This window comes from Streptomyces sp. NRRL S-378 (assembly GCF_000720645.1).
Classification (GTDB): Bacteria; Actinomycetota; Actinomycetes; order Streptomycetales; family Streptomycetaceae; genus Streptomyces.
The window spans coordinates 1-56,695 of the sequence record NZ_JOBX01000040.1 but is presented as its reverse complement, the minus strand read 5'-3'; the positions used below and the strand labels follow the sequence as shown (position 1 = coordinate 56,695).

48 protein-coding genes and 3 pseudogenes (1 of these 51 cut by a window edge) are annotated in these 56,695 nt (G+C 73.0%); 25 read left to right on the top strand and 26 right to left on the bottom strand.

The genetic code is table 11. The features are described from left to right. A protein-coding gene (locus tag IH80_RS0125575; RefSeq protein WP_107056895.1) for a ferredoxin reductase crosses the window boundary here: on the bottom strand, positions 1-459 show its 5' end (the start). 558 nt of this gene lie to the left of the window's left edge; only the first 459 of its 1,017 coding nucleotides appear in the window; the start codon lies at positions 457-459; its stop codon lies off the left edge, out of view. A 132-nt stretch (positions 460-591) separates the two neighbouring features. On the opposite strand from IH80_RS0125575, the gene IH80_RS0125570 reads away from it, so the two are divergent. Then, on the top strand, positions 592-1,731 hold the full coding sequence (locus IH80_RS0125570; protein WP_030963602.1) for a helix-turn-helix domain-containing protein: 1,140 nt from the start codon (positions 592-594) through the stop codon (positions 1,729-1,731). A 130-nt stretch (positions 1,732-1,861) separates the two neighbouring features. Here the strand turns inward: IH80_RS0125570 and IH80_RS0125565 are convergent, their stop codons facing one another. Both IH80_RS0125565 and IH80_RS0125560 read right to left on the bottom strand, forming a co-directional pair. Further along, positions 1,862-3,385, bottom strand: coding sequence for an aldehyde dehydrogenase family protein (locus tag IH80_RS0125565; RefSeq protein WP_030963601.1), 1,524 nt, complete (start codon positions 3,383-3,385; stop codon positions 1,862-1,864). A gap of 54 nt (positions 3,386-3,439) precedes the next feature. Beyond that, positions 3,440-4,753, bottom strand: coding sequence for a GAF domain-containing protein (locus IH80_RS0125560; protein ID WP_030963599.1), 1,314 nt, complete (start codon positions 4,751-4,753; stop codon positions 3,440-3,442). 763 nt (positions 4,754-5,516) lie between these two features. Here IH80_RS0125560 and IH80_RS0125555 point away from each other — a divergent pair. Next, positions 5,517-5,699 (top strand): hypothetical protein, encoded by a 183-nt coding sequence (locus IH80_RS0125555; protein ID WP_030963597.1) that lies wholly within the window; start codon positions 5,517-5,519, stop codon positions 5,697-5,699. A gap of 192 nt (positions 5,700-5,891) precedes the next feature. On the opposite strand, the gene IH80_RS0125550 is transcribed toward IH80_RS0125555, so the two are convergent. From IH80_RS0125550 to IH80_RS0125540, 3 genes are all read right to left on the bottom strand, one after another. Beyond that, positions 5,892-6,890, bottom strand: a complete 999-nt coding sequence (locus IH80_RS0125550; RefSeq protein ID WP_037881075.1) for a polyprenyl synthetase family protein — start codon at positions 6,888-6,890, stop codon at positions 5,892-5,894. Between the two features lie 192 nt (positions 6,891-7,082). Next, entirely contained in the window at positions 7,083-7,541 is a 459-nt protein-coding gene (locus tag IH80_RS0125545) for an SAM-dependent methyltransferase (protein ID WP_030963595.1), read from the bottom strand. A gap of 182 nt (positions 7,542-7,723) precedes the next feature. After that, entirely contained in the window at positions 7,724-8,503 is a 780-nt protein-coding gene (locus IH80_RS0125540) for a hypothetical protein (RefSeq protein ID WP_030963593.1), read from the bottom strand. 135 nt (positions 8,504-8,638) lie between these two features. Here IH80_RS0125540 and IH80_RS0125535 point away from each other — a divergent pair, with 135 nt between their 5' ends. Further along, a complete protein-coding gene (locus IH80_RS0125535; protein WP_030963592.1) occupies positions 8,639-9,553 on the top strand; it encodes an oxygenase MpaB family protein in 915 nt (304 codons plus the stop codon). Positions 9,554-9,713: 160 nt separating this feature from the next. Here the strand turns inward: IH80_RS0125535 and IH80_RS0125530 are convergent, their stop codons facing one another. After that, complete coding sequence (locus IH80_RS0125530; protein WP_030963590.1) at positions 9,714-10,313, bottom strand: class I SAM-dependent methyltransferase; 600 nt, start codon at positions 10,311-10,313, stop codon at positions 9,714-9,716. Positions 10,314-10,490: 177 nt separating this feature from the next. Here IH80_RS0125530 and IH80_RS0125525 point away from each other — a divergent pair, with 177 nt between their 5' ends. From IH80_RS0125525 to IH80_RS0125505, 5 genes are all read left to right on the top strand, one after another. Further along, positions 10,491-11,270, top strand: a complete 780-nt coding sequence (locus IH80_RS0125525; RefSeq protein WP_030963587.1) for an MHYT domain-containing protein — start codon at positions 10,491-10,493, stop codon at positions 11,268-11,270. Between the two features lie 172 nt (positions 11,271-11,442). After that, complete coding sequence (locus IH80_RS0125520; protein ID WP_030963586.1) at positions 11,443-14,112, top strand: nitrate- and nitrite sensing domain-containing protein; 2,670 nt, start codon at positions 11,443-11,445, stop codon at positions 14,110-14,112. After that, the gene (locus tag IH80_RS0125515; protein WP_030963585.1) at positions 14,112-14,555 is read left to right on the top strand and encodes a roadblock/LC7 domain-containing protein; all 444 of its coding nucleotides are present in this window, start codon (positions 14,112-14,114) and stop codon (positions 14,553-14,555) included. The genes IH80_RS0125520 and IH80_RS0125515 overlap by 1 nt, the downstream gene beginning before the upstream one ends. Before the next feature lie 17 nt (positions 14,556-14,572). Continuing rightward, entirely contained in the window at positions 14,573-14,956 is a 384-nt protein-coding gene (locus tag IH80_RS0125510) for a DUF742 domain-containing protein (RefSeq protein WP_030963584.1), read from the top strand. A gap of 50 nt (positions 14,957-15,006) precedes the next feature. Next, entirely contained in the window at positions 15,007-15,627 is a 621-nt protein-coding gene (locus tag IH80_RS0125505) for a GTP-binding protein (protein ID WP_030963583.1), read from the top strand. A 131-nt stretch (positions 15,628-15,758) separates the two neighbouring features. On the opposite strand, the gene IH80_RS0125500 is transcribed toward IH80_RS0125505, so the two are convergent. Beyond that, positions 15,759-16,196, bottom strand: coding sequence for a PPOX class F420-dependent oxidoreductase (locus tag IH80_RS0125500; RefSeq protein WP_030963581.1), 438 nt, complete (start codon positions 16,194-16,196; stop codon positions 15,759-15,761). Between the two features lie 106 nt (positions 16,197-16,302). Here IH80_RS0125500 and IH80_RS0125495 point away from each other — a divergent pair, with 106 nt between their 5' ends. Continuing rightward, positions 16,303-16,701, top strand: coding sequence for a roadblock/LC7 domain-containing protein (locus IH80_RS0125495; protein ID WP_030657457.1), 399 nt, complete (start codon positions 16,303-16,305; stop codon positions 16,699-16,701). 113 nt (positions 16,702-16,814) lie between these two features. Next, positions 16,815-17,663 (top strand): DUF6397 family protein, encoded by an 849-nt coding sequence (locus IH80_RS0125490; RefSeq protein WP_051809908.1) that lies wholly within the window; start codon positions 16,815-16,817, stop codon positions 17,661-17,663. On the opposite strand, the gene IH80_RS0125485 is transcribed toward IH80_RS0125490, so the two are convergent. Genes IH80_RS0125485 through IH80_RS0125475 form a run of 3 tightly spaced genes read right to left on the bottom strand, consistent with a single transcriptional unit; the run spans position 17,627 to position 21,535 of the window. After that, complete coding sequence (locus IH80_RS0125485) at positions 17,627-18,028, bottom strand: YchJ family protein (protein WP_030963579.1); 402 nt, start codon at positions 18,026-18,028, stop codon at positions 17,627-17,629. The two genes, IH80_RS0125490 and IH80_RS0125485, sit on opposite strands and share 37 nt — an antisense overlap. A gap of 8 nt (positions 18,029-18,036) precedes the next feature. After that, positions 18,037-18,960 (bottom strand): acyl-CoA thioesterase, encoded by a 924-nt coding sequence (locus IH80_RS0125480; protein WP_051809906.1) that lies wholly within the window; start codon positions 18,958-18,960, stop codon positions 18,037-18,039. 52 nt (positions 18,961-19,012) lie between these two features. Beyond that, positions 19,013-21,535 (bottom strand): DEAD/DEAH box helicase, encoded by a 2,523-nt coding sequence (locus tag IH80_RS0125475; protein WP_030963576.1) that lies wholly within the window; start codon positions 21,533-21,535, stop codon positions 19,013-19,015. A 142-nt stretch (positions 21,536-21,677) separates the two neighbouring features. On the opposite strand from IH80_RS0125475, the gene IH80_RS0125470 reads away from it, so the two are divergent. Next, on the top strand, positions 21,678-22,469 hold the full coding sequence (locus tag IH80_RS0125470; RefSeq protein WP_030963575.1) for a metal-dependent hydrolase: 792 nt from the start codon (positions 21,678-21,680) through the stop codon (positions 22,467-22,469). A gap of 99 nt (positions 22,470-22,568) precedes the next feature. Here IH80_RS0125470 and IH80_RS0125465 read toward each other — a convergent pair whose 3' ends face one another. The 4 genes from IH80_RS0125465 to IH80_RS0125450 form a co-directional block, all read right to left on the bottom strand. Next, positions 22,569-24,350, bottom strand: coding sequence for an ABC transporter ATP-binding protein (locus IH80_RS0125465; protein WP_030963574.1), 1,782 nt, complete (start codon positions 24,348-24,350; stop codon positions 22,569-22,571). Further along, positions 24,347-26,218, bottom strand: coding sequence for an ABC transporter transmembrane domain-containing protein (locus IH80_RS0125460; protein WP_030963572.1), 1,872 nt, complete (start codon positions 26,216-26,218; stop codon positions 24,347-24,349). The genes IH80_RS0125465 and IH80_RS0125460 overlap by 4 nt, the downstream gene beginning before the upstream one ends. Before the next feature lie 160 nt (positions 26,219-26,378). Further along, positions 26,379-29,312 carry an FAD-binding and (Fe-S)-binding domain-containing protein gene (locus tag IH80_RS0125455; RefSeq protein ID WP_030963571.1) on the bottom strand — a complete coding sequence of 978 codons (2,934 nt, stop codon included), beginning with the start codon at positions 29,310-29,312 and terminating at the stop codon, positions 26,379-26,381. A 40-nt stretch (positions 29,313-29,352) separates the two neighbouring features. Continuing rightward, positions 29,353-29,805 (bottom strand): MarR family winged helix-turn-helix transcriptional regulator, encoded by a 453-nt coding sequence (locus IH80_RS0125450; protein WP_030963570.1) that lies wholly within the window; start codon positions 29,803-29,805, stop codon positions 29,353-29,355. A 167-nt stretch (positions 29,806-29,972) separates the two neighbouring features. Between IH80_RS0125450 and IH80_RS0125445 the strand changes: the two genes are divergently transcribed. Together IH80_RS0125445 and mltG are read left to right on the top strand one after the other, a co-directional pair. Next, positions 29,973-31,835, top strand: a complete 1,863-nt coding sequence (locus IH80_RS0125445; RefSeq protein WP_051809904.1) for an ABC transporter ATP-binding protein — start codon at positions 29,973-29,975, stop codon at positions 31,833-31,835. Positions 31,836-31,898: 63 nt separating this feature from the next. Further along, the gene (mltG, locus tag IH80_RS0125440) at positions 31,899-32,738 is read left to right on the top strand and encodes an endolytic transglycosylase MltG (RefSeq protein WP_030963567.1); all 840 of its coding nucleotides are present in this window, start codon (positions 31,899-31,901) and stop codon (positions 32,736-32,738) included. Between the two features lie 10 nt (positions 32,739-32,748). Here mltG and IH80_RS0125435 read toward each other — a convergent pair. From IH80_RS0125435 to IH80_RS0125425, 3 genes and pseudogenes are all read right to left on the bottom strand, one after another. Next, a pseudogene (locus IH80_RS0125435) lies at positions 32,749-33,087 on the bottom strand (LuxR C-terminal-related transcriptional regulator); the annotation flags it as partial. Continuing rightward, positions 33,006-33,218 (bottom strand): histidine kinase, encoded by a 213-nt coding sequence (locus IH80_RS47415; protein WP_420708855.1) that lies wholly within the window; start codon positions 33,216-33,218, stop codon positions 33,006-33,008. The gene IH80_RS47415 and the pseudogene IH80_RS0125435, both read right to left, overlap by 82 nt. A gap of 632 nt (positions 33,219-33,850) precedes the next feature. Beyond that, positions 33,851-34,942 carry a serine hydrolase domain-containing protein gene (locus IH80_RS0125425; RefSeq protein ID WP_030963563.1) on the bottom strand — a complete coding sequence of 364 codons (1,092 nt, stop codon included), beginning with the start codon at positions 34,940-34,942 and terminating at the stop codon, positions 33,851-33,853. Positions 34,943-35,036: 94 nt separating this feature from the next. Here IH80_RS0125425 and IH80_RS42655 point away from each other — a divergent pair, with 94 nt between their 5' ends. Beyond that, positions 35,037-35,813 carry a MerR family transcriptional regulator gene (locus tag IH80_RS42655; RefSeq protein WP_078906743.1) on the top strand — a complete coding sequence of 259 codons (777 nt, stop codon included), beginning with the start codon at positions 35,037-35,039 and terminating at the stop codon, positions 35,811-35,813. A 45-nt stretch (positions 35,814-35,858) separates the two neighbouring features. Here the strand turns inward: IH80_RS42655 and IH80_RS0125415 are convergent. From IH80_RS0125415 to IH80_RS0125395, 5 genes and pseudogenes are all read right to left on the bottom strand, one after another. Beyond that, positions 35,859-36,947, bottom strand: a pseudogene (locus IH80_RS0125415) (FAD-dependent oxidoreductase); the annotation flags it as partial. A 52-nt stretch (positions 36,948-36,999) separates the two neighbouring features. Next, positions 37,000-38,372 (bottom strand): annotated as a pseudogene (locus tag IH80_RS39700) (cytochrome P450). Positions 38,373-38,468: 96 nt separating this feature from the next. Then, positions 38,469-39,167, bottom strand: coding sequence for an HAD family hydrolase (locus IH80_RS0125405; protein ID WP_037881068.1), 699 nt, complete (start codon positions 39,165-39,167; stop codon positions 38,469-38,471). 45 nt (positions 39,168-39,212) lie between these two features. After that, positions 39,213-39,692 (bottom strand): Lrp/AsnC family transcriptional regulator, encoded by a 480-nt coding sequence (locus IH80_RS0125400; RefSeq protein ID WP_030963557.1) that lies wholly within the window; start codon positions 39,690-39,692, stop codon positions 39,213-39,215. A gap of 25 nt (positions 39,693-39,717) precedes the next feature. Continuing rightward, on the bottom strand, positions 39,718-40,521 hold the full coding sequence (locus IH80_RS0125395; protein ID WP_158943602.1) for a YoaK family protein: 804 nt from the start codon (positions 40,519-40,521) through the stop codon (positions 39,718-39,720). A gap of 24 nt (positions 40,522-40,545) precedes the next feature. Here IH80_RS0125395 and IH80_RS0125390 point away from each other — a divergent pair, with 24 nt between their 5' ends. The 4 genes from IH80_RS0125390 to IH80_RS0125375 are packed head-to-tail and all read left to right on the top strand — an operon-like array spanning position 40,546 to position 43,687. Then, positions 40,546-41,139 (top strand): histidine phosphatase family protein, encoded by a 594-nt coding sequence (locus tag IH80_RS0125390; RefSeq protein WP_030963554.1) that lies wholly within the window; start codon positions 40,546-40,548, stop codon positions 41,137-41,139. Positions 41,140-41,190: 51 nt separating this feature from the next. Continuing rightward, a complete protein-coding gene (locus IH80_RS0125385; RefSeq protein WP_030963553.1) occupies positions 41,191-42,699 on the top strand; it encodes an APC family permease in 1,509 nt (502 codons plus the stop codon). A gap of 10 nt (positions 42,700-42,709) precedes the next feature. Next, positions 42,710-43,132, top strand: coding sequence for a universal stress protein (locus IH80_RS0125380; protein WP_030963552.1), 423 nt, complete (start codon positions 42,710-42,712; stop codon positions 43,130-43,132). A 45-nt stretch (positions 43,133-43,177) separates the two neighbouring features. Continuing rightward, positions 43,178-43,687: a GNAT family N-acetyltransferase gene (locus tag IH80_RS0125375; RefSeq protein WP_030963551.1), complete on the top strand. Its 510-nt coding sequence runs from the start codon at positions 43,178-43,180 to the stop codon at positions 43,685-43,687. Positions 43,688-43,722: 35 nt separating this feature from the next. Here the strand turns inward: IH80_RS0125375 and IH80_RS0125370 are convergent, their stop codons facing one another. From IH80_RS0125370 to IH80_RS0125360, 3 genes are all read right to left on the bottom strand, one after another. Beyond that, positions 43,723-45,000, bottom strand: a complete 1,278-nt coding sequence (locus IH80_RS0125370) for a cation:proton antiporter (RefSeq protein ID WP_030963549.1) — start codon at positions 44,998-45,000, stop codon at positions 43,723-43,725. Continuing rightward, on the bottom strand, positions 44,987-45,607 hold the full coding sequence (locus IH80_RS0125365; RefSeq protein WP_030963547.1) for a flavin reductase family protein: 621 nt from the start codon (positions 45,605-45,607) through the stop codon (positions 44,987-44,989). Before IH80_RS0125365 ends, IH80_RS0125370 begins: the two co-directional genes overlap by 14 nt. 84 nt (positions 45,608-45,691) lie before the next feature. Beyond that, a complete protein-coding gene (locus IH80_RS0125360) occupies positions 45,692-47,293 on the bottom strand; it encodes a tryptophan halogenase family protein (RefSeq protein ID WP_030963546.1) in 1,602 nt (533 codons plus the stop codon). A gap of 174 nt (positions 47,294-47,467) precedes the next feature. Between IH80_RS0125360 and IH80_RS39695 the strand changes: the two genes are divergently transcribed. The 7 genes from IH80_RS39695 to IH80_RS0125325 form a co-directional block, all read left to right on the top strand. Beyond that, entirely contained in the window at positions 47,468-48,460 is a 993-nt protein-coding gene (locus IH80_RS39695; RefSeq protein WP_051809902.1) for an AfsR/SARP family transcriptional regulator, read from the top strand. Positions 48,461-48,656: 196 nt separating this feature from the next. After that, positions 48,657-50,168 (top strand): aldehyde dehydrogenase family protein, encoded by a 1,512-nt coding sequence (locus IH80_RS0125350; RefSeq protein ID WP_030963543.1) that lies wholly within the window; start codon positions 48,657-48,659, stop codon positions 50,166-50,168. Continuing rightward, complete coding sequence (locus tag IH80_RS0125345; RefSeq protein ID WP_078906742.1) at positions 50,165-51,997, top strand: non-ribosomal peptide synthetase; 1,833 nt, start codon at positions 50,165-50,167, stop codon at positions 51,995-51,997. Before IH80_RS0125350 ends, IH80_RS0125345 begins: the two co-directional genes overlap by 4 nt. 3 nt (positions 51,998-52,000) lie before the next feature. Then, the gene (locus tag IH80_RS0125340; protein ID WP_051809899.1) at positions 52,001-52,747 is read left to right on the top strand and encodes a thioesterase II family protein; all 747 of its coding nucleotides are present in this window, start codon (positions 52,001-52,003) and stop codon (positions 52,745-52,747) included. 16 nt (positions 52,748-52,763) lie between these two features. Next, complete coding sequence (locus IH80_RS0125335) at positions 52,764-52,967, top strand: MbtH family protein (RefSeq protein WP_076043097.1); 204 nt, start codon at positions 52,764-52,766, stop codon at positions 52,965-52,967. Position 52,968: 1 nt separating this feature from the next. Beyond that, a complete protein-coding gene (locus tag IH80_RS0125330; protein ID WP_030963540.1) occupies positions 52,969-54,183 on the top strand; it encodes a cytochrome P450 in 1,215 nt (404 codons plus the stop codon). A gap of 15 nt (positions 54,184-54,198) precedes the next feature. Next, positions 54,199-56,695: non-ribosomal peptide synthetase (locus IH80_RS0125325; RefSeq protein ID WP_030963538.1), on the top strand; the 2,497-nt coding region annotated here is incomplete at its 3' end.

Below are 56,695 nucleotides of genomic sequence, written 5' to 3'. Positions count from 1 at the left end.
GTCGAAGTCGATGTCGCGCAGCATGCCCATCACAGGCGTGATGCCGCTGCCGGCCGTCAGGTAGAGCACCTTGGCGGGCTTGGCCTCCGGCAGTACGAAGTCACCGGTCGGCTGGTCGAGCTGGACCAGCGTGCCGGGCTTCGCCCTGCGGACCAGGTGGTTGCTGACCTTGCCGTCCGGGATCGCCTTCACGGTGATCGTGACGCGGCCGTCCTGGCGGTTCGTCGGCGAGGTGATGGAGTAGGCGCGCCACAGGCGCCTCCCGTCGACGTCGACCCCGATCCGCACGTACTGACCGGCCGTGTGACCGCGCCAGCCCCTCCCCGGCCTGATCACGATGGTCGCGGCGTCACCCGTCTCGGGGTGCACGGCCTCGATGCGCCCACGCAGGTCAGCGCCCGCACGCAGCGGGCTGACCAGGTCGAGGTAGTCCGACGGCAGCAGCGGCGTCGTGATCATCTCCAGCAGTTTCCACGCCCTACTGCGGAGGGCTGTACTCGTCATGGCTCCAGCTTGCTGCGCCTCAGGGCGTAAGGTCCTGACCGTAGGACGTGAATCTGATCGGCGGAATTGTTCGCAGGGAACAAAAACGTGAGCCATGTAACCCGGAGGGCCAGCGAGCTGGCCCTGGATGAGACGACGGTCACCGTACTTCGGGCCGCACTGAAGACCACCGCCGGCGAGGTCGTCCAGGCGATCATCGACGAGGTCCCTCCCTACGCCAACGCCCTTTCGGGCCGCATGGGCGCCACCATCCGCCGCGCCGTCCGCACCGCCCTCGGGCACTACCTGGACCTCGCGAGCGGGAACGCCACGGGCGGCGATGGCGGTGACGCGGCTTACGAGCTGGGCCGCGGCGAGGTGCGCGACGGGCGTTCGATGGACGCCCTGCTCAGCGCCTACCGCGTCGGCGCCCGCGTGGCCTGGCGATGCCTGGCAGCGGGGGCGGTACCCGCAGGTCTGCCCGCCGCCGAGGTCGCCAAGTTCGCCGAGCTGACCTTTGCCTACATCGACGAGCTCTCCGCCGCGAGCGCCGCGGGCCACGCCGACGAACTGGCCGCCCGGGGCCGGGACCACGAGCGCCACCTGGAACACCTGGCCCGCGACCTCCTTGCCGACGCGAGCCCGGACGTGCTGCTGGCCTCTGCTCAACGGGCCGGGTGGCAGCCTCCGGTTTCGCTGACCGCGGTCCTGCTGCCCGCCGCCCAGGCCCGGCCTGCCTACCGCGCGCTCGACCCGAGCACCCTCGTTCTCGACGATCTGCCGGACGCCACCGGTGTGCTGCTCGTCCCCGATGCCGACCGGTCACATCTCTTGCGGCAGCTGACCGACCGCACCGCCGTGGTCGGCCCGGCCCGGCCATGGACTCGTGCATCCGCCTCGTACGCACGAGCCGCACGCGCGCGCTCCCTCTCCTCCGATATCCGCGACACCGAGGACCACCTGCCCGAGCTGGTGCTGAGCGCCGACGTGGACGTGCTCGCAGACCTGCGTGCCCGAGCCCTCGCACCGTTGCGGACCTTGCCTGTCGCGACCGCACGGCGGCTGGAGGAGACGTTGCGGGAGTGGCTGTTGCACCAGGGTAGGCGGGACGAGGTGGCGGCGGCGTTGTTCGTCCATCCCCAGACCGTCCGGTACCGGATGTCGCAGTTGCGGGAGCTCTTTCCGGATCTCGCATCGCCACACCGGGTCCTCGAGCTGACGCTGGCGGTCGGTCTTCGGGTCAGCTGACGCGTACCTCGACCGTGGGGAGAGGGGCTGGATGAACCGGAGGAACAGAACGAGTCGACACCCGTGTCGAGCGGGTCGAGCCGACGGCACCTGACGGCGAATGCCCAAGTCAGGCGCCGTCTTTCCGGCTCTAAAAGAAGCCGAGCTTCTTCGGGGAGTACGACACCAGCATGTTCTTCGTCTGCTGGTAGTGCTCCAGCATCATCTTGTGGGTCTCGCGGCCGATGCCGGACTGCTTGTAGCCGCCGAAGGCGGCGTGGGCGGGGTAGGCGTGGTAGCAGTTCGTCCAGACGCGGCCCGCCTGGATGGCACGGCCCGCGCGGTAGGCCGTGTTGACGTCCCGGGTCCAGACGCCCGCGCCCAGGCCGTACGCCGTGTCGTTGGCGATGCGCACCGCGTCCTCGAAGTCCTCGAAGGAGGTCACCGACACCACCGGCCCGAAGATCTCCTCCTGGAAGATCCGCATGTGGTTGTCGCCCTCGAAGACGGTCGGCTCGACGTAGAAGCCGCCCGCGAGCTCGCCCTCCAGTTCCTGGCGCCGTCCGCCCGTGAGGAGCTTCGCGCCCTCCCGCCGGCCGATCTCCACGTACGACAGGACCTTCTTCAGCTGCTCCTCCGAGGCCTGGGCCCCGATCATCGTGTCCGTGTCCAACGGGTGCCCCGGCACGATCAGTTCGGTGCGCGCCACGGCCGCGTCGAGGAAGTCCCCGTACCGGCCGCGTTCGATCAGGGCCCGCGACGGGTTCGTGCACACCTCGCCCTGGTTGAGCGCGAACATGGTGAAGCCCTCCAGGGCCTTGTCGCGCAGGTCGTCGTCCTGCGACCAGATGTCGTCGAAGAAGAGGTTCGGGCTCTTGCCGCCGAGTTCCAGTGTGACCGGCTTCAGGTGCTCGGCCGCGTACTGCATGATCAGCCGGCCCGTCGCAGTCTCCCCGGTGAAGGCGATCTTCGCCACGCGCGGGCTCGACGCCAGCGGCTTGCCCGCCTCCTCACCGAAGCCGTTGACGATGTTCACCACGCCCGGCGGCAGCAGGTCCGCCACCAGACCGAGCCAGTAGTGGACGGAGGCCGGGGTCTGCTCGGCCGGCTTGAGGACCACGGTGTTGCCCGCCGCCAGCGCCGGGGCCAGCTTCCACACGGCCATCAGGATCGGGAAGTTCCACGGGATGATCTGACCGACCACACCCAGCGGTTCGTGGAAGTGGTAGGCGACCGTGTCGTCGTCGATCTGGCTGAGCGCGCCCTCCTGCGCCCGCAGCGCGCCGGCGAAGTAGCGGAACTGGTCGATGGCCAGGGGCAGGTCGGCCGCCAGGGTCTCGCGCACCGGCTTGCCGTTCTCCCAGGTCTCCGCGACCGCGAGGGCCTCCAGGTTCTGCTCCATCCGGTCCGCGATGCGCAGCAGGACCGACGAGCGGTCGGCGGCCGATGTCCGGCCCCAGGCGGGCGCCGCCGCGTGCGCCGCGTCCAGGGCCCGTTCCACGTCCTCGGAGGTGCCCCGGGCGACCTCCGTGAAGGTCTGGCCGTTGACGGGGGAGGGGTTCGCGAAGTACCGGCCGCGGGCGGGCGAGACGTATTCGCCGCCGATGAAGTGGTCGTAGCGGGACGCGTACGACATGAGCGCCCCCTCGGCGCCGGGCGCAGCGTAACGGGCCATGGTGTCCTCCCCTTGCCGGGCGCCGGCCGCCGTCGGACAGCGCTCGGGTGGAGGCTAGGAGCGGGCAGGTTGCGGATACGTTGCGGGCCGCCCGCGTCCGCCTTCGGGCCGTGCGCCCAGCTCGCGGTCCAGGGCGCGTACCCGGGCCAGCGCGGCCGGCCTGCCCTCGGGCGGCAGAGCCGTCGCCAGCGCTCCCCACACCTCCGCGTCGTCCGCGCCCCACGCGCTGCACACCCAGTCGGCCAGCAGCCCCGCGTCCGCCCGGGCGATCAGGGCCGCCCGCGCCTGGTCCTCGATCCGCCGGCGCAGCCGGACCACCCCGGGCGCCGTCGAGGCCGGCAGCAACGGGCCCGGATAGTGGTCGAGGGCCGCGGAGACGGCGCCGACCGCCAGCCGCTTCGTCAGGGTGGTGAAGTCCGCGTCCAGCGGACGGGCGGGGCGGTAGGGGCGTGACAGCGGCGCCGCCGGCCCCAGTAGCGCGCGCAGCCGCGACAGCTCGGCGCGCAGCGTCACCGGTGACACCGACTCGTCCTCGTACAGGACGATCGTCAGTTCCTCGCCCGACAGGCCCTCGGGGTGCGCCGCCAGCAGGGCCATGATCTCGCTGTGCCGACGGCCCAGCCGCACCTGCCGGCCCCCGGTCACCAGCATGGCCTCGTCCCGGCCGAGAGCGGTGAGGGTGTCCCGCGCCGCGGGCGGTCCCTCGTCGAGCAGGGCCAGCCGGTCCTCCGCCGCCCGGGCCACCGCCCGTACGAACGCCAGCGAGTGCGCGTGCGCGAGGCCGTCGCCGCCGGTGATGTCCACCGCGCCCAGCAGCCCGCCCGTCCGCGGATCACGCACCGGCGCTGCCGCGCAGGTCCACGGGTGTACCCGACGGCTGAAGTGCTCGGCGCCGAAGACCTGCACCGGCTCGCCCACCGCGACCGCCGTGCCGGGGGCGTTCGTCCCCATCGCGCTCTCCGCCCAGCGCGTCCCCGGGACGAACCCGAGGCCCTCGGCCCGCCGCAGGGTGGCCGGTTCTCCCTCCACCCAGAGCAGGCTGCCCCGCGCGTCGCACACGGCGAGCAGGTGCGCCCCGTGCGCGGCGAACGCGCCGACGAGATCCCGGAACAGCGGCATCACCCGGGCCAGCGGGTGTTCCTCCCGGTACGCACGCAGATCCGCCCCCGTCAGCTCCACCCGCGGCGCGCACTCGGGGCTCAGCCGGGCCCGCGCGCACCGCCGCCAGGACCGCGCTATCACCGCCCTGACCGGTGCGTCCACCCGCCCGTCCCGGGTGAACACGGCGTGCGCCCGGCGCAGTTCGCGCGAGCGGGCCGCAGGGTCGGCCCCGTCCGGGAGTGCCACCGACGGATCCCGGTCGCCCATGTCGCCCTCCCGTGGTGCCGCGGTACCTGCCCGGAGCGCCCCATCGTCGTCGCGGCACCGCACCCCGGCAAGCGGTACGTCGGCCAGGGCGCGGGCACCGCTCCGGCCGGATCCGGGCGGTACGCGGGGTGCGGTTGCCGGACGGTACGCGGCCGCCGGGCCCCAGGGAGCCGGACCGTACGGGCGCCGGGCGCCGTACCGCGGCCGCCGGCTGCTGCGGGGCCGTCCCGGCACGCCCCACACCGCCCGGACCGTCCCACAACGCCCGGCCCGGCCCGCCCAGGCCCGTCCCACGAGACCCGGACCGTCGCACAACGCCCGGCCCGGCCCGTCCCACACCACCCGGACCGGGGGGTCTGCGCCCGGCGGGTCCCGGCCGCCCGGGTCTCGGCCCGGCGGGTCCGCCTCCAGCGCCGACGCGGGGTCCGGGGCCGACGGCCCGATGGGATCCACCGCCCCGCCCGCGGCGGTACGGCCACCAGCGGCCCTCCCGGCCCGGCCGGATCTGGCGGCCGGCCTCCGCCCACGTCCAGCGGGCCCGGACCCTGCGCAACACCGGAGCCTCCTCGTCCGCCCGGGCCGCGGCCAGTGCCGCCCGGGCGCGGGCCGGCGTGATCCGGTCCGGCGTCCAGTCGGTCTCCAGTCGTCCTCCGGCGCCGCGGCGCCCGGTCCCGCTGCGCCTTCCGCCCGGCTGCCGGGAACGCGTGGTCGTGACGGTGCGTTGAGGGGGGTAGTGGTCGACGTCACATGGAGGTGTCCGTAGATGTCCAGTCGCGGAAAGGTCGCGGTTGCCGGAGTCGCGGCAGCCATCGTGTTGTTCTGGACCGTGGGTTTCTGGGCGGGCCTGCTGGTCCTGATCGGGGTGCCGGCCGCGGCCTACCTACTGCTCGATTCGTCGCAGCGGCGTCGGGTGCGCGGTCTGTCCAGGAAGCAGCTCGGTCGCTGACGGCGGCGCGCGGTGCAGGGCGCGCCGCGCGCGGCCGATGTGCGGCGCGGGCCGGTCCGAGGAGTGGCCGGGCTCCGGCTGGTGTGCGGAGCCCGGCGTGCATGGCCGCGGGGTGAGGGCATGGGGTGTGCGTGGGGCGCAGAGTGCCCGCGTGCCCACCGAGCGGACGGCCGGCCCGGCCGGCCAGCCGGTTCAGGCCGCGCCGCTCACGACGACCTGAGGGAGATCCGCTTCGAGCAGCATCTGGGACGCGTGGTCGACGAGGTTGCGGAGGACCGGCTGGTAGGCCTCGTCGCCGCCCAGCTCGTCCAGGATCCGGTAGGCCTCCGCGCGGAAGCCGTCGATCTCGGCACGGTAGCGGTCGAGGGCGTGGGGCGTGCGGAGCAGGCTCGCCAGTTCCCTCCTGGCCTGGTGCGACCGGCTCGCGGCGGCGCACAGTCCCAGAACGTGCTCCCGGGAGAGGGGTGACGCGTCCTCGAGGACGGAGGCGAGCAGGTAGGTCACCGTGCCGTTGGCCAAGTCCTCGTCGCGCCCGGACAGGATGTCTTCCTGGTCGTTGAAGATCTGCCACAGGATTCCGAAGATATAGCCGAATTCACGCCAGAGTTCGACCTTCTCGCTCGTGGTTCCCGAGAATAGGGCGGCCATCGCGGTGATCATGCCGAAGGGGGCGCCGGATTTGCCGCGGTACGTCTCCACCACAGATGCGCGGGAGGCGTTGCGAATGTCCCCGCGCATGTCGTCTATCTGGCCGTCGGCCCCGATGATCCAGCCGTGCAGGATCTCGTTTATGAGAGCGCCGCGCGTCGCCTCCGGGAGATCTTGCGCCAGGACGATCTGAATGGGGAGCGCATTGCCGGTGATGACGGCGGCGAGCAGTGCTTCGTCCTCGGTGAGGGCGCCCGATATGGACGCGCCGTCGGCATCTGCCAGGTCATCGAGATAGCAGGCCGAGGTCCACCACAGCAGGTGCACCGCCGACAACGGGACGGCCGGCCCGGGATTGCCCGTCTCTATGGCGTACGTGAGCAACGGGAGCACTGACAGGGGATGTCTCAGTTTCCGCTGCTCCAAGAGCTTGGCCACGCAGTTCCTCGTGGTCGCGGCGACCGGGCCGAGTCGGTCCAGAGCGGTTTCGATCTCCGTATCGATGTCCTGCGCGACCTTCCGGTGCAGGTCCAGATACGACATGGAATTCAAGAGTGGCCTCCGTCGTGGAATGAGCGTGGGGGTGAGGTGCGCACCCTTTGAGCCGTGTGACTGGCCGATTCGATCATTCCGGAGGAGGGGGATCCAGAGCGATTTTCAGCCGGTGTGGCTGAATCCCATTAGTTGACTCGTTAAACTACCGTCGGTAACAAATATTTCACGCCATTGAATCGATTAGTAATAGCCATCCATCAAGGTGGTCGCCCACTCCGGCTGCCGCAGTTCGCCGCGTGGCCCGAATTCGACCATGTAGGGCTTCAGATCGAGTACAGGTGTGCCGTCCACGGCGTCGAGGCCCTCCACGTGGACGTCCAGCCCGTCGACCTTCACCACCCGGCACCGCGATACGCCCAGCCGGTTGGGCCGGTTCTTGCCGCGCTGCGCGAAGATGCCGACCAGTGGCCAGTCCGGGTTGTTGCGCGGGTGCCGCGCACCCGTCTCGACCCTATCGGCCGGTACCCGGTCGAAGTGGTAGACGACTTCGACGTGGGAGAAGTCCTCCAGCCCATAGAGGGCCTCCGGACCGAAGCGGTCGCCGTCCAGGCGGATCACCGCCGTCTCCCGCCCCCAGTCGTCGTCCACGACGTCGGCGCGACCGCCCACGACCACACCCACCGGCTCCGACTCCACCATCGTGTCCCCCCTCGTACCGTCGCTCGTGCCCACGCCGTTCGTCCGCACATCGCGCTCCGTCCCTGCCCGTGCGTCGCCGTGCGCCCTTGTCCGTGCACCGCCGTGCGTCCGTCCGCGCACCGCCGTTCGCCCTCGTCCGCGCACCGTCGTTCGTCCGTGCCGGGGCCCGGTCCGGGGGCGGGTCACACCGGCCGGACCGCAACGCCGTCGAGCGCCGCCAGCAGGTCCGGCAGGTCGGGATCCCCCTCCCGGGGGACCGTGAGCACCTCACCCGGCTCCTCGTCCAGGAGGACGAAGGCCGCCTCGCCGGTACGGGCCACCAGTGACCAGCCGGGCCCGTCCGCGCGCAGGGTCCGGGCCCCCTCGCCGGCGAAGGAGGACCGCACGCGGCCGGGCGGCGGCGGGGTCCGCGTGTACTCCAGCGCCTCCTCCAGCACACGCGCCATGCCGGGGTGCGCCGCGGCCGCGGCCCCGCCGTCCGTCGCCACGCGCTCGCGCCAGTCGGCCCATTCGCGGGCGATCTGGTCCGCGCCCAGCCGTCGCTGCACCGGGCCCCAGGCCTCGGCCGACGGCGGCGTCAGCGGCACCCGCCCCGTACTGTCCGCACCCTGCTCCGGATCGTGCGGTTCCGGGATCCCCGGTGCGGCCACGGACAACTCCACCGGCCAGCCCGCCAGCGAGACCACGATCGTCCGCTCGTCGGGCGACAGGTCGTACTCCATGCCGCAGTCCCAGGAGGCGATGGCCGCGGCCACGAGTGAGACGTCGTCGACGACGACCGTCCAGCGCGCGCCCTCCTCGTCCTGGCCCAGCACCAGCCCGTACCCCTCCCGGTTGGGCGCCACGCCCAGCAGGGAGCAGGCCTCGGGGAAGTCGTCCCCCAGGAAGCCGGGGAACTGCGCGGGGGTCAGGAGTACGGCGGTCAGCACGTACAGCGAGCCGCCACCCTCGTCGTCGGACACCTGGCCTCCAGCTTGCTCTCTCGTCGGCGCACCTTAACTAGTGGGTAACCCGTGCGTCGAGAGCTTGCGGGCCACGATTTCCAAGGCTGCTACCTGCACGTAGAGTTGGGGACCCGCCACAGAAAGGGACACCCGGTGCAGCGTTACGACCGGCTGAAGGAGATCCTCCGGCTCGACCCCGACAAGGACTTCCTCGCCATCTACCGGCTCACCGCCACCTACGAGTTCCCCTGGGACTTCACCCGTGCCCTGGAGCTCGCGCTGTTCCGGACGTACGCCGTCCCCAGCATCGGCGGCCTGCTGGCCGAGACCGCCGAGTTCACCGAACGCACCCAGAAGCGCTACGACGACACCGCACTGCTCCTCGACGCGGTCGTCGAGCACGGCTTCGACAGCGACACCGCGCGCACGGCGATCCGCCGCGTCAACCAGATGCACCGCAGCTACGACATCTCCAACGACGACATGCGCTACGTCCTGTGCACGTTCGTGGTGATTCCGGCACGCTGGCTGGACGCCTACGGCTGGCGTCCGATGACCCAGCACGAGCGCCGGGCGAGCGCCAATTATTACGCCACGCTCGGCCGGCACATGGGCATCACGGACATCCCGGGCTCCTACGAGGAGTTCGAAGCGACCCTCGACGCCTACGAAGCGGCCCACTTCGGCTGGGACGAGGGCGCCCGTGCGGTCGCCGACTCCACCCTCGACCTGATGGCCTCCTGGTACCCGGCGCCGCTCGCCCCCGCCGTGCGCCGCGGGGGCATCGCCCTGCTCGACGACTCGCTGATCGACGCCTTCCGGTACGAGGCCCCGCGCGCCGGAGTCCGGAAGCTGGTGAAGGGTGCGCTGAGGCTGCGGGGCCGTGCGGTCCGGCTGCTGCCCCCGCGCCGCACCCCGCACTACGCCCGCCAGAACCCGGAGATCAAGGGCTACCCCGGTGGCTACGACGTGGGTGAGCTCGGCACGTTCCCCGGGCACGGCTCGGGCGGCTGCCCCGTGCCCCATCCGCGCCGGCCCGCCGGAGCCGAGGCCCAGCCCCCGGCCTGATCCCGGGCACCTCTGCGGGCGCCGGGGCCGGTGCCGACGTACGGGCGTACCGGCCGACGTACGGGCGTGCCGGGGCCGACGTACAGCGTGCCGGGCCGGGCCGGTGCCCGGCAGCGCGTGGAGAGATGCGCGTGGGGATGCGCGCGTGGGGACGCGCGTGTCAGGACCGACGCGCGGCCAGTGCCAGGAAGCGGTGGTCCTCGTCCGCGTACGAGGTCAAGTCCCAGCCCGCGGCGGCGAGCAGCGGGCCGAGGTTGTGCTCGGCCCGCAGGTCCTGCGGGGTCAGCTCGCGGCCCTGGCGCGCGGCGAGCGCCGCCCGCCCGATCGGGTGGAAGAGCGCGAGCCGGCCGCCGGGCCGGACCACGCGCGACAGCTCGCGCAGGTTCGCCGCGGGATCGGGCAGATGGGCGATGAGACCGGCGGCGAACACCGCGTCCAGCGCCTCGTCGCGCAGCGGCAGCCGGGCCACGTCGGCGAGCAGCAGCGCGCCCTCGGCGGCGCGCCCGGCCCGCTGAGCGGCGGCCAGCATCTGCGGGGTGAGGTCCACGCCGAGCACGGTCCCCGCGGGTCCGACGGCCGCCCGCAGTGCGCCCAGGGCGCGCCCGGTGCCGCAGCCCGCGTCGAGCACGCAGTCCCCGGGCTGCAGCCCGCACTCCGCCACGGCGGTGGCGAAGGCGGGGCCGTCCTCCGGAAACCTGCGGTCCCAGTCGGCTGCCCGCACCCCGAAGAACTCCTGCACGTGCGTGTGGTCTTCGCTCATGGGCCCATGATCCCCCACCAGTGCACGTCCGGGTGTCCGTGGACCGTGCGCAAGGTGGCGCGCGGGGTGATCGAAGGTGAACGTAGCTCTGTCATATTCCAGCACTTCCAGCTGCTTTCGAAATGCGCCCCCTGTTCGCGCCCTCACCCGGACTAGCGTCCGGTGGCCATGGGACACCTGGGACATCTGGACCACGCCGCCTACGGCTGGCTGACACCCGTGCTGTCATACGTGATGGCATCGATCGGCGCCGCCCTCGGGCTGCGCTGCACGGTCCGCGCGCTCGCCGCGACCGGAGCCGTCCGCCGCAACTGGCTCCTCACCGCGGCCTCCGCCATCGGCACCGGCATCTGGACCATGCACTTCGTCGCGATGCTCGGCTTCGAGGTCACCGGTACCGAGATCCACTACAACGTGCCGCTCACCATCCTGAGCCTGCTCGTCGCCGTGCTGGTCGTCGGCGCCGGGGTCTTCGCGGTCGGCTACGGCAAGGCGCGCGGCCGTTCCCTCGTACTGGGCGGCCTCACCACCGGACTCGGCGTCGCCAGCATGCACTACCTGGGCATGGCGGCCCTGCGCCTGCACGGCGAGGTCTCCTACGACCCGCTCGTGGTCGGTCTCTCCGTCGTCATCGCCGTGGTCGCGGCCACCGCCGCCCTCTGGGCCGCGCTCAACATCAAGTCGCCCGTGGCCGTGGCGGCGGCCTCGCTCGTCATGGGCGCGGCGGTCAGCAGCATGCACTACACCGGGATGATGGCCGTCGCCGTCAGCGTCAGCCCCTCGGACGCGGCCCTGCCCGGGGCCACCGCGATGCAGTTCATCTTCCCGCTCGCCGTCGGCCTGGGCTCCTACCTGTTCATCACCGCCGCCTTCGTCGCGCTCTCCCCGACGGCCGACGAGCGCGCCGCCTCCGCCTCCGCCCGGCACCTGGGGGAGCACACCGCGGCCGCCCATTGACCCGCCCCCCCCGCGAACGTCCCGCAGCGCGACCATCCGCAGACCGCAGACCGCAGACCGCAGACCGCAGACCGCAGACCGCAGACCGCAGACCGCAGACCGCAGACCGCAGACCGGCGGTACGACCAGCCGGCCGACCGCACCCGTAGGCACCGCCCGGAACGAGGAGCCCATGCGCACACCCCGCAGAAGACCGGAAGCAGCGGCGCCGCAGCTGCCCGCGCCCCCGGCACGCGGCCGCCGGGCCCATGCCGGGCCACCGGCCGAGGAACCGGCGCAGGACCGGGCGCGGCAGCAGCCGGGCCGGGCCGACGACGTCCGCACGCCCCGGCCGGCCGGGGCGCCCCGGCGGCGCCCCCGGACACGGCTGCGCCCCGCCACCGTCCGAGCGAAGATCGTCTGCCTGCTGATGGTGCCGGTCGTCTCGCTCCTCGCGCTGTGGGCCTTCGCCACCGTCAACACAGCACAGGACATAGCCCGGTTGGGTCGGATCCAGCAGGTCGACTCCGAGATACGCGCCCCCGTCGCAGCCGCCGTCACCGAGCTCCAGGCCGAACGACGAGTGGCCGTCCGCCTCCTGGCCGATCCCGCCGCCGACCCGGGCACCCTGGACCAGCAGGCCCGCCGCACCGACAGCGCCGTCCGAGCGCTGCGGCTCGGCGACCGCCACACCGTCGCCGACTCCGGCGACTACCGCTCGGACATCGTGGTCCGCCTGGACGGGTTCGTCGTCGCCGCCGAGGCGCTGGGCTCGGCCCGCAAGGACATCACCGACCGCAGGGCCACCCCCGAGGCCGCCTTCGCCATCTACACCCGGGTGGTCGACGCCGCTTTCGCCGTGGGCGGCTCCCTGACCGGGGGTGAGGACGCCGAACTCGGCCCCGACGCACGGGTGCTGCTCGAATTCGCCCGGGCCACGGAACTGCTGTCACGAGAGGACGCCCTGCTCGCCCTGCCGGGGCAGCGTAGCGCCGAAACGCTTCGGCAGCTGACCGGCACCATCGAGTCCCGCCGCACGCTCACCGAGAGCGCGGCGCGGGACCTGCCCGCCGCGCAGCAGGACGCCTGGCAGTCCGTCGCCAAGAGCTCCGCCTACGCCGACCTCACCGGTGCCGAGGACCGGGCGCTGGCCGCCGGCACCTCCCGGGACGGCCGCGGGGCACCCGCCGGGTGGGAGACCGCCCACAGCGGCATCAGCACCTCGATGCGGGAGATCGGGGAGGCCGCCCGCACCGCGGCCGCGGACCGGGCCGACCCCGTCACCGAAGGGGCGTTCAGCCCTGCGGGCGCCGCCGTGCTGCTGGGTCTGGCGGCCGTCGCCGCCTCCCTCGTCATCTCCGTCCGGATCGGCCGCGTCCTGGTCGTCGAGCTGGTCTCGCTGCGCAACACCGCCCTGGAGATCGCCCACCGCAAACTCCCGGACGCGATGGAGCGGCTGCGCGCCGGCGAGGAGATCGACGTCGTCGCCGAGACCCCGCCCGGCCCGCCCGCGGACGATGAGATCACCCAGGTCGGCGAGGCCCTGGGCACGGTCCACCGAGCCGCGCTCAGCGCCGCCGTCGAGCGGGCGGAGCTCGCCAGCGGGGTCTCCGGCGTCTTCGTCAACCTCGCCCGCCGCAGCCAGGTCCTCGTGCACAAGCAGCTCACGCTGCTGGACTCGATGGAGCGGCGCGCCGACGACCCGAACGAGCTGGGCGACCTCTTCCGCCTCGACCACCTCACGACCCGGATGCGCCGGCACGCGGAGAGCCTGATCATCCTCTCGGGTGCGGCCCCCGGCCGGGCCTGGCGGATGCCGGTCCCCCTCACCAACGTCGTCCGGGCCGCCGTCTCGGAGATCGAGGACTACCCGCGCATCGAGGTACGCCGGCTCGCCGAGGCCGCGGTGGTCGGCGGCGCCGTCGCCGACCTCACCCACCTGCTCGCCGAACTCATCGAGAACGCCGCCCAGTTCTCGCCCCCGCACACCAAGGTCCGGGTCAGCGGTGAACCGGTCGGCACCGGTTACGTTCTGGAGGTCGAGGACCGTGGCCTGGGCATGGGCCGCGAAGCCCTGAGCGACGCCAACCGGCGCATCGAGCAGTCCGAGGACCTCGACCTCTTCGACAGCGACCGGCTCGGCCTCTTCGTCGTCAGCCGCCTCTCCGCCCGTCACGGGATCAAGGTGCACCTGCGCACCTCGCCCTACGGCGGCACCACCGCCGTGGTGCTCCTGCCCCACTCCATGCTCCAGGGCGCCGTCGGAGCCGGCGACCCCGCCGCGGCCGATGCCGAGGCCGGCGCCGCGCCCGGCCGCGGGCACCGGGAGGAGCAGCCGGCCACCCCGGACCGGTCCTCGTCCCCCGGCCCGTCACGGGACCCGGCAGCGGCGGCGCACCAGCCCCCCACCGTGACCGTCGTACGGGACGACGCGCGAGGCCCGGCCGCCCTCCGGCGGGACGGCGCGCCCGGTGCCCCGGCCCGTAGCGGCGCGGCCCCCGTGGCGGAGGACCAGCGCCCGGCACCGGTGGCGCCGCTGCGGCCGCGCAGCGCGGGCGGTGCGGGCGGTGCGGGCGCCCGTACGGAGTCCGCCGCGCCGTCAGTGCCATCAGCTCCGTCCGTGCCGTCCGCGGCCTCCCCGGGCTCCGTGACGGAACTGCCGCGCCGGGTGCGCCAGGCCAGCCTCGTCCCGCAGCTCCGGGAGGCACCCACGCCCCAGGAGCCCGCCGGCGTCCGGCTGCCCGAGGACCCGCCGGGGCGCAGCCCGGAGCAGGCCCGGGACCGGATGGCGGCCTACCGGGCCGGTTGGGTCCGCGGCGCCGAGGAGAACTCCCCCCACGCAGGCAGCGAAGGAGACGTGTGATGATCGAACACCAGAGGATCGGCCACGACGGCATCCGCCGGACGGGTGAACTCGACTGGCTCCTGGACGACCTGGTGCACCGGGTCATCGAGGTCCGGCACGCCGTGGTCCTCTCCAACGACGGCCTGGCGGTCGGCGCCTCCAGCGCGCTCAGCCGGGAGGACGCCGAGCACCTGGCCGCGGTGGCCTCCGGCTTCCACAGCCTGGCCAAGGGCGCGGGCCGGCACTTCCACGCCGGGGGCGTGCGCCAGACGATGGTCGAGATGGACGAGGGCTTCCTCTTCGTCGCCGCGGCCGGGGACGGTTCCTGCCTGGCCGTGCTCAGCGCCGCCAGCGCCGACATCGGACTGATCGCCTACGAGATGGCCCGGCTGGTGAAGCGGGTCGGCGAACACCTCTACACCCCGCCCCGGTTCGCGGCGCGGCCGCCGGCCGCCGGCTGAGGGCGGCGGTCCGGCCCATGAACGGCCAGTGGTACGACGCCGAAGCGGGTCCGCTCGTCCGCCCGTACGCCATGACCGGGGGGCGTACCAAGCCGGGGCCGCACGGGGTCCGGTTCGACCTGATCGCCCTGGTCGCGGTGGATCCGGAGGGCGGCGGGGACGATGCCGCCGAGTCGCTGCTCGGCCCCGAACACCGGGCCCTGCTGGGGCTCTGCGGGTCCGAGACCCAGTCGGTGGCGGAACTCGCCGCCGACGCCGACCTGCCCGTGGGAGTCGTACGGGTGCTCCTCGGGGACCTGCTGGAGGGCGGGCACGTCAAGGTCAGCCGCCCGGTACCGCCCGCCCGACTGCCGGACGAGCGGATTCTGCGTGAAGTCATCGAGGGATTGAGAGCGCTGTGATGGAACACCACGACAACCGGACCTCCGGAGCGCCCGGAGAAGCCCTGGACATGGATCCGGGAACGGTGGAGGAGGACGGTGAACTGGCAGCCCTCGCACTGAAGATCCTCGTGGCGGGCGGGTTCGGGGTGGGCAAGACCACGCTGGTCGGTGCGGTGAGCGAGATCCGGCCGCTGCGCACGGAGGAGCAGCTGAGCGAGGCGGGCGAACTGGTCGACGACACGGGGGGCGTGGACCAGAAGACGACCACGACCGTGGCCATGGACTTCGGGCGGATCACCATCCGGTCGGGGCTGTCCCTGTACCTGTTCGGCACCCCGGGGCAGGACCGGTTCTGGTTCCTGTGGGACGAGCTGTCGCAGGGGGCGCTCGGTGCGGTGGTGCTCGCCGACACACGGCGGCTGGAGGACTGCTTCCCGGCGGTCGACTACTTCGAGCACCGGCGCATCCCGTTCGTCGTCGCGGTCAACTGCTTCACGGAGGCTCGGCGCTACGGCGCGCACGACGTGTCGCGCGCGCTGGACCTGGAGCAGGGCACTCCGGTGGTGCTGTGCGACGCACGCGACAAGGATTCGGGCAAGGAAGTGCTGATCAGGCTGGTCGAGTACGCCGGGCGGGTGCACACCGCCCGGCTGCTGGACTCGGTGGGGCCGCAGGCCGGTTCCGTGTGAGCCGGGTGCTCGGCGTGGACCTGGCCGCCCCGGCGGACCGGGCGGACCTGGTCGGCCAGGTGGACCGGGACGACCTGGTCGGCCAAATGGACCGGCGGAGCGGTGCGGGCCTGCCCGGCCGCGCGGGTGGATCAGTCGGCCACCCCGGCGACGGCGATCACCTTGTCGATCGGGACACGGACCAGGAGTTCGCTCGGGACGGCGTTGCGTCGGCCGTATGCCTCGGCCTCCTCCTCGCCCATGTAGCGGGCGGCGATGCGGGTCGCCCAGGCGAGCATCCCGTCCGCGTCGTCGGCGTACCCGCTGATCTCCGCGCGGCCCTGGAGGACCACGTAGGCGAACGGCGGCCGGTCGTCGTCCACGCACAGCGCGACGCGCCCGTCCCTGGCCAGATTGCGTCCCTTGGCGGTGTCCTTCCCGGTGTTGAAGACGAAGGAGTCCCCGTCGAGCACGAACCAGATGGGCGCGACATGCGGACTTCCGTCCTCGCGGACGGTGCAGAGCTTTCCGGTACGGGTGGAACGGGAGACGAATGCCCGCCATTCCTCTTGAGTCATCTTCTTCGCCATGCGCACATCCTCCTTGCCGGAAAGGCGCTGGTGGGGAAGGCTTGCGGCACGACTACGCGGGGTGGGGCGCGGCCGAACGGGCCGCGTCGACGGGGAGGGGCTCGGAATGGCACTGGACAAGCAACTGGACTGGCTGCTGGACGACCTGACGCGCAGGGTCCCGCAGGTGCGGCACGCGGTGGTCCTGTCCAATGACGGCCTGGTGACGGGAGCGAGCGCGGGGCTGCCGCGCGAGGACGCGGAGCACCTGGCGGCCGTCGCGGCCGGGCTGCAGAGTCTGGCGAAGGGTTCGGGACGGCACTTCAGGGCCGGTGAGGTCCGCCAGACGATGGTCGAGTACGACGACGGGGCGCTCTTCGTCATGGCGGCCGGCGCGGGCAGCTCCCTGTGCGTGCTGAGCGCGGCCGAGGCGGACATCGGTCAGGTCGCCTACGAGATGACGCTGCTGGTCAACAGGGTGGGCGAGCACCTGGGAGTCGCGGAGCGCCGCATCACCGGCGGCTGAGCCCGAGGCGGCTCCGGGCGGGGCGTGGAGTTGTCCACAGGCCTCGCGGGATGTCGTCGCAGCGCGTTACGGTCTTCACACAGAGTAATCATCGCTCGTGGGGGAGGATCGTGATGACGTACATGGTGACCGCGCCGCCGCAGGACCAGGCCGTGCGCGAGGAGGACCCGGCAGCCGTCCGCGCCGACGGTGCCGCGAAGCCACTGGTGGGCAGTGCGCAGGCCGCGGGGGAACTGGGCCTGACGCGCGGCGAGTTGGCCAGGGCCGTCCAGCTGGGGATCGTCAGGGCGGCGCCGCCGACGAGCGGCGGGGCCGCACGCTTCGCACGCGCGGAGCTGGCGCGGGTGCGGGCCGCGGCCGACGGCCTGCCGGACGCGCTGCGCCGCCGGGTCGAGACCGTGGCCGGGGCCCAGGCGGCGGCCGAGGTGCTGGGGGTCGGCCCGAGCCGGTTCACCCGGCTCGCACGCTGCGGGCACTTCACCCCCGTCGGCTACCGGATCAACCGCTACCGCGCCGTCGTATGGCTCTATCTGACCGCGGAGCTGAGGGAGTTCGCCCACCGTGAGCCGGACCTGCTGCGCGGGAGGGCGCCCGCCGAGGACCGGGACCTGCTGGCGGCCAAGGGGGACCTGCGCCCGCGCACGTGGCGCGGGCGGCATGTGGGACTCCTGCTGAGACGGACCGCCGGCCCGTGGGCCCGAGCGGCCGTACTGGCCGGCGTGCTCCCCGAGGACGAGCTGCGCGAGGCCGTGCCCGATCCGGCGGAGCGGACCGTCCTGGCCGCGCTGGCCCCGCCCCCGCCGTACGGGCATCCGCAGGTCCCCGCCGCCGCCGCGGTGGCGGAGGGGCTGCTACGGGCCGGTCCGCCGGACGAGATCCACTGGTACCGCACCAGCCTGGAGTTCGCCCTCACCGGGGCCCGTGGTCAGTCGAAGTCGACGGGGGACAGGGGGCCGACGTAGACCCAGGCCCCGGCCTCGCGGGCGAACGCGCTGTGCTCGTGCAGCGAGCCGGTGTGCCGGCCCTCACGGTAGTGCGCGCGGAACTCCACCGAGCCCTCCGTCTCGAACATCCCGCCGCGCTCCGTCGCGAGGATCTCCAGCCGCTCCCAGCGCTGCCCGGGATCCAGGTCGAGGGCGGCCGGGCGCGTCGAGGAGTGCCAGGAGCGCAGCAGGTAGGCGGTGTCACCGACCGCGAAGGCGCTGAAGCGGGAGCGCATCAGCAGCTCGGCGGTGGGGGCCTGCCGGTCACCGGAGTGGAAGCGGCCGCAGCACTCCGGATAGGCGGCGGGCAGCCCGCAGGGGCACGGCAGGGCGGGGGTGGGCATCGGTCTGCTCAGTTCTTCGGTGCGGGATCGGACGGCCGGCCCGGCTGGTCCGGGCGCGGCTGCCGGGCGGGGTACGGGCGGAAGAGGCCCTCCTGGACCACGGAGACCAGCAGCCTGCCCTCCAGGTCGTAGATGCGGCCCCGGGCCAGGCCCCGGCCGCCGTGCGCGATCGGCGACTCCTGGTCGTACAGGAACCACTCGTCGGCCCGGAACGGCCGGTGGAACCACATGGCGTGGTCGAGCGAGGCCATGTCGAAACCGCGCATGCCCCACAGGGGCTCCACGGGGATGCGCACGGCGTCGAGGAGGGTCATGTCACTGGCGTAGGTGAGGGCGCAGGTGTGCACGAGCGGGTCGTCGCCCAGGGGGCCGACCGCCCGCATCCACACCGCGCTGCGCGGATCGGCGCCCTTGAGCTCCTCGGGGGTCCAGCGGAGCCGGTTCACGTAGCGGATGTCGAAGGGCTGGCGGCGGGCCATCCGCTCCAGTGCCTCCGGCAGCGCCCCGAGGTGCTCGCGGATCTCGTCCGCGACCTTGGGGAGCGTGTCGGGATGGGGGACGTGGTGAGGAGGCAGCTGGTGCTCGATGCTGCCGTCCTCCGGATGATGGAAGGAGGCGGTGAGATTGAAGATCGTCTTGCCCTGCTGGACCGCGGTGACCCGGCGCGTGGTGAAGGACCGCCCGTCGCGCACCCGCTCCACCTGGTACACGATCGGCACCCCGGGGCTGCCGGGGCGCAGGAAGTACGAGTGCAACGAGTGGACCGGACGGTCGCTCTCGACGGTGCGGCCCGCGGCCACCAGTGCCTGGCCGGCGACCTGGCCGCCGAAGACCCGCTGGAGGGACTCCTGCGGGCTGGCGCCGCGGAAGATGTTGACCTCGATCTGCTCCAGATCGAGCAGATCGACCAGTCTTTCGGCGGGGTTCGTCATCAGAGGATCTCCACTGTCGGGTCCGGGCGGTCCGGCGGCCTGCCGGATCAGGTCACAGGGCGCCGAGCTCGCCGACCGAGGTGACGCGGACGACCGCCCGGCCCTCCTCGTCGGACGCGGCCAGGTCGACCTCGGCGCTGATGCCCCAGCCATGGTCGCCGTTGGGGTCGGCGAAGGTCTGGCGGACGCGCCACAGACCGTGCGCCGGGTCCTCCTCGATCTGCAGGAGCTTCGGGCCACGGGCGTCGGGGCCGGTGCCCAGGTCGTCGTACTCGTCCCAGTACGCGTCCATGGCATCGCCCCAGGCGTCGGCGTCCCAGCCCGACTCGGCGTCCAGCTCGCCCAGCATGTCGACGTTGTCGAGGGCGGCCAGCTCCACCCGGCGGAACATGGCGTTGCGGACCAGGACGCGGAAGGCGCGCGCGTTCGCGGTGACCGGCTTGACCTGGTCGGCCTTCTCCTGGGCCTGCTCCGCCGTCTCCACCTCCGGGTTCGCCAGCTGCTCCCACTCGTCGAGCAGGCTGGAGTCGACCTGGCGGACCAGCTCGCCCAGCCAGGCGATCAGGTCCTCGAGGTCCTCGGACTTGAGGTCGTCGGGGATGGTGTGGTCCAGCGCCTTGAACGCGCTGGCGAGGTAGCGCAGCACGATGCCCTCGGTGCGGGCCAGCTCGTAGAAGGAGGTGAACTCGGTGAAGGTCATCGCGCGCTCGTACATGTCGCGAATGATCGACTTCGGGGAGACGGGGTGGTCGCGCACCCACGGGTGGCTCTTGGCGTACACGTCGTAGGCGTGGGAGAGGAGCTCTTCCAGCGGCTTGGGATAGGTGACGTCCTGGAGCCGCTCCATCCGCTCCTCGTACTCGATCCCGTCGGCCTTCATCTGGCCGACCGCGATGCCGCGCTCCTTGTTCTGCTGCGCGGCCAGGATCTGGCGCGGGTCGTCGAGGGTGGACTCCACGACGGACACCATGTCCAGCGCGTAGGAGGGGGACTCCGGGTCCAGCAGGTCGAAGGAGGCCAGCGCGAAGGTGGACAGCGGCTGGTTCAGCGCGAAGTCCTGCTGGAGGTCGACGGTGAGCCGGATGGTGCGGCCCTCGGCGTCCGGGGTGTCGAGCTTCTCGACCACGCCGCCGTCCAGCAGCGAGCGGTAGATCGCGATGGCCCGTCGGATGTGCCGCAGCTGGGCCTTGCGCGGCTCGTGGTTGTCCTCCAGGAGGTGGCGCATCGCCTGGAAGGCGTCGCCGGGCCGGGCGATCACCGACAGCAGCATGATGTTGGTGACCTTGAAGCGCGAGGTCAGCGGCTCCGGGTCGGCGGCGATCAGCTTCTCGAAGGTGGTGTCCGACCAGGCGACGAAACCCTCGGGGGCCTTCTTGCGGACCACCTTGCGGCGCTTCTTGGGGTCGTCGCCCGCCTTCGCGAGCGCCTTCTCGTTCTCGATGACGTGCTCGGGCGCCTGGGCGACCACGAAGCCCGCCGTGTCGAAGCCGGCCCGTCCGGCCCGTCCGGCGATCTGGTGGAACTCGCGGGCGCGCAGCGTACGGACCCGGTTGCCGTCGTACTTGGTGAGCGCGGTGAACAGCACGGTGCGGATCGGGACGTTGACGCCGACCCCGAGCGTGTCCGTACCGCAGATGACCTTCAGCAGACCGGCCTGCGCGAGCTTCTCCACCAGGCGCCGGTACTTGGGCAGCATGCCGGCGTGGTGCACGCCGATGCCGTGCCGCACGTAGCGCGAGAGGTTCTGGCCGAACTTGGTGGTGAAGCGGAAGTTGCCGATCAGTTCCTGGATCTTGTCCTTCTCCTCGCGCGTGCACATGTTGATGCTCATGAGCGACTGCGCCCGCTCGACCGCCTGGGCCTGTGTGAAGTGCACGATGTAGACGGGGGCCTGCCGGGTCTCCAGCAGCTCCGTGATCGTGTCGGTGATGGGCGTGGTGACGTACTCGTACGACAGCGGGACGGGACGGGTCGCGGAGCGGACCACCGACGTGGGCCGACCGGTGCGCCGGGTCAGGTCGTCCTCGAACCGCTTCACGTCGCCGAGGGTCGCCGACATCAGGACGAACTGCGCCTGCGGCAGCTCCAGCAGCGGGATCTGCCAGGCCCAGCCGCGATCCGGCTCGGCGTAGAAATGGAACTCGTCCATCACGACCTGGCCGATGTCGGCGTGCTTGCCGTCGCGCAGCGCGATGGAGGCCAGCACCTCGGCGGTGCAGCAGATCACCGGGGCGTCCGCGTTCACCGAGGCGTCGCCGGTCAGCATGCCGACGTTCTCGGTGCCGAAGAGCTTGCACAGGTCGAAGAACTTCTCCGACACCAGCGCCTTGATCGGGGCGGTGTAGAAGGTCACCTTGTCCTGGGCCAGGGCGGTGAAGTGCGCACCGGCCGCGACTAGGCTCTTGCCGGAGCCGGTCGGGGTGGACAGGATCACGTTCGCCCCGGAGACGACCTCGATCAGCGCCTCCTCCTGAGCCGGGTACAGGGTGATGCCCTGCTCCTCGGCCCACGAGGAGAAAGCCTCGAAGAGGGCGTCGGGGTCGGCGGTCGGCGGGAGCTGATCAATGAGGGTCACGCCCCCATCTTGCCTGGCTTCCCCCCGGATCAGGGAACCGGAGGACGGGAGGAAGATCACCGACTGTACGCTGTGCGGTCGATGCGGCCCGAACGAACCGGTCAACAGGGCCCGACACACACCAGCGGGGCGGGGAACGACCATGATGGGTCCGGCGCACTCACTGTCCGGGGCGGCGGCCTGGCTGGGGGTGGGCGCGGCCACTGCGGCCGCCGGCCATCCCATGCCCTGGCCGGTCCTCGTCGTCGGCGCGCTGATCTGTGCCGGCGCCGCCCTCGCCCCGGACCTCGACCACAAGTCGGCGACGATCTCCCGCGCCTTCGGTCCGCTGTCCAAAGGGCTGTGCGAGGTGGTCGACAAGATCTCCTACGCCGTCTACAAGGCCACCCGCTCCACGAAGGACGCCCGCCGCTCCGGCGGCCACCGCACCCTGACGCACACCTGGCTCTGGGCCGTGCTGATCGGCGGCGGATCCTCCGCGCTCGCCGTCACCGCCGACCGCTGGGGCGTGCTCGCGCTGCTCTTCGTGCACCTGGTGCTCGCGGTCGAGGGCCTCCTGTGGCGGGCCGCCCGGATGTCCAGTGACGTCCTGGTCTGGCTGCTCGGCGCAACCAGCGCGTGGATCATGGCCGGGGTCCTCGACCAGCCCGGCAACGGTGCGAACTGGCTGTTCACCGAACCGGGGCAGGAATACCTCTGGCTGGGCCTGCCCATCGTGCTCGGAGCCCTGGTCCACGACATCGGCGACGCGCTGACCGTCTCCGGCTGCCCGGTCCTGTGGCCCCTGCCGATCGCCGGGAAGCGCTGGTACCCGATCGGCCCGCCGAAGGCGATGCGCTTCCGCGCCGGCAGCTGGGTGGAGCTGAAGGTCCTCATGCCGGTCTTCATCCTGCTCGGCGGCTTCGGAGGCGCCTCCGCCCTCGGCTTCATCTAGGGGTGCCCTGCCGAAGCCCGGCTGCCGGGTACGGAGCGGTGCTCCGTACCCGGCGAGCAGGGGCCGGCAGCCGAGCCCGGACCGGCAGTTGCCGCGGGCTCAGCCGTGCCAGGACCGCCACAGCGCCGCGTAGGCCCCGTCCGCCGCGACCAGCTCGTCGTGCGAGCCGAGTTCGCTGATCCGGCCGCCCTCGACCACCGCGATCACGTCCGCGTCGTGAGCCGTGTGCAGCCGGTGGGCGATGGCGATGACCGTACGGCCGTCCAGTACCCGGGCCAGCGAGCGCTCCAGGTGCCGCGCCGCCCGCGGGTCCAGCAGCGACGTGGCCTCGTCCAGCACCAGGGTGTGCGGATCCGCCAGCACCAGCCGGGCCAGCGCCACCTGCTGGGCCTGCGCCGGGGTGAGCGCCGTACCGCCGGAGCCGACCTCGGTGTCCAGGCCGTCGTCCAGGGCCCGTGCCCAGCCGTCCGCGTCCACGGCGCCCAGCGCCGCCCACAGCTCGGCGTCCTCGGCACCCGTCCGCGCGAGACGCAGGTTGTCGCGCAGCGATCCCACGAAGACGTGGTGCTCCTGGTTGACCAGGGCCACGTGCTCGCGGACCCGCTCCGCGGGCATCCGCGACAGCCGGGCCCCGCCGAGGGTGACCGCGCCGGTGCGGGGCTCGTAGATGCCCGCGAGCAGCCGTCCCAGGGTGGACTTGCCCGCGCCCGAGGGGCCGACGAGCGCCATCCGGGTGCCCGGCGGCACCGCCATCGACACCTGGTGCAGGACGTCCACGCCCTCCCGGTAGCCGAAGCGGACGTCCTGGGCCCGCACGTCCCGGCCGTCGGGCGCCACCTCCGCGTCCCCCGCGTCCGGTTCGATCTCCCGCACGCCCACCAGACGCCCCAGCGACACCTGGGCGATCTGCAGCTCGTCGTACCAGCGCAGGATCAGGCCGATCGGATCGACCAGCATCTGCGCCAGCAGCGCGCCCGTGGTCAGCTGACCCACCGACATCCAGCCCTGCATCACGCAGTAGCCGCCGATCAGCAGCACCGAGCCGAGGATCGTCACGAAGGTGACGTTGATGACGGGGAACAGGACGGTCCGCAGGAACAGCGTGTACCGCTCCCACGCCGTCCACTCCTTGATCCGGCGCTCCGACCGGGCGATCCGCTCCGGCCCCAGCCGGTGCGCCTCGACCGTGCGGCCCGCGTCGACCGTCTCGGTGAGCACGGCCGCGACCGCGGCGTAGCCCGCCGCCTCCGAGCGGTACGCCGAAGGCGCCCGCCGGAAGTACCAGCGGCAGCCGATCACCAGCACCGGCAGCGCGACGAGCGCGGCCAGCGCCAGCGGCGGCGCGGTCACCGCGAGGGCGCCGAACAGCAGCCCCGCCCACACCACGCCGATGGCCAGTTGCGGCACGGCTTCCCGCATCGCGTTCGCCAGCCGGTCGATGTCGGTGGTGATCCGCGACAGCAGATCGCCGGTACCGGCCCGCTCCAGCACGCCCGGCGGCAGCCCCACCGACCGCACGAGGAAGTCCTCGCGCAGGTCGGCGAGCATCTCCTCGCCCAGCATCGCCCCGCGCAGCCGCACCAGCCGCACGAAGCAGGTCTGGACGGCGAGCGCCAGTGCGAACAGCACCGCCATCCGCTCCAGGTGCAGCTCGCGCGCCCCCGCAGCGAGATCGTCCACGACCCGGCCCAGCAGGTACGGGCCGACCATGGAGGCGATCACCGCGACCGCGTTGACGCCGACCAGCAGCAGGAAGGCCCGCCGGTGGCGCCGGAACAGGTCGCGCACATAGCCCCGTACAGTCGCCGGCGTGCCCACGGGCAGGGTCGCGGCCGTCTCGGGGGCCGCCGGATCGTATTCCGGCGGCGCCACGCCGATCATGCGGATTCCTCGATCTCTGTGAGTGCTTCTTCCAGCTCTGTCATTCCGAGCCCGGCGAGCCGCTGCTCCTCGTCCGTCTCGCGGGTGACGACCGCCCGGTAGCGCGGCTCGCGGTGCAGCAGTTCGCGGTGGGTGCCGACCGCCGCCACCGTGCCGCCGTCGACGAGCACGACCCGGTCCGCGCGGTCCAGCAGCAGCGGCGAGGACGCCAGGACCACCGTGGTCCGCCCGGCCCGCAGGGCCGCGATCCCGTCCGCGATCCGTGCCTCGGTGTGCGAGTCGACCGCGGAGGTCGGCTCGTCGAGCACGAGCACCTCCGGGTCGGTGACCAGGGACCGGGCCAGCGCGAGGCGCTGGCGCTGCCCGCCGGACAGCGACCGGCCGCGCTCGGTGATCCGGGCGTCCATCGGGTCGTCCACTCCGGCCGGCGCGGACTGCAACAGCGCGTCCAGTACGTCCGCGCACTGGGCGGCGGCCAGGGCCGCGGCCGAGTCGACCGACCCGGACGCCGGTACGTCGAACAGCTCACGGAGCGTGCCCGACAGCAGCACCGGATCCTTGTCCTGCACGAGGACCAGCCTGCGCGCGGTGTCCAGTTCGAGCTCGTCCAGCGCGACCCCGCCGAGCAGGACCGAAGGAGCCTCCGTCGCCTCCCGGGCCGCTTCGTCGTCGCCGTCCCGGTCCCCGCCCTGCTCGTCCATGGGATGGCCGCCGAGGCGTTCCGCCAGCCGGCCCGCCAGGTCGGGGTCCCCGCAGACGACGGCGGTGAACCGGCCGGCGGGCGCCAGCAGTCCGGTCCGCGGGTCGTACAGGTCCCCGCCCGCGGCGGGTTCCCCGACCGGCTCGGCCCGCGCGGAACGCTCCGCCGGATCCGTACGGGTCAACGACAGCACCCGGGCCGCCCGTTGCGCGGAGGGACGCGAGAAGGAGTACGCCATCGCGATCTCCTCGAAGTGCCGCAGTGGGTAGAGCAGGGTGGCCACCGCGCTGAAGGCCGCGACGAGTTCACCCACCGCGATGCGCCCGTCCAGGGCCAGCGAGGCGCCGTACCAGACGACCGTGATCAGCAGCAGGCCCGGGAGCACCACCTGGATCGCGGAGATCAGCGCCCACATCCGGGCGCTGCGCACCGCGGCCTTGCGGACCTCCTGCGAAGCCTCGCGGTACCGGCCGAGGAACAGCTCCTCGCCGCCGATGCCGCGCAGCACGCGCAGACCGGCGACGGTGTCCGAGGCCAGCTCGGTCGCCCGGCCCGCCTTCTCCCGCTGGACGTCGGCGCGTCGGGTGGCGCGCGGCAGCAGCGGCAGCGCGGCCAGGGCGATCACCGGCACCCCGACGGCCACGACCACGCCGAGTTCGGGGGCGTAGAAGACCAGGCCGACACAGACCAGGACGATGGCGAAGACGGCGGCGAGGAAGCGGGAGACCGCCTCGACGAACCATCCGATCTTCTCCACGTCGCCGGTGGACACCGCGACCACCTCGCCCGCGGCGACCCGGCGGGTCAGGGCGGAGCCCAGCTCGGCGGTCTTGCGGGCGAGGAGCTGCTGCACGCGGGCGGCGGCGGTGATCCAGTTGGTGACGGCGGTGCGGTGGAGCATGGCGTCGCCGACCGAGATGGCGACGCCGATCAGGACGAGCAGGCCACCGACGAGCAGCAGCCGGTTCGGCTCGCGGTCGACGACCGCGTCGACGCCCAGGCCCACGGCGTACGGCAGTCCGGCGACGCCGCCGAAGTGCAGCATGCCCCAGCACAGGCTCTTGAGCTGTCCGCCGAGCTGACCACGCCCCAGCCACAGGAGGAAACGGGGGCCCGAACGAGCGTCTGGTACTCCCGGATCCGGATACGGAAGATCGCTGATCTGCATGACGCCCCATGACTGGTCGAGTGGTCCAAACCGTGCAAGGTTCGCCTTCCGGACCGGGCGCGGGCAATTGATTTTCCGTCCGCCGGGGACCGGGGGAAAGAGGTTTGCGCACGCGGACGCCCGCCCGGTGCCTGGTCGCGGGGGGCGCGCGCACCGGCGCTCACGGGCGGGTGGCGCGCTCCAGTTCGATCAGGGCCGAGTAGTAGCTCCGGCCGGTGGCCCGGTCCATGCCCACCTCGCACATCCGGTTCGACGACAGGTGCGCGTCGAAGGGCCGCGCGGTCACCTCCGCGGCCTCCCGGGCCGTCGCGGCGGCCGTCAGTTCCGGGTGCAGCATGCCCCGGTCGCCGGCGAACGCGCAGCAGCCCGCGTCGTCCGGGACCACCACCTCGTCGGCGCAGGCCTCGGCGACCGCCCGCAGGTGCGGTTCGTCGCCCAGGTGACGCGTCGAGCAGGTGGGGTGGAGGACGGCCGAACCCACCGTGCGCCGCACCTCCAGGCGCGGCAGCAGCTCCTCCGCGGCCCACACGACCGAGTCGACGATCCGCAACTCCTCGTGCAGGGAACGGTTGTCCGGCGTCAGGTACGGGACCACCTCCCGGGCGATGCCCAGGGTGCAGGAGGAGGCGTCGACGACCAGCGGCAGGCGTCCGCCGGCCGTCCAGCCCCAGGCCGCCTCGACGATCCGGTTGGCCATCACCCGGTTGCCCGCCTCGTAGCCCTTGGAGTGCCAGATCGTCGCGCAGCAGGTGCCCGTCACGTCGCGGGGGATCCAGACCGGCTTCCCGGCCCGTTCCGACAGGGCCACCACGGCCTGCGGAAGCGTCGGACCGGGCCTGTCGTCCGGCCCGCCGACGATCCGGTTGACGCAGGCCGGGTAGTAGACGGCCGCGGCGCCCGACCGCCGGGTCGTGGGCGGTTTCCCGGCAGCGCCGGGGATCTGCGGCAGCCACCGCGGTACCAGGCCGGGTCCTACGGCCCTGCGCGCGGCCCCGGTGGCAGCCTCCAGCAGGCGGTCCCGGACCCGGTCGGGGATCCGGCCGGCGGTGGCGAGGGCCGTCCGGGCGGCGGCCTCGACGGCGCCGAAGTGCCGGGCCGCCAGCGCGGCGGCCGCCTCCTCGCGCCCGCCGTGCCGCCGGTGGCGGAAGTCCCGCATCAGCGCCCCGGTGTCGATCCCGACCGGGCAGGCGAGCCGGCAGGTCGAATCGCCCGCGCAGGTGTCCACCGCGTCGTAGCCGTAGGCGCCGAGCAGTCCTTCCAGCAGCGGCGAGCCGGGCTGCTGGCGGACCATTTCGCGGCGCAGCACGATGCGCTGGCGCGGAGTGGTCGTCAGGTCCCCGCTCGGACAGGCAGGTTCGCAGAACCCGCACTCGATGCAGGGATCGGCCTCCGCCTCCACGCGCGGAATGGTCTTCAGGCCGCGCAGGTGGGCCCGCGGGTCGCGGTCGAGGAGGATCCGCGGGGCGAGCACGCCGTCCGGGTCGACGAGCCGTTTGGTGCGCCACATCAGGCCGGCGGCCCTGGGGCCCCACTCCAGTTCCAGGAAGGGGGCCATGTTGCGGCCGGTCGAGTGCTCGGCCTTCAGGGAGCCGTCGAAGCGTTCCACGGTGAGCCGGCAGAAGGCCTCCATGAAGGCGGCGTACCGCTCGACGTCCTCGGGGTCGGCGGCGTCGAAGGCGAGCAGGAAGTGCAGGTTCCCGTGGGCGGCGTGACCGGCGACCGCGGCGTCGAAGCCGTGCTCCGCCTGGAGGTCGAGGAGGGCCGCGCAGGCCTCGGCCAGCCGGGACGGCGGCACCGCGAAGTCCTCGGTGATCAGGGTGGTGCCGCGGGCACGGGCGCCGCCGACGGCGGTGACGAAGGCCTTGCGGGCCTTCCAGTAGCCGCTGATGGTCCGTGGGTCGCCGGTGAACCGGTTGGTGACCGAGGGCACCGGGGCGACCAGGTCGAGGCCTTCGAGGGCGGTCGCCGCGCGGCGTGCGCACGCGTCACGGCCGGCCGCGTCCGGAGCCCGGAACTCCACGAGCAGGGCCGTGGTCGTCCGGGGCAGTCCGGCCCAGTCGGCCGGCACCCCCTCGACGCTGACCGAGGCCCGCAGGGTGTTCCCGTCCATCAGCTCGACGGCGAGGGCGCCCGCCTCGTTGAAGCGGGGTACGGCCGCGGCCGCGGCGGGCAGTGAGGGGAAGAAGAGCAGGGCGGCGCACCGTTCGCGGTCCAGCGGGAGGGTGTCGAGGACGACTTCGGAAATGAAGCCGAGGGTGCCCTCCGAACCGACCATGAGCCCGCGCAGGATCTCGACGGGGGTGTTGCCGTCCAGGTAGGCGTCGAGCCGGTAGCCGGTGGTGTTCTTGATCTCGTACTTGGCGCGGATCCGCGCGGTCAGCGCGGGGTCCGCCTCGACCTCCCGCTTGATCGCCATCAGTCCGCGGCAGAGGGCCGGTTCGGCGCGCGCCAGTTCCTCGTCGGCCAGCGGGTCCGCGGTGTCCACGACGGTGCCGCCGGGCAGCACGAAGGTGAGGGAGGACAGCGTGCGGTAGGAGTTCCTCGTGGTGCCCGCCGTCATGCCGGACGCGTTGTTGGCGACGACACCCCCGACGGTGCAGGCGATCGCGCTGGCCGGGTCGGGGCCGAGGACCCGGCCGTGGCGGGCCAGCGCGGCGTTGGCCCGCAGCACGGTGGTGCCGGGCCGGATACGGGCCCGCCGGCCCTCCTCCAGCACCTCGACGCCGGCCCAGTGACGGCGTACGTCCACCAGGATGTCCTCTCCCTGGGCCTGCCCGTTGAGCGAGGTCCCGGCGGCGCGGAAGACGACCTCCCGCTGCCGGCCGCGGGCGTAGGAGAGGACCGCGGAGACGTCGTCGATGTCCTCGGCGACCACCACGACCTGGGGCACGAAGCGGTAGGGGGAGGCGTCGGAGGCGTAGCGGACCAGGTCGGAGACCTTCCACAGCACCTTCTCGGCGCCCAGCAGCTCCGTCAGCTCGCTACGGAGCGGCTCCGGCGTGCCCGTCGCCCGGTGCGGGGGGACCCGGTCGGGGGCGGGGCCGCCGATGTCGCGCGGGCGCAGGGCCCCCGGCTCCGGTTCCAGCAGCGGCATGTGCGACCCCTCGCCTCGGCGCGGCCCTCGAGTGGCCCATTCAGCAGGTGCGCTCCGCCGGGGCGTCCGACAGGGCGTTCAGCAGACCGCCGAGCACCTCGCGCTGGTCGGCGGTCAACGGAGCCAGGATCTCCTCTGCGGCGTCGGTCCGCGCGTTGCGCAGACGGCGCAGCGTGGCGCGGCCGGTGTCGGTGAGCTCGATCCTGATGACGCGGCGGTTCGCCGGGTCGGGCACGCGCCGTACGCACTCGGCCGCCTCCAGCCCGTCGACCAGGGTGGTCACCGCGCGGGGGACGACCTCCAGCCGGGCGGCGAGGTCCGCCATCCGGGGCGGCTGCTCGCCCTCGTAATGCGAGACGAGGCGCAGCAGCCGACTCTGGGCGGGAGTGATCCCGAGCGGCACCATGTGGCGCTTCTGGATCCGGTGGAGCCTGCGCGTCAGGCGCAGGAGCTGTTCGGCGAGGAGGCGATCGGTGTCGGAGGCGGAGCTCATGCGGGAACGATATCAGGACCCCGTTCATTGTGAGCATAGGTAACAATGACCTATGCTCCTATGGTGTCGGCTCCGTCCGAGCAGGCTCCGTCCGGGCCGGCTCCGTGAGGAACCCGACCGCTCCGCCGAGCCCTGACCCCCTTCCCCCGACCCCCGAGAGGGTGCCCATGCCACACGACGAACCGAAGTGGACCCCGTCGAAAGACCCCCTCGATCCGACCCGGCCCGCCCCGGCGGAGCAGCCCCGGGAGCTGCGCCGGATCGTCGCGCTGTTCCGGCCCTACCGCGGTCGGCTCGCCGTCGTCGGCCTGCTCGTCTGCGCCTCCTCGCTGGTCGGCGTCGCCTCGCCGTTCCTGCTCAAGGAGATCCTCGACGTCGCGATCCCGCAGGGCCGCACCGGACTGCTCAGCCTGCTCGCGCTCGGCATGATCCTCACCGCCGTCGTCACCAGCGTCTTCGGCGTGCTGCAGACCCTGATATCCACCACCGTGGGGCAGCGCGTCATGCACGACCTGCGCACCGCCGTCTACGCGCAGCTCCAGCGGATGCCGCTGGCCTTCTTCACCCGGACCCGCACCGGGGAGGTGCAGTCCCGCATCGCCAACGACATCGGCGGCATGCAGGCCACCGTCACCTCGACCGCGACCTCGCTCGTCTCCAACCTGACGGCCGTCATCGCCACCGTGGTCGCCATGCTCGCGCTCGACTGGCGGCTCACCGTGGTCTCCCTGCTCCTCCTGCCCGTCTTCGTGTGGATCAGCCGGAGGGTCGGGCACGAGCGCAAGAAGATCACGACGAAGCGCCAGAAGCAGATGGCCGCCATGGCCGCGACGGTCACCGAGTCGCTCTCGGTCAGCGGCATCCTGCTCGGGCGCACCATGGGCCGTTCAGAGTCCCTCACCGCCGCCTTCTCCGCCGAGTCCGAGAAGCTCGTCGACCTCGAGGTGCGCTCCAGCATGGCCGGGCGCTGGCGGATGTCCACCATCGGCATCGTCATGGCCGCCATGCCCGCGCTGATCTACTGGGCCGCCGGCATCGCCCTCCAGACCGGCGCCCCCTCCCTCTCCGTCGGTACCCTCGTCGCCTTCGTCACCCTCCAGCAGGGACTCTTCCGGCCCGCCGTGAGCCTGCTGTCGACCGGTGTGCAGATACAGACCTCGCTCGCGCTGTTCGCCCGCATCTTCGAGTACCTCGACCTGCCCGTGGACATCACGGAGCGCGCCGACCCGGTCCGCCTGGACCGCGCCAAGGGTGAGGTCGCCCTGGAGGACGTGCACTTCACCTACGACTCCGAGAACGGCCCGACCCTCACGGGGATCGACATCACCGTCCCGGCCGGCGGCTCGCTCGCCGTGGTCGGTCCGACGGGCTCCGGGAAGAGCACCCTCAGCTACCTCGTGCCCCGGCTCTACGACGTCACCCGCGGCCGGGTCGCCATCGACGGGGTGGACGTGCGGGACCTCGACTTCGACTCGCTGGCCCGCTCCATCGGCGTGGTCTCCCAGGAGACCTACCTTTTCCACGCCTCGGTCGCGGACAACCTGCGCTTCGCCAAGCCGGACGCCACCGACGAGGAGATCACCGAGGCGGCCCGCGCCGCCCAGATCCACGACCACATCGCGTCCCTGCCCGACGGCTACGACACCCTGGTCGGCGAGCGCGGCTACCGCTTCTCCGGAGGCGAGAAGCAGCGGCTCGCCATCGCCCGCACCATCCTGAGGGACCCGCCGGTGCTCATCCTCGACGAGGCCACCAGCGCCCTCGACACCCGTACCGAGCACGCCGTCCAGCAGGCCATCGACCACCTGTCCGCGGGCCGCACCACCATCACCATCGCGCACCGGCTGTCCACCGTGCGCGACGCCGACCAGATCGTGGTCCTCGACGGCGGGCGCATAGCCGAGCGCGGCACCCACGAGGAGCTCCTGAAGGCGGACGGCCGGTACGCGGCCCTGGTCCGCCGGGACCGGGACGCCGCGCTCGCCCCCGAGCCGCCGGAGGACGCCCCGCTGGCTCCGGTGAATGTGTGACGGTATGACCGGCACACGAGCTGAATGTCGGAAAATAAACGGTCTGCGGGTTAGCGTTCCGGCATGAGTCATGCGTACCGGCCGCCCCGGCGCCGATCCCGGCTCACCCGCCGTGGCCGACTGGCGCTCTTCCTCGGCGTGCTGCTCACTGGGGCCGTCCTGATCCCGGTCCTGCGAGGTGGGGCGGGGCCGGAGGAGCCGCGCCGGCTGACGATCCCCGAGGGCTGGCGCGCGTCGCAGGTGTACGCCGCGGTGGACCGCGAACTGAAGCTTCCGCCGGGATCCGCCAAGTCGGCGGCGCTCGCCGTGGCTCCGGCACTGCCCGCGGAGGCCAAGGGGAACCCGGAGGGGTACCTCTTTCCGGCGACGTACCCGGTGACCTCGAAGACGACCCCGGCCACCCTGCTCGGCCAGATGGTGCGCACGGCCCACGAGAAGCTCACCACCAAGGCGGTGGCCGACGGCAGCAGGTCCCACGGGATGACCCCGTACCAGACGGCGACGATGGCCAGCGTCATCGAGGCGGAGGCCGAGAACCGCGCCGACATGGGCAAGGTCGCCCGGGTGGTGCACAACCGGCTGGCGAAGTCGATGCCGCTCCAGATGGACTCCACCATCAACTACGCGCTGAACCGCAGCACCGTCGACACCACGCTGAGCGACACCCGGATCGACAGCCCCTTCAACACGTACGAACGCCAGGGCCTCCCACCCACCCCGATCGACAATCCGGGCATGGAGGCGATGGCGGCGGCCGTCGCACCGACACCGGGCAACTGGCTGTACTTCGTCACCGTCAAGCCGGGAGACACCCGCTTCTCGGCGACGTACGAGGAGCACAAGAAGCACGTGGCGGAGTTCAACAAGCACCGCGCCGCCCACGCGGGCCCGCGCGCGGGCTGACGTCGCCCGCCTACGTCTCCAGATAGCGGAGCACTGCGAGGATGCGGCGGCTGTAGCCGCTGGTGTGCGACAGCTCCAGCTTCTCGAAAACGGCGTTGAGGTTCTTCTCGACCGAACTCAGCGAGATGTGCGGCTCATTCGCGATGGCCGTGTTCGTCAGGCCCTGGGCCAGGGCCTCCAGCACCGTGCGCTCGCGCGGGGTGAGCCGGGCCAGTGGGTCGCCGTGGGTGGTGCGGACGACCAGCTGTCGCACCACCTCCGGGTCGATCACGGCCCCGCCCGCCCGGATCCGCTCCAGCGCCTCGAGGAACTCCTCCACCTGCGCCACCCGGTCCTTGAGCAGGTAGCCAGGGTGTCGGCCTGCCGGGGATCGCGCTCCCGGCTGCGGCGCGCGCGGCCCAGCAGCATGGCCAGGGCCACAAGCCGCTGCTGGACCCCGTCGTGCAGGTCGCGTTCGATGCGCCGGCGCTCGGTGTCCACGGCCCGCACGACGCGGCCCGGCTGGGGGCCAGTTCGTCGATGCGCCGCTGGAGCAGCTCGCGCTCGGAGGGGCCGAAGCACTCGCGGGCGAGCCGCGCCTCGAGGGCGGCCAGCGAGGCCGGGCCCTGTACGTCGAGGAAGAGCAGGACCCCGCCCAGCAGCACCTGGGTCAGGAGCTCGGTCCAGGCCGGTGTGCCGCGTACCGCCGCACCGAGGAGCAGGGCAGCCAGGACCGTGCCGAACCCCAGCAGCCCGATCACGACGGAGCAGAGCAACCCCGTGCAGCAGCGGGCCAGGAGGAAGCGCAGGGTCTTCCCGTCGGTGGTCTCGTACGGCTCGGGGAAGAGGTCGCCGAAGAACTCGCAGCGGCGCACCCGCTCCAGGGCCGCCAGCCGGTGAGCACCGCCGGAGAGGATGCCCAGGGCCTCCGGGCGCGTACGGGGCCACAGGAGGTAGGGGCCCAGTGCGATGCCCGTGACGAGGAAGTACGCGAGGCCGATCAGGGCGGTGGCACAGCTGAGCAGTACGCCGAGGCACCGGCGCGGCCACGACGTGGGTCGGGCCGCCGCCCGGTCCTCAGGAAAGCGGCTTTCCGCCGCCCCCGGTAAGTCGCCTCGCACGGTGCCCGAGCCTTAGGCGAACACCGCCTTGACCAGTGTCTGCTTCACCTTCTCGAACGCCCCGGCCATGGTGGGCAGGTCCATTTCGGCGTCCCCGGAGGTCAGCGAGCCGGTCAGGGTCTTGGTCCCGTCGGGCGTGCTGTACATCATTGCGCCCCAGCCCCAGAACCCTCCGTTGTGGTGGAGGACGGTGCCGCCGCCGTCCAGCTCCTCCACGAACACCCCCAGGCCGTAACCCATCGTGGGGTCCGCGACGCGCATCTCGGCCAGAAGCTCGGTCGAGATGAGCTTGCCGCTGTTCAGCGCGGAGAAGAACGTGTGGAGGTCCCGGGTGGTCGAGATCATGTCGCCAGCGGCGGATACCCAGGAGGGATTGAAGCGGGTGGTGTCGACCACCTTCCACTGTCCGGCGTCGTCGTAGCCGAAGTAGCCGTGGGCGTGCGGCTCGGGGATGTCCTCCCGGGTCTCCGGCAGCAGGGTGCCCGTCAGCCCGAGCGGGCCCAGGATCAGCCGGTGCGTCTCCTCGGGCAGCGAGCGGCCGGTGACCTGCTCGATCAGCAGCTTGGCCAGGACATAGTTGGTGTTGGAGTAGCTCCAGGCCGTCCCCGGCTCGAACCGCGCCGGCTTCGCCAACGCCCCCCGCACCAGCTCCTCCGGCCGGTAGGTCGCGTGCTGCAGGTCCACCCATTCCTTGCCCCATCCGGCAACCACACCGGGTTCGACCGATCCGTCCTTGGAGAACTCGCCGGTGAAGTTGAACAGCCCGCTGGTGTGCTGCAGGAGCATCCGTACCGTGATCCGCCGGTCGAGCCCGAACTCGGGCAAGTGGCCGGCCACCAGGTCCTCGAGGCCGAGCCGGCCCTCGGCCACCAGCTGCAGGACGACGGTCGCGACGAAGGTCTTGGTGACGCTGCCGACCCGGAAGTGCCCGTCGGTCGGCGGCTTCGCGGTCCGGCCCAGCTCGCTCACCCCGGCGCTGCCGACCCACTCGCCGAGTTCGTCGTTCACGCGCAGCTGCACGCCGGAGAAACCGGCGTCGACGATCTCCTGCATGGCCTTCCGCAGCTCGGGGCGGTCCTGCGCGGTGGTGTTCTGCTCACTCATGTGATTCCTCATCTCGCGTCGGCGGGTGTGCGTTGAGCGTGGACCCTGACCCAAGGTCAAGGTCAAGGCGATAGATGAGCGCTAGGCTCGCCCCATGGCAGACGGGCTCACGATCGGTCAGGCGGCGGCTTTCGTCGACATCACCGTCAAGACGGTGCGGCACTACCACCGGCTCGGCCTGATCGCCGAACCGGAACGGGACCATTCCGGCTACCGGCGCTACGGTTCGGCCGACCTGCTGCGCCTTGTCCAGGTCCGGGCCCTGGCCGGGGCAGGCGTGCCGCTGGCCGAGATCGGCGAGCTGCTCGACGCCGAGCCCGAGCGGTTCGCCACCGCCCTGGACGACGTCCGCCGTCGGCTCACCGAACAGATCGAGGAGCTGACCGCCCGCCGCGACACCCTGCACCGGCTCGCCCACGGTGACCGCGCCCTGCTGCCCGACCGGGCCTGCGCGGTCCTGGAGCGACTCGCCGAGCTCGACTTCAGCCCCGACTACGTCACCACCCAGCGGGAGGCCCTGGTGCTGTCGCGGGCGCTTGCTCCCGAGGTCTTCGACCTCTTCCTGGCCAACCTCGAACACCGGCTCGACGACCCCGAGTTCGTCGAGTTGACCAAGCGCGGCTGGGAGGCGAGGTCCTGGGATCCCGACGACCCGCGGATCGAGGAGCTGGCCTCAGCGGTGGCCGCCAACCTGCTGGGCGTCCGCGCGCTGCTGACGCTGTCGGCCAAGCGACCGCACGGGCCCGACGCGGCCTCCCGGTACGGCGTGGTCAACCACCACCGGGAGGACGAGGCACCGTCCATCGCGCGGCTGAACGGGCTGGTCGAGGGGCACCTGCGCGCGGCGGGCATTGATATCCCGCGTCAGTGACGGTCTGCTGCGAACTTGATCGCCCGGACAGGGCTTAGTGACGGCCCGTTCGCGGGACAGCAGGCGGCGGATCTCGCGGACCGCCGCCCCTCCCGCGCGGTTGGCGCCGATGGTCGATGCCGACGGGCCGTAGCCGACCAGGTGGATCCGTTCGTCCCGTACCGCCCGGGTCCCCTCGACGCGGATGCCGCCGCCCGGCTCGCGCAGGCGCAGCGGCGCCAGGTGGTCGACGGCCGCGCGGAACCCGGTGGCCCACAGGATGACGTCCGCGTCCACCCGGCTGCCGTCGGCCCAGGCGGCGCCGGTGGGGGTGAGCCGGTCGAACACGGGCAGCCGGTTCAGGACGCCCGAGGCCAGACCGGCCCGGACGGCCTCGTTCAGCGGGAGGCCCGTCACGCTGACCACGCTCTGCGGCGGGAGCCCCCGGCGTACCCGCTCGTCCACCAGGGCCACCGCCGCCCGCCCCTCGGCCTCCCCGAAGCTTCCGTCGCGGAAGACCGGGGGCCGCCGCGTCACCCAGGTGGTCCGGGCCGCCACCTCGGCGATCTCCAGCAGGTGCTGGACCGCCGACGTGCCGCCGCCCACGACGATCACCCGCTCGTCGGCGAACTCCTGCGGCCCCGGGTAGTTCGCGGTGTGCAGCAGGCGGCCGCGGAACGTCTCCTGCCCCGGGTAGCGCGGCCAGAAGGGGCGGTCCCAGGTCCCGGTGGCGTTGACCAGGGCCCGCGCCGACCAGACGCCGGCCGATGTTTCCACGCGCAGCCGCCCGCCGTCCCCCTCGCGCACGGCCGACACGTCCACCGGGCGCCGTACGCGCAGGCCGAAGCGGTCCTCGTAGGCGGCGAAGTACTCCCCGATCACCTCCGACGAGGGCCGCAGCGGGTCGGCGCCGGTCAGCTCCATGCCGGGCAGGGCGTGCATGCCGTGGACCTTGCCGTAGGTGAGCGAGGGCCACCGGAACTGCCAGGCGCCGCCCGGGCGGGGCGCGTGGTCGAGGACCACGTGGTCGAGCCCCGCCCGCGTCAGGTGGTACGCGCTGGACAGGCCCGCCTGCCCGGCGCCGACGACCACCACGTCCACGTCCCCGGCTGCGTCCACCACCGTGCCCGCGTACCCGCCGCCCGTGCTCCGCATCAGATCGTTCACGGTTCTACCAACTCGCGGAGGCCGCAGGATCTTCCCGCCGCTACGCCCTCCTGGCGCCGGCGGGCCCGCGCAGCGTGGCCAGGACCGGACGGTCGGGCTGGAGGGTGAGGCCGGGGAAGACCCCGGCCCGCTCGCTCCCGCTGTCCAGGTGGAACCGCTGCCCCAGGACAGCCAGTACGAGTGCGGCCTCCACCAGCGCGAACCGCGCGCCCAGGCAGGCCCGCGGGCCGCCGCCGAAGGGGAACCAGGCGTGCTCGGGCACCCGGTGCGGGGCGTCGTCGTCCCACCGCTCGGGGCGGAAGGCCTCCGGGTCGGGGAACCACCGCCGGTCGCGGTGCACCGACCAGGGGCTGGTCCACACCGACGTCCCCGCCGGCACCGGGCGCCCGCCGAGGGTCGCGCCCTCGGTGGCCACCGCAGAGATCAGCCAGATCGGCGGATAGAGGCGCAGCGTCTCCTTGACCACCTGCCGGGTCCACGGCAGCCGTGCGTAGTCGTCGTAGGTCGGCAAGCGCCCGCCGAGTACGCGGTCCAGCTCCTCCGTCAGCCGGGCCCGCGCCTCCGTCGCCCCCGACAGCAGCTGCCACGCCCAGGTCAGGGTGGTCGAGGTGGTCTCGTGCCCGCCGATGTACAGAGTGATCGACTCGTCCCGCAGCTCCTTGCGGGACAGCGGGCCGCCGTGTTCGTCGCGTGCCGCGAGCAGCCGGCTCAGCAGGTCGTCCCGCTCCGCGCCGGCCGCCGACGCCGCCTCGTGCTCCCGAATGACGTGTTCGATCTCCTGGTCGAGGACCGCCACCGCCTCCCGCATGCGGCGGCGGCCGGGGTGCGCACCCACGGCGGCAGGAACAGCGTCAGTCCGCGGAACTCCGCGCCGAGTTCGCGCTGTGCCGTGGCCATTGCCGCGCTGATGGGTGCCTCGCGGCCCGCGGCGTCGCTGCCGAACAGCGTGCGCACGGCGATCCGTTGGGTCAGGCCGGCCATCTCCCGGTGCACGTCGATCCGCGTGCCCTCCTGCCAGCCGCGGGCCAGCGCGTCCGCGCACTCCACCATGGTCGCGGCGTACGAGCGGACCTGGCGCGGCCGTACGGCAGGCTGGACCAGGGCCCGTTTGCGCCGCCAGTCGTCCCCGGTGGCCACGACCACCCCGTCGCCGAGCAACTGGTGGAAGGCCCAGCCCAGTTCCGTCGGCCTGAAGGTGGATTCGACGGCGCCGAGCAGTTCGCCGGCGTGCTCGGGAAGGGAGACGAGGACGTTGCGCTTCGGGCCGAGGGACCAGGGCACCCAGTCCCCGTGGTCGTCGCGCAGGGATGTGAAGAAGGCCAGTGGATCGCGGGCGAAGGCGGGCAGGTTACCGAGCAGGGGCCACCGGCGCGGGCCGCCGCCGCGGGTGCCCGGGTGCAGGGTCGCGGTCACGCAGGCATGGTGACAGCCGCGCCCGCAGGGCACCAGAGCCCGGACCCGCCCGTCCCGGGCCGGCTCGTCCCCGGACCCGCCCGCTCCGGTGATCCGTCAGACGGTCCCGCGCGCGGTCCGCGACGCCGCGCGTGCGCTCAGCCACGCATACGCGGCGTCCGCGCTGAACTCCGGCTGCCCGCCCCGGAAGAGGAGCCCGGCGGACGCGAAGGCCGGGTCGTCCGCGATGTCCGCCGCGTACGGCACCACCACGCAGCCCATGCCCGCGGCCCGGGCGGCCCGCGCCCCCGGCGCCGCGTCCTCCACGACCACGCAGTCGGCCGGCTGCGCGCCCAGCCGGCGGGCCGCCTCCAGGAACACGTCCGGGGCGGGCTTGCCCCGCGCGACCTCCTCGGCGGACACCACCGTGGTCAGCGACGCGTCCAGGCCGGTGCCCGCCAGGACGGCGTCGATCGCCTCGCGCGAGGAACCGGAGGCCACGGCCATCGGCACCCCTTCGGCGCACAGCCGCTCGACGAGCCCCCGCATCTGCGGGAAGACCTCGGTCCGGGTGCGCGCGAGTTCGAGGTAGGCGGCGTTCTGCTCGGCGAGCAACTGCTCGACGGGGGCCGGGATCCCGTAGCGGTCCTTGAGGATCTCCAGGGTCTCCAGCGTGCCGATGCCGATGAAGCGGGAGTGCTGCTCCCACGTGAAATCGGGGACGCCGTGCCGCTCCAGCGTGCGGCGCCCGGACTCGTAGTAGTTCGGCTCGCTGTCCACGAGGGTGCCGTCGAGATCGAATATGACGGAAATCATCCGCTGTGCCCGTCCTGCCTGTCGCGTCCTGTTCCGATGATCCTGTCAGGTTTTGCGGGCATTGCGTCCCACGGATTCGACCAGAGGCAGCAGCCGGTGCGGGACCCGCTCGCGCAGGGCCACCTCCGTCCGGGTGCGGACCACGCCCGGGAGTCGGATCAGCCGCTGGATCACGTCCTCCAGGTGCTCGTTGTCCCGGGCCGCCACGCGGGTCAGCAGGTCCCCGCCGCCCGTGATCGAGAAGGCCTCGATGATCTCCGGTACGGCGGCCAGGGCGTCGCCCACGTCGTCCAGATGGCCCTGGGTGACCTCGATGTGCACGAAGGCCAGCACCGGATGGCCCAGCGCGGCGGGGGAGAGCACCGGCCCGGTCCCGGTGATCACGCCCGTGCGCTCCAGCCGGTCCAGCCGGGCCTGGAGGGTGCCGCGCGCGACCCCGAGGATCCGGGCGTATTCACGGACGCTGGTGCGCGGCTGCTCGATCAGCAGGCGCAGGATTCTGGTGTCGAGCTCGTCCACCGCCATGCCCGGACTTTACCAACGGCATAGTTCACGGCGATCGTTCCCGGCCGCCCGCCGGGCCGGTGTGCAGCGGGGGCTGCCCCCGATAGGCCAGACCCACGACCAGTACCGCGGCGGCGGCCGGCAGCAGGAGCCAGCCCACCGGGCACCCGGCCCGGATCAGCAGGGCCCCGACGAACCCCCCGGCGAAAATGGCGAGGATCGACAGGCCGCGCAGTCGCCAGCCGGCCGACCCGTATCCGTAGACGGCGTCGCGCCCCATGGCGGAGCCGCCGAGGAAGGCCGTCATGGACCGGGTGACCAGCGTCGTCGGCACACCGGGCACGTTCGCCCGCATGATCGTGGTGTTGCGCAGGCCCATCGCCAGCGCCAGGACCGCCGTGACCGCCAGGTGCCGCGGCGTCGGCGATCCGTACTGCGGCGCCAGTCCCCACGCCACGGCCGCTGCGGCCAGGAGCAGCCCGGCCTCGACGAGGAGGCCCATGACGAACCAGCGCCGGCCCCGGGCCTCCATCAGGGCCTCCACGTGGGAGCCGCAGACCACCCCGAGCACGAACGCGGCCAGCGAGATCCCGGCGGGCAGCGTCGGCAGCCTGCCCGCCTGCGCCGCGCCGAAGGCCAGGAACAGCACGTTCCCGGTCTGCATCGCCGTGAAGGCGGGCCCGAGCGCGAGCAGGCTGACCGCGTCGATCACCCCGGTCACCGCGGTCAGGGCGACCATCAGCGACGGCATGTGCGGCGGAAGCAGCGAACCGGCCGTCCGCGCGGCCCTCCGGTCCTCGTCCATGACGCCCGACAGTGACACGCCCGCCGGGTCCTCCCGCGCCGACATGCCGGAAGGCATAGGGTCCGGAGGGTGAGTGACCTGTTGCTGGTGAGACACGGCGAGACCGCCTGGAGCGCCGACGGGCGGCACACCGGGCGCACCGACATCCCACTGACCGCGCGCGGGGTCGAGGAGGCCATCTCCCTGGCCCCCTACTTCCAGCACCGGCGGCCCGCCCTGGTCCTGACCAGCCCGCTGCGCCGGGCCGTGGCCACCGCCGAGCTCGCCGGGCTCCCGGGCGCCGGCATCGACTCCGACCTGTACGAGTGGGACTACGGCGGCTACGAGGGCATCACCACCGTGGAGATCCACCGGGCCACGCCCGACTGGTCCCTGTGGACCCACGGCGTCCCGCCCGGCGACGCCGGGCACCCCGGCGAGAGCGCCGCCCAGGTGGGCGCACGCGCGGACCGGGTCCTGGCCCGGGTCGCGCCCGTGCTCCGCGCGGACGACGGTGACGTGGTGCTCGTCGCCCACGGCCACTTCCTGCGCGTCCTGACCGCCCGCTACCTGCGGCTGGAGCCCGAGCACGGCCGGCTCTTCCTGCTGCGCACGGGCACCGTCAGCACGCTCTCGACGGAACACGGCCTCCCCGTGATCGCAGGCTGGAACACCCGCCCCTGACGTGGGCGCTCTCGCCTCGCGCGTCGGGGCCGCCTGCGTGAACATGCGTACATGAGCCATGAAGGTGCGGGTGACGGCCCCGGTACGCCCACCCGGGAAGCGGGGCTCAAGGCCAACGCGATCGGTTTCCTCGACGCGCTCGTCATCGGCCTGAACTCGACCTCGCCCGCCTACTCCCTCGCCGCAGTCCTCGGGCCGATCGTGGCCCTGGTCGGGATCTACGCGCCCGGCGTCATCCTGGCCTCCTTCGTGCCGATGCTGATGATCGCCGCCGCCTTCTACTACCTGAACAAGGTCGACCAGGACTGCGGGACCACGTTCTCCTGGGTGACCCGGGCCATGGGCCCGTGGGCGGGCTGGCTCGGCGGCTGGGCGATCGCCATGACCGGCGTGCTCGTCATCGGCTCGCTCGCGGACGTCGCCGTCAACTTCGGGCTGCTCGCCTTCGGACTGGACGACTGGGCCGCGAACGCGTGGATCCGACAGGGCCTGACCGTCGCCGTCATCCTGGCCATGACCGCGATCTGCGTCATCGGCACCGAGCTGTCGGCCCACCTGCAGGACATCCTGATCCTGGCCCAGGTCTTCTTCCTCCTGACGTTCGCTGTGGTCGCCCTCTACCGCGTCTACGCCGGCACCAGCAGCCTGGAGGAGATCGAGCCGAGCATCGGCTGGCTCAACCCCTTCGGCGCCGGCGGCGCCGCCCTCACCGGCGGCCTGCTGCTCGGCGTGTTCATGTACTGGGGCTGGGAGTCCGCGGTCAACCTCACCGAGGAGGTCGAGAACTCCGCGACGGCGCCCGGCAAGGCCGGCATCTGGTCGACGGTCATCCTCCTGGTCACCTACCTGTCCGTCTGCATCGCCGTCGTCGGTTACGCGGGCACCGTCTTCCTCGCCGAGAACGCCGCCGAGGAGGAGGCCATCTTCGCCGTGCTCGCCCACGAGGTCATGGGCGGCTGGGACTGGGTGGTGCTCCTCGCCGTCTGCACCTCCGCGCTCGCCTCGACGCAGACCACGATCATCCCCGCCTCGCGGACCGCCCTGTCCATGGCCCGCCGGCACGCCCTGCCCCCGCACCTCGCGCACATCCACCCGAGGTTCAGGACCCCGGACGTGAGCACGTGGTGGGTGGCCGGCATCGCCATCGGCTGGTACCTGATCGTCAACCAGATCAGCGAGAACGCCCTCCTGGACTCGCTCACCGCGCTGTCCCTGCTCATCGCCTTCTACTACGCGCTCACCGGCCTGGCCTGCGCCGTCTACTACCGCCGCCACCTGCTGGAGAGCCCCCGCAACCTCCTGCTCATCGGGATCGGCCCGGTCATCGGCGCCGCCCTGCTGATCTGGCTCCTGGTGGAGTCGATCGGCGACATGTCCGACCCGGCGAACTCGGCCAGCGGCGTCTCCTGGTTCGGCCTCGGCCCGCCGCTCGTCATCGGGCTCGCCATCGCCGTCGTCGGCGTGCTCGTCATGCTCTTCTGGCGGGTACGGGACGGCCGGTTCTGGCAGGAGCGGCGAGGAGTCGTCGACCCCGCCCTCGTCCACACCAGGAAGCGATAGGCGGCCGGCGATGTCAGTGGTCCTCGGATACGACGAATCACCCGGTGCCGAGCGCGCCCTCCAGGTTGCGCTGGAGGTGGCCACCGCTTTCGGGGAACCCCTCGTCCTCGTCTACGGGGCGGCCGCCCCGGGTCCCACCGGCGAGGAGTCCCGCGCCCACCGCGAAGCCGTCCGGCAGGCGGGCCGCAGCGCTCTTGCGCACGCCGTCGAGGAGGCGGACGCCGCCGGTGTGCCGTCGACGGTCGAGGTGGCGGACGAGAAACCCGCCCAGGCGCTGCTCGACGCCGCGGCGCGCCACGGCGCGCGGGTCATCATCGTCGGCAGCTGGGGCGACAGCCCCATGCGCGGCGCCCTGCTCGGCTCCACCCCGCACAAGCTCCTGCACCTCTCCCCGGTCCCCGTGCTGTGCGTACCGACCGCGAGCGCGCCGTAGCGGTGAAGCGGGCGCTCCGGCCGCCGGCGTGCCTACGATGCCCCGATGACGGAACTCCAGCGGCTCCGAGCCGAACACGCCCCCGCCCTCCTCGCGTTCGAACAGGCCAACCGCGCCTACTTCGCCGCGTCGGTGCCCGACCGCGGGGACGCGTACTTCGCCGACTTCGACGCCCGGCACGCTGAACTCCTCGCCGGGCAGGCCGCCGGCCGTGACCACCTCCACCTGATCATCGGCGGCGACGGGGAGGTACTGGGGCGGGTCAACCTGATCGACGTCGAGGACGGCTCCGCCGAACTGGGCTTCCGCGTGGCGCAGGCGGCGGCCGGCCGGGGCCTGGCCACCAGTGCGGTCCGGCAGGTCCTGGTGCTCGCCGCGGACACGTACGGGCTGCGGACCCTGCGCGCCGCGGCGGCCGTCGACAACGCGGGATCGCGCACGGTCCTGCAGCGCACGGGGTTCCTGCCGGTGGGGGAGACCGTGCTGGACGGCCGTCCCGCGATCGGCTACGCCCGGGACCTGCCGACCGGACGGCAGCGGCCGGCGGGCGCCTGAACAGTCGTCGGGCACCCGCCGGCCGGTGGCGGTCGTCAGGGGCGGGCGAGCGCGTTCTCGGGCGCGGCCGGCGCCTCGTCCGGAGAGCTCGCCTCCTTGGCGCGCAGCCTGGTCAGCGCCGGGCTGGTGATCGCTGTCGTCACCAGCGCCATCAGCACCAGCATGGTGAACAACTGCGGCCCGATGACGCCGAGTTCCAGTCCGACGTTGAGCACCACCAGCTCCGTCAGCCCCCGGCAGTTCATCAGGGCGCCGATCGACAGGGCCTCCCGCCACGGTCTTCCGCAGGCGCGTGCCGCGCCCGTGGCGCCGCCCCACTTGCCGAGGAAGGCCACCGCCAGGATGGCGGCCGTCCAGAGCCACAGCTCGGGTGAGGCCGTCAGCCCGCCGATGTCGGTGCGCAGGCCCGTGTGCACGAAGAACAGCGGCAGCAGCACGGGCACCGTGAAGGCGCGCAGCCGGGCCGCAGCGACCTCGATGCGCCCCCCCGTGCGCGGGGTGATCACACCGAACAGGAACGCTCCGAACAGCGCGTGCACGCCGATCCGGTCGGTGGCCAGCGCGGACAGGCTCAGACCGCTGAAGAGCGCCACCAGGACCACCGCGTCCCCGGCCCGGTCGGCGCGGGCCGCCCAGCGGGCCAGCAGCGGCCGTACCGCGTACAGCATGAACAGCGTGAACGCGACGGCGAGCGCGGCCGTGGTGGCCGCCTCCATCGGGGAACCGGCCGAGGAGAGGGCCACCACCAGCGCCAGCAGGCACCATGCGACCACGTCGTCGACGGCCGCGCAGGCCATGGCGAGCGCCCCGAGCGGCGTCCCGTACAGGCCCCGGTCGATGAGGATCCGGGCGAGGACGGGGAAGGCCGTGATGCTCATGGCCACTGCCATGAACAGGATGAACGGTGTCCGGCCCACGCCGTCCGGGGCGAAGTCGGCGTACATCGCGACGGCGAGGAGGGCGCCCAGGGCCAGCGGCAGGAGCATCCCGGCCTGGCTCACGGCGACCGCGGCGCGGGTGTGGCCGCGCAGGTTCTTCAGGTCGAGCTCCAGCCCGACCAGGAACATGAAGGCGAGCAGGCCGAGTTGCCCGAGCACCGAGGTGTACGGCAGGACGGACGTCGGGAACAGGGCGTGCTGGGCCTCCGGCCAGATCCAGCCCAGCAGGGACGGGCCCAGCAGGATGCCGGTGGCGATCTCGCCCACCACCGGGGGCTGGCCGAACCGGCGGCAGACGGCGGCTCCCACCTGGCAGGCGAGGATCACCGCCGGGACGGCGACCAGCAGGGCGGGCAGCGGATCAGCGGACGACACGGGTGCCTCCTTCAGGGGCGCCGGGGCGCAGTGCGGCGGACGGGTCGAGGTGGGCGGCCGGCGGGGGGGCCGAGGCCGCCTCCGACCACTGGGCGTAGCGGCGCAGGCCGTACAGCAGGGGCTGCGGGTCCTCTCGCAGGGACACGCGGTGGACCTCGGCGAACACGGCCGTGTGGTCCCCGAAGCCGAGGGTCCTGACCACGGCGCAGTCCGCGACGGCGTGGGCGTCCGCGGTCAGGTGCGGTCCGCCGGCGCCCAGCGGCAGCCGCCACTCGACGCGGTCGAAGCGGTCGGGCGCGCCGGAGGCGAACAGGTCGGAGGCGCCCCGGGCGCGTTCGTGCAGCAGGTTCAGGGCGAAGGCACCCTGGTCGAGCACCACCGCGAGCGTCGGGCTCGCTGCCCGTACGCACACCACGACGGTGGGCGGGTCCAGTGCGACGCTCGCCACGGAACTGCAGGTCAGGCCATGGGGAACGGTGTCCGCATCCAGGGTGGTGACGATGGACACCCCGGTGGGGAAGGCGGCCATGAAGGGCCTGAGGTCCGCGCGGCGGTCTCTTGCCGAATCGTCCGGCGCGGCGGGATGGGGCGCGGAGCGGTGGGGCATGTCTGACTCCTGAGGTGGCTGGAAGCGACTGCGGCCCGGCAGCCGGCGGAGTGCCGTGCTGCCGGGCCGCGGTCGCGGAGTGCCTTACGCGCCGTGGAGTTGGCGCAGGTAGTCGTACGCGCTGGGGAGGGTCTCCAGCAGGTTCTGCTGCTGGCGCTTGACGGTGTCGAAGAGGGGCTCGGCGCCGGCCACCGACTCGGGCCGGTGCGCGAGGGTGGGCAGCGGGGCGTCCGGCTCCAGACCGAGGCCGGCGAAGATGCAGTAGTAGCTGCCGTTGGTCCAGAAGTTGCGGAACTCCGCCTCGAAGTTGCCGTAGTACGTGGACTCGTCGGTGATCGGGGAGTTGATGGGCAGACCGGCCTTGTAGGCGGAGATCTTCTGCTTGATGTTGTCGGGGAGGACCAGCTTCTTGTTGGCCTGCCAGAACGGCGTGTCGTTGCGCGGCGCGTAGAAGAAGTGCGCCTGGATGAAGTCGCGGGTGTCGTCGAACATCACCTCGATCTCGTTGTTGAAGCTGTCGATCAGACCCTTGTTGAAGGTCTTGTCCGGGAAGTGCTTGGCCAGCTGGTAGATCGCGGCCGTGATGAAGTAGATGCCGGTCGACTCCAGCGGCTCCAGGAAGCAGGACGACAGGCCGATGCTGACGACATTCTTCACCCACGCGCGGCGGTTGCGGCCGACCCGGAAGCGGATGTGGTTGAACTTCGTCGACTCGGCGTCCAGGCCCCACATGTCGGCGAACTCGCGGGTGGCGGTGTCCTGGTCGGTGAACTTGCTGGAGTACACGTAGCCGGTGCCGAAACGCCCCAGCATGGGGATCTTCCAGGCCCAGCCGGAGGACATGGCGATCGCCGAGGTGTACGGCTCGACCCCGTTCGCCTCGTCGTCGTGCGGGACGGCCGTGGCCACCGCGCTGTCGCACAGCAGGTGGTCGCTCATGTCGATGAACGGTTCCTGCATCGCCTGGTTGATCAGCAGCCCGCGGAAGCCCGAGCAGTCCACGAACAGGTCGGCGTCCAGGGCCAGCCCGCCCTTGGTGTGCAGCGTCGTGACGTAGCCGCGGGAGTCCTGCTCGACCCGGACCATCTCGTCCTGGACGTGGTTGACGCCCTGCTTCTCGGTGGCGAAGCGGCGCAGGAAGTCGGCCACCAGCTGGGCGTCGAAGTGCCAGGCGTACCGGGTGGCCGGACGGCCGTCGAGCCAGCGCGGGGCCTTCATCGCGTCCATCACGGGGGGCTCGCGGAAGCAGGCGTAGTCGAACGGCTCGGTGGTGCGGCCCTCGTACTTGCGCTTGAACCAGTAGTGCGACAGGGGCGTCTGGTCGTAGTCGGGAAGCAGCCCGAACGGGTGGTAGAAGTGGTCCGGCCCGCCGCCCGGCAGCTCGCGGGCCGTCGACTCGCCCTGTCCGTCGGTCCGCCAGTTCACGAAGCGCACGGCCATCTTGAAGCTGGCGTTGCACTCCCGCATCCACTCGTCCTCGGCGATCCCCAGGTAGTCGAAGAAGGAGCGCTGCAGGTTGGGCACGGTGGCCTCGCCGACGCCGATGCGCGGGATCGTCGGCGCCTCGAGCACGGTGATGTCGACCGTTCCCTGGAGCGCCTTGCCGAGATACGCGGCCGTCATCCAGCCGGCCGTGCCGCCTCCCAGGATGACGACCTTCTGAAGCCGGGTGTCGGTGCTGGTCATGAAACAGCCCTCATTTCGGAGTCGGCGGTTCGGGTGGTCGTGCTCATCAGTGTCGAAAAACGCCCTATCACCGCCCTACACCGCAAAGATCCGGCCGTTGTAGGCCCGATATAGGCCCCCCGAACAGACTCTTCGCAGGCACAGCGGCAGGCGGACGACGACCGGGAGGACGCGATGACCACCGCAGCGACCGAGACAGCGGGGCCGGCGGTACGCGTCCGCTTCCTGGGCGATTTCGAGCTGACCGTGAACGGCACCCCCGTACGACGCTGGCGGGCCGGCAAGGCCCGCGGCCTCTTCCAGTACCTCGTGGTCCACCGCGGCCAGATGCTCACCCGCGACCGGCTCTACGAGTCGCTGTGGCCCGGCGCCGACAGCACCGCGGGCAGCTCGCTCAAGGTCGCCGCCCACGCCCTGCGCCGGGTGCTCGACGCCCACCCCGACCGCCCCGGCGACTCCGGGATCCAGCTGTTCTACCGCGACTTCGGCTACGTCCTGCACGTCACCGGTCTGTGGTCCGACCTGGACCGCTTCCAGGAGCTCGTGCACGCCGGCCTGCGGGCCTCCACCGCGGGCGACACGGCCCTGGCCAGGACCCGCCTGCGGGCGGCGATCGCCCTCTACGGGGGCGAGTTCCTGCGCGGTGAGAGCGCCGACTGGGTCGTCGAACAGCGCGAGTACCTCAGGGCGCTGGTCCTGCGGGCGCTGGGCGTGCTGCGCACCGACGCCGAGGACCGCGAGGACTTCGTGGAGCTGATCGAGCTCTGCAAGCGCACGCTGGAGATCGACCGCCACCACGAGGAGACCTACCGGGCGCTGATGGCCGCGCACGGCCGGCGCGGCGAACTGGCCTGCGTACGCCGCTGGTACGAGCTGTGCGCCCGCCGGATGCGGGACGAACTGGCCGTGGCCCCCGGCCAGGAGACCCAGCGGCTGCTGCGCGCCCTGATCCCGGCCGCCGCCCGTGCCGCCGCGCCCGCCCCGGCGTCCGTCGGCGGCGCACCCGCCACGGTCCGCGCGCTGCGGCCCGCCGGGCGCCAGCCCGGAACACCCCCGTGGAGCGCGGAGGTCCGCACCTCCGCCCTGGCCCGCCCCGTGCGCAGGGCCAGGCCCGACAACCGGGCCCCGGGCCTGCTGGCCCGCACCGCCGACCCCGCGACCGCGTGACCGCGACCGTGGCCGCGTGACGAGCCGGCGCGCGACCGCGGCCGCGTGACCGTGTGCCCCCGTGACCTGTGACCGACACAGCTGTTCAGCGAGCCCGTGAATTCCGTGACCGAGTGAGGACCCCACCGTGACCGTGCTGACCGTGCCGCCCGTGCCGCAGGACTCCAGACCGCCCGGCGGCGAATCCGACGCGGCCCTGCCGCCCCGCCACACCGACCAGTGGATCGGCGGAGCCTGGGTCCCCTCAGACGCCGACGGCCGCCTCGTCGTGACCGACCCCGCCACCGAGCGCCCCCTGGCCACCGTCCCCGCCGGCACCGCCCGGGACGCCGACCTCGCGGCCCGCGCCGCCGCCGCGGCCTTCGACGGCTGGGCGGCCACCCCGCTGCGCGAGCGGACCGCCCTGCTGCGCAGGGTCGTGGAGGCCATGGAAGTACGGGCCGACCGCTTCGCCGAGGTCATCACCGCCGAGGTCGGCGCGCCCGCCAGGATGGCCCGGCACACCCATGTCGGGCTCTCCCTCGGCATGGCCGCGCACTGCGTCGAGACCGCCGCCTCCTACGCCTTCGAGGAGCGGGTGGGCCACTCGCTGGTCGTGCGCGAGGCGGCCGGAGTGGCCGCCTGCATCACCCCCTGGAACACCCCGCTGCTGCTCACCGTGCAGAAGATCCTCCCGGCGCTGGCCGCGGGCTGCACCGTCGTGCACAAGCCGAGCGAGATCACCCCGCTGCACGCCCGCCTGCTCGCCGAGGCCGTCGCCGAGGCCGACCTGCCGCCCGGGGTCTTCAACATGGTCGTCGGCACCGGCGACACCGTCGGCACGGCACTGGTCACCCACCCGCTGGTCGACGTGGTCTCCCTGACCGGCTCCACCCGGGCCGGGCGCGAGGTCTCCGCGCTCGGCGCCGACCGGATCAAGCGCGTCCACCTCGAACTCGGCGGGAAGAACGCCAGCCTCGTCCTCGACGACGCCGACCTGGCCCCGGCCGTCGCCGCCACCGTCGACCAGATGCTCTTCAACACCGGCCAGACCTGCCTGCAGTGGAGCCGGCTGCTGGTGCCGCGCGAGCGCCAGGACGAGGCCGTGGAGCTCGCCGTCCGGGCCATGGACGGCTACGTCACCGGCGATCCGCGCGATCCCGCGACCGACCTCGGTCCGCTGGTGTCCGCGGCCGCGCACGCCCGCGTCACCGGATACATCCGGCGCGGTGGCGAGGAGGGCGGAGCCCGCCTGGTCCACGGCGGCCCCGACCGGCCCGCCGGCCTGGACACCGGCTACTACGTCCGGCCGACGGTCTTCGCCGACGTCGACCCGCTCACCACCATCGCCCAGGAGGAGATCTTCGGACCGGTGCTGTCCGTGATCCCCTACGACGACGAGGAGCAGGCCGTCCGGATCGTCAACGGCACCCGCTACGGCCTGCACGGCGCGGTCTGGTCCGGCGACGACGCCCGCGCCGAGCGCATCGCACGCCGCTTCCGCTCCGGCCTCGTCGACGTCAACGGCGGCCAGTTCAACCCGGCCGCGCCGTTCGGCGGGTTCAAGCAGTCCGGGATCGGGCGCGAGTGCGGCACGGCCGGACTGGAGTCCTTCCTGGAGACCAAGTCGATGCAGCTCCCGCAGGGCGAGGGGGGCCAGGTGGTCGGCCCGCGGCTGCGGGCCACCGAGGCCGCCCGCCCCGCGGACACCGAGAGGAAAGACGGATGACCGAGCCCCATGCCGGGCCGGCCGGGGCGAGCGCCCCGGGCGGGCTCCCGCCGCTGTTCGCCCGCCTGGAACGGTGGACCCGCGAACAGCCGAACGAGACCGCGGTCAAGGCCGTGGACGGCAACCTCACCTACGCGGCGCTCACCGCCCGCACCGCCCGGTACGCCTCCGCCCTCGCCCGTGCCGGAGTCGGCCCGGAGACCTCGGTCGGGCTCCTGCTGGGCCGCTCCCGCGAGAGCGTGCCCGCCCTGCTCGCCGTCTGGAGCCTGGGCGGGACCGCCGTACCGCTGGACCCCGGCCACCCGGTGGAGCGGCTCGGCGGCGTCCTGCGCGACGCCGGGGCCGCCGTCCTGGTCGCCACCGGTGTGCCCGCCGGCCTGGAGGCCGGCGGGACCGTCCTGCTGACCCCCCGCGAGGTCCGCCGCGGCGCCCCCGGGGCGCTCGCCGTGACCCTGCCCGCCGCCGACACCTGCGCCTACCTCATCTACACCTCCGGAACCACCGGCCGCCCCAAGGGCGTGGAGGTCACCTACCGCGGCCTGGACACCTTCGTCGAGGCCCTCGCCGGGCTCGGCCTGCCCCCCGGCGGGCTCGGACTCAACGCCGTCTCGCCCGCCTTCGACGGCTGGCTCTGGTGCACCCTGCTCTACCTCGTCCACGGCCAGGGGGTGGCCCTCACCGACCTCTCCCTCGACGGACTGCGGCAGGCCGCCGCAGAGGGCCGCGAACCCCTGCCCGCCGGACTGCGCACGGTCTCCCTCACGCCGTCGCTGCTCGCCGCCCACGGCGCGGGACTCGACTCCGCCGAGGTCGTCGTCGTCGCGGGGGAGGCCTGCCCGGCCGCACTCGCCGAGCGGTTCGCCCACGGCCGCAGGCTGCTCAACGTGTACGGGCCGACGGAGGTGACCATCGCCGCCACCTGGGCCGACAGCCGACGAGGGGACGACGTGACCACCATCGGACGACCGCTGCCCGGCTACCGGGCGTACGTGCTGGACGAGGAGCTGCGGCCGGTGCCCGCGGGCACCGAGGGCGAGCTCTACCTCGGCGGGCCCGCCGTCGCCCGCGGCTACCGCGGCCGCCCCGGACTCACCGCGAGCCGCTTCCTGCCCGACCCGTTCCAGGGCGGCGGCACCCGCATGTACCGCACCGGCGACGTGGTGATCCGCCGCGACGGGGGCGAACTGGAGTACCGGGGACGCCGGGACGACCAGGTGAAGATCCGCGGCCACCGCATCGAACTCGGCGAGGTGGAGCGCATCGCCGCCGAACTCCCCGAGGTCGTCGCCGCCGCCTGCTGCCCGCTGCCCCCGGGCCAGATCCTCGGCCTCGCCGTCGTCGCGGCACCCGGCGTCGACGACCCGGCCGGACTCGCCACCCGGGTCGTGGAGCGCTGCCGCAAGCAGCTGCCCGCGGCCGCGGTACCGGGCACGGTGCGCGTACTGGACCGGATCCCGACCCTGACCACCGGAAAGGCCGACCGCGCAGCGCTGGCCCGGGCCCTGGCCGAGCCGGAGGGCGGCACCGGACCCGGGCCGTCCGGGGGCGGTGCGGTGAGCCCCAGCGAGCGCGCCGTGATGACCGTGTGGGCCGAGGTGCTCGCCACCGAGGTCCCCGGCCCCGACGCGGACTTCTTCGACCTGGGGGGCCACTCCCTGGCCGCCGCCCGCGTGGTGTCGGAGCTGCGCCGCACCACCGGTCTGCGCGTCGGCCTCGGCGCGCTGCTGGCCCGGCCGACGGTCGCCGACGTGGCTGCCGAGATCGACCGGCTCACCGCCGAGCAGGGCGCGCCCGCCACCGGCCCGGCCGACGCCGCCGAGGGGGCGTAGGCCATGGGCACCTGGATCTCCACCTGGTCGGCGGACCCCGCCGACCCGGCCCTGCCCGTGCTGCTGTGCCTGCCCCCCGCCGGGGCCGGCTGCCAGCAGTTCCGCGCCTGGCAGCCCGCGCTGGACGGCACCGCGCAGGTGTACGGCGTACAGCTGCCGGGCCGTGAGAACCGCTGGCGGGAGCCCATGCCGGACACCTTCGACGAGGCCGTCGACGCCATCGCGGCCGAACTGGTGTCCACCGTCGGGAACCGGCCGCTGATCGTCTTCGGCCACAGCTTCGGCGGCCTCCTCGGCTACGAGGTCTCCCGCCGGGTCGCACCGCGCGCCCTGGTGGTCAGCGGCTGCCGGGCCCCCGGCCACTGGACCGGAGCCGGCCGCGGCATCGTCGACGACGGGGAGGAGCTGGACAAGCTCTTCGACACCGCCGAACTCGATCCCGGGCTGCTCGACGAGGACACCCGGGCGCTGATGGTCGCCATGCTCCGCAAGGACGCCCAGCTGTCCCTGAGCTACGTCCACCGGCCCGGCGTCCGCCTCTCCGTACCCGTGCACGCCTGGGGCGCCGACGGCGACGAGACCGTCAGCGCCGCCGACCTGGACGGCTGGGCCGCGGTCACCACCGGCGGCTTCGCCCGGCACACCACCACCGGCGGCCACCACGCCGTACTGCGCCGCCCCCGGCCCGTACTGGACCACCTGAGCGCCCTGCTGCGCGGCGAGGGAGCCTCCCTCGCCCCGACCGCCTGACAGCCCGCCCGCACCCATCGGCCCGAGCCCGGAGGACACCGTGCCCACCACCCACCAGGTCCTCGTGAACCACGAGGGGCAGTACGCGCTGTACCCCGCCACGCGCGAGACGCCCGACGGCTGGACGCCGGCCGGCTTCGACGGCACCGAGGACGAATGCGCCGCCTTCGTCGACGCCCACTGGCCCGACATCCGCCCGCTCAGCCTGCGAGGAGCCTGAGATGGAGATCGACCTGCTCGACCCGGGCCCCTTCGGCCGCAACGACTTCTGGCCGACGTTCACCTGGCTGCGCGCCAACTCGCCGGTCCACTGGCACCCCGAGCCCGGCAGCGACGACGGCGGCTTCTGGGCGCTGAGCCGGCACCGCGACATCATGAAGGTGTACGCCGACAGCGACACCTTCGTGTCGGGCCGCGGGATGCGGCTGGGCAGCGACCCGGCGGCCGTCGCCGCCGTCGCCCAGCGCATGCTCATCGTCTCCGACGTCCCGCACCACACCCGCCTCAAGCGGGCCCTGGGCCAGGCCTTCGGCCCCCAGCAGATGCCGCGCCTGGAAGCCCTGGTCGAGCAGGTCGTCGCCGACCTGGTCACCGAGGCCGCCGAAGCCGACGAACTGGACTTCATCGACCTGGCCAAACAACTGCCCAACCGGGTGGTGTGCGCCATCCTGGGCATCCCGCGCGCCGACTGGGCCTGGATCGGCGCCCTGACCACCGACGCCTTCGACTCCCCGGACGAGGCGGTGCGCAGCAACGCGCACTCGGAGATCTTCCTCTACTTCATCGAGCTGCTCGCCGAGCGCCGGGCCCGCCCCGGCGAGGACCTGGTCAGCCAGATCGCCCACGACACCCTCGTGGACGAGGGCGACGGCATCGAACGGCCGCTCAGCGACCACGAGATCGTCTTCAACCTCAACGGCGTCCTCTCCGGCGCCAACGAGACCACCCGCTACTCGGCGGCCGGAGCGGTCCACATGTTCGCCGAACACCCCGACCAGTGGCGGCTGCTGCGCGCCCTCGGCCCGGACGGCATCGCCCCCGCGGTCGAGGAGATCCTGCGCTGGACCACACCCGGGGTGCACGCCCTGCGCACCGCCGCGCACGACACCGAGATCGCCGGGACGCCCATCGCCGCCGGCGCCCGCGTCACGCTGTGGAACGTCTCGGCCAACCGGGACGAGGACGTCTTCGCCGACCCGCACTCCTTCCGGGTCGACCGCCGCCCCAACCGGCACGTCGCCTTCGGCCACGGCCGCCACCTCTGCCTCGGCGCCCGCCTCGCCCGCTTCGAACTCGGCGCCCTGCTCACCGAGATGCTCGCCGTCCTGGACGGGTTCGAACTGACCGGTCCCGCCACCTTCAACTCGTCCAACTTCACCTGGGGGATCAACAGTCTCCCCGTGCGGCTGCTGCGCAGCCGAGCCTTCGCGAAGTAAGAAAGGGCCCGTACTGTGACCACCGCACTCGTCGACTTCAACCGTTCGGACGCCGCGTTCCCCGCGACCGGGTACCCCGAACTCCTCGCCGGACAGGCCGCCCGCACCCCCACGGCCACCGCCCTCGTACAGGGCGACCGCTCCTGGACCTACGCCGAACTCGAGGCCGCCACCAACCGCCTGGCGCACGCGCTGATCTCCCGCGGGGCCGCGCCCGGCACCCGGATCGGGCTCTGCTACCCGCGCAGCGCCGAGTACGTCCTCGGCTCCCTGGCGACCCTCAAGACGGGCGCGGCGATCGTCGCCCTCGACCCGGTCAACCCCGACGACCGGCTCGCCGCGATGATCGGCGACGCGGACCCGCTGCTGGTGCTCACCCCGGCCGAGCTCGCCCGCCGGATACCCGAGGACGTCCCACGGGCCGAGGTCGCCACCGCCGGACAGGGCATGCCGGACACCGCACCCGCGTCCGTGACCGGCCCCGACACCGTCAGCCACCTCATCTACACCTCCGGCTCCACCGGCACCCCCAAGGCCGTCCTGGAGCGGCACGGGGCGCTCACCAACCTGGTCCACTGGACCACGCGCGCCTACGGGGTCCGGCCCGGCGACCGCGCCTCCTGGATGTCCACCCCCGGGTTCGCCGTCCAGATCATGGAGTGGCTCGCCTACCTGCCGGCCGGCGCCGCGATCCACATCCCCGAGGCGGGGCAGGCACAGACCCCCGAGCAGATCCGCGACTGGCTGGTCGGCGAGGGCATCACCCACACCATGCTGGTGGCCGCGCTGGCCGAGCCCGCATGGGGGCTTCAGTGGCCGGCGGACACGGCGCTGCGGATCCTGGTGACCACGGCCGAGCGCGTGCACAGCTGGCCGCCCGTCGACACCCCCTTCCGCGTGGTGATGACGTACGGCACCACCGAGACCACCAACGTCCTGTCCTGCCTCGACCTCGGCGCCGGCACCGACTTCACCAGCCAGGCCACCTCCGACGAGGTCCGGGCCACCCGCCAGGTCCCGGTGGGCGTGCCCATCGCCAACCTGCGCGTCCACCTCCTGGACGAGGACGGCCGCCCGGTCCCCGAGGGCGAGGTCGGCCGACTGCACGTCTCCGGGGCCGGGGTCGCGGCCGGCTACCACGGCCGTCCCGAGCTCACGGCGGCCAAGTTCCTCCCCAACTTCCTGCCCGACGACCCGCACCCGGTGCTCTACGACACCGGCGACCTCGCACGCCGCCGCGAGGACGGCGCCGTCGAGCTCCTCGGCCGCTCCGACTCACAGGTCAAGATCCGCGGCTTCCGCGTCGAGCTCGGCGAGGTCGAGACGCACATCGCGCGCCTCGACGGCGTCGCCGAGGCCGTCGTCGTCACCCAGGAGCGCGGCCCGGGCGACAAGCGCCTCATCGCCTACGTGTCCCCGGCCAGCGGGGCCGAACCCGACTCGGCCACGGTCCGCGCCGAGGTCGCCCGTACCCTTCCCTACTACATGGTCCCCGCCTCCGTCGTCGTGCTGCCCTCCCTCCCGCGGCTGCCCAACGGCAAGGTCGACCGCCGCAGCCTGCCCGAGCCCCCCGAGGGTCGCGACGGCGTCGGCGCCGGCTACGAGGCACCGCGCAACGAGGTCGAGGACGGCCTGAGCCGGCTGTGGGCCGACGCGTTCCGCACCGACGGCGTCGGCATCCACGACAACTTCTTCGAACTGGGCGGGCACTCGCTGCTGGCCTTCCAGCTCATCGACGAGATCCGCCGCCGCTACAGCGTCGAGCTGAGCCTCTCCGACCTGTCCACCTGCCCCACCGTCGCCGAGCTCGCCACCCTCGTCACCACCGAACGCGCCGGCGGCCGTGGCTCCTTCGGCGGCCTCCCGGCGATCGTCCCCGACCCGGCCGCGCGCTTCGAGCCCTTCCCGCTGACCGAAAGCCAGCAGGCGCTGTGGATCGGCCGTGGCGGCCTCGTCGAACTCGGCAACGTCGGCTGCCACGGCTACTTCGAGTGGGAGAGCGAGAAGCTCGACGTCCCGCGGTTCGAGGGCGCCTGGCGCCGGCTCGTCGAACGCCACGACGCCCTGCGCACCCGCGTCCTGCCCGACGGCACCCAGCAGGTCTTCGAGGAGATCCCGCACTACGAGATCCCCGTCACCGACTTCGGCGGCCTCGACGCGGAGACCCGCGCGGCCGAACTGGCCGCCCTGCGCGAGCGGCTGTCCCACCAGGTGCTCGACGCCGACGCCTGGCCGCTGTTCGACGTGCGGATCAGCCTCCTCGGCGGCGGGCGGGCCCGGATCCACCTCTCGCTGGACTTCCTCGTCGCCGACGCCTGGAGCTACTTCCAGGTCCTCATCCCCGACCTGGTCACCTACTACGTGGAACCGGACGCCGAACTCGCCCCGCTGGAACTGACCTTCCGCGACTACGTGCTCGCCGTCGGGAACTCGCTGCGCGACAGCGAGATCTACCGGCGCTCCGAGTGGTACTGGCGCGACCGCCTCGCCACCCTCCCGCCCGCCCCCGCGC

Bases quoted from the DNA above. Each gene is read 5' to 3' on its own strand.
- IH80_RS0125445 (WP_051809904.1), top strand. From the start codon at position 29,973: ATGCCACACGACGAACCGAAGTGGACCCCGTCGAAAGACCCCCTCGAT.
- IH80_RS0125565 (WP_030963601.1), bottom strand. From the start codon at position 3,385: ATGGCCCGTTACGCTGCGCCCGGCGCCGAGGGGGCGCTCATGTCGTAC.
- IH80_RS0125330 (WP_030963540.1), top strand. From the start codon at position 52,969: ATGGAGATCGACCTGCTCGACCCGGGCCCCTTCGGCCGCAACGACTTC.
- IH80_RS0125515 (WP_030963585.1), top strand. From the start codon at position 14,112: ATGATCGAACACCAGAGGATCGGCCACGACGGCATCCGCCGGACGGGT.
- IH80_RS0125560 (WP_030963599.1), bottom strand. From the start codon at position 4,753: ATGGGCGACCGGGATCCGTCGGTGGCACTCCCGGACGGGGCCGACCCT.
- IH80_RS0125365 (WP_030963547.1), bottom strand. From the start codon at position 45,607: ATGCCCCACCGCTCCGCGCCCCATCCCGCCGCGCCGGACGATTCGGCA.
- mltG (WP_030963567.1), top strand. From the start codon at position 31,899: ATGAGTCATGCGTACCGGCCGCCCCGGCGCCGATCCCGGCTCACCCGC.
- IH80_RS0125480 (WP_051809906.1), bottom strand. From the start codon at position 18,960: ATGACGAACCCCGCCGAAAGACTGGTCGATCTGCTCGATCTGGAGCAG.
- IH80_RS0125380 (WP_030963552.1), top strand. From the start codon at position 42,710: ATGTCAGTGGTCCTCGGATACGACGAATCACCCGGTGCCGAGCGCGCC.
- IH80_RS39695 (WP_051809902.1), top strand. From the start codon at position 47,468: ATGACCACCGCAGCGACCGAGACAGCGGGGCCGGCGGTACGCGTCCGC.
- IH80_RS0125500 (WP_030963581.1), bottom strand. From the start codon at position 16,196: ATGGCGAAGAAGATGACTCAAGAGGAATGGCGGGCATTCGTCTCCCGT.
- IH80_RS0125530 (WP_030963590.1), bottom strand. From the start codon at position 10,313: ATGAGCGAAGACCACACGCACGTGCAGGAGTTCTTCGGGGTGCGGGCA.
- IH80_RS0125470 (WP_030963575.1), top strand. From the start codon at position 21,678: ATGATGGGTCCGGCGCACTCACTGTCCGGGGCGGCGGCCTGGCTGGGG.
- IH80_RS0125345 (WP_078906742.1), top strand. From the start codon at position 50,165: ATGACCGAGCCCCATGCCGGGCCGGCCGGGGCGAGCGCCCCGGGCGGG.
- IH80_RS0125505 (WP_030963583.1), top strand. From the start codon at position 15,007: ATGGATCCGGGAACGGTGGAGGAGGACGGTGAACTGGCAGCCCTCGCA.
- IH80_RS0125545 (WP_030963595.1), bottom strand. From the start codon at position 7,541: ATGGTGGAGTCGGAGCCGGTGGGTGTGGTCGTGGGCGGTCGCGCCGAC.
- IH80_RS0125405 (WP_037881068.1), bottom strand. From the start codon at position 39,167: ATGATTTCCGTCATATTCGATCTCGACGGCACCCTCGTGGACAGCGAG.
- IH80_RS0125555 (WP_030963597.1), top strand. From the start codon at position 5,517: ATGTCCAGTCGCGGAAAGGTCGCGGTTGCCGGAGTCGCGGCAGCCATC.
- IH80_RS0125450 (WP_030963570.1), bottom strand. From the start codon at position 29,805: ATGAGCTCCGCCTCCGACACCGATCGCCTCCTCGCCGAACAGCTCCTG.
- IH80_RS0125395 (WP_158943602.1), bottom strand. From the start codon at position 40,521: ATGTCGGCGCGGGAGGACCCGGCGGGCGTGTCACTGTCGGGCGTCATG.
- IH80_RS0125360 (WP_030963546.1), bottom strand. From the start codon at position 47,293: ATGACCAGCACCGACACCCGGCTTCAGAAGGTCGTCATCCTGGGAGGC.
- IH80_RS0125455 (WP_030963571.1), bottom strand. From the start codon at position 29,312: ATGCCGCTGCTGGAACCGGAGCCGGGGGCCCTGCGCCCGCGCGACATC.
- IH80_RS0125460 (WP_030963572.1), bottom strand. From the start codon at position 26,218: ATGCAGATCAGCGATCTTCCGTATCCGGATCCGGGAGTACCAGACGCT.
- IH80_RS0125465 (WP_030963574.1), bottom strand. From the start codon at position 24,350: ATGATCGGCGTGGCGCCGCCGGAATACGATCCGGCGGCCCCCGAGACG.
- IH80_RS42655 (WP_078906743.1), top strand. From the start codon at position 35,037: ATGGCAGACGGGCTCACGATCGGTCAGGCGGCGGCTTTCGTCGACATC.
- IH80_RS0125400 (WP_030963557.1), bottom strand. From the start codon at position 39,692: ATGGCGGTGGACGAGCTCGACACCAGAATCCTGCGCCTGCTGATCGAG.
- IH80_RS0125485 (WP_030963579.1), bottom strand. From the start codon at position 18,028: ATGCCCACCCCCGCCCTGCCGTGCCCCTGCGGGCTGCCCGCCGCCTAT.
- IH80_RS0125375 (WP_030963551.1), top strand. From the start codon at position 43,178: ATGACGGAACTCCAGCGGCTCCGAGCCGAACACGCCCCCGCCCTCCTC.
- IH80_RS0125520 (WP_030963586.1), top strand. From the start codon at position 11,443: ATGCGCACACCCCGCAGAAGACCGGAAGCAGCGGCGCCGCAGCTGCCC.
- IH80_RS0125510 (WP_030963584.1), top strand. From the start codon at position 14,573: ATGAACGGCCAGTGGTACGACGCCGAAGCGGGTCCGCTCGTCCGCCCG.
- IH80_RS0125550 (WP_037881075.1), bottom strand. From the start codon at position 6,890: ATGTCGTATCTGGACCTGCACCGGAAGGTCGCGCAGGACATCGATACG.
- IH80_RS0125495 (WP_030657457.1), top strand. From the start codon at position 16,303: ATGGCACTGGACAAGCAACTGGACTGGCTGCTGGACGACCTGACGCGC.
- IH80_RS0125385 (WP_030963553.1), top strand. From the start codon at position 41,191: ATGAGCCATGAAGGTGCGGGTGACGGCCCCGGTACGCCCACCCGGGAA.
- IH80_RS0125425 (WP_030963563.1), bottom strand. From the start codon at position 34,942: ATGAGTGAGCAGAACACCACCGCGCAGGACCGCCCCGAGCTGCGGAAG.
- IH80_RS0125340 (WP_051809899.1), top strand. From the start codon at position 52,001: ATGGGCACCTGGATCTCCACCTGGTCGGCGGACCCCGCCGACCCGGCC.
- IH80_RS0125490 (WP_051809908.1), top strand. From the start codon at position 16,815: ATGACGTACATGGTGACCGCGCCGCCGCAGGACCAGGCCGTGCGCGAG.